Here is a 54,838-nt window from a genome sequence, read left to right as displayed (position 1 = left end):
ATTTCCTTGAGAACCAACTCAAGCAAGCGAGCGAGTTCGAAGATGTCTGATGCTACCAAGCCCCGCCGGCGGATCACCCTCCGGCGGGGCTTGGTAGCGGTACCGACGTTCACCCCCGCCAAAGAGGACCATTACACAATGCGCCCGTCCATCCTCGCCTTGGACTTAGAAGGAACGCTGATTTCCAACGCTGTAAGCCAGATCCCGCGCCCGGGCCTCTACGAATTTCTGGAGTCGGCAAAGTCGCTCTTTGAGGGTCTAGTCATCTTCACCACAGTTCCGGAGCCTAGATTTCGCGAGATTGCCGACCTATTGGCTTGCGAAGGAGCGGCCCCGGGTTGGTTTGCCCGCTTGCCATACATAGACTGGACTGGGCCGACGAAGGATCTTGCCAACGTTTCCCAGCCCATCGGCTCTGCATGGCTACTAGATGATTACGCCCCCTATGTACAACCGGGACAGGAACATTGCTGGGTCCCGGTTCAACTGTTTTGTTCTCCTTACCCCGAGGACGACGCGGGACTGGACGATGCCATCGAGGCAATCCGTAAGCGACTGAACGAGTACTAGAGGGCCATCTCTTGGCCAGCGTCCAATGGGCCACAGGCTCGCCGGTCAACCAAGGTCCAGCGCTTCGTTGGAGAACCGTCGATATAGACCTGGGGGGGCGTTTACCGCGATAGAGTCCTGAGCCCCCTCAAACCATCTCATGGACCCGTGGCAGCTGGTCGGTCTACTCAGACTAGAAGCTAAAGCTGCCAACTGCCGCTAGGTTCCAGCCAGTACGCCATGCCCAGCGGCAGGAAAGTCTCCATTGCAACGTCCAGGATCAACGGCTGACGCCAACCCTGACCAGGCAAGAAGCAAAAATCCTTCCGGGCGAGGGTTCCAGCTTGCTCGCGTCCAGCTAACCAGATGCATCTGCGTTTTATCTCGCGATCAAGTGCTCGCCTCGCGGCATGCTCATCCAAACCGCTTTGTATGAACTCCGAGGCAGAATTTCGCATGCTCGCCCACAGCACGTAGCGCTTACGCCCCAAGCTGAGCGCATTCCATTCAGGCGATCCAATCGACTGAAGCCCGTCGCCTAGCTTCGGGTCCAACCGATGCTTCCGCAGAAGGTTTGCCAAGTACGCTCGAGCTTCGGTGGATGCCAGTGAAATTCCGAGATTCCGCCTCGCACTGGGCGTGCACTCAGCCGCCCACTGGGTGAGCGACCGGGTCAATGCCGACTCAAGGTTCAAGTCACTGCGAGACCACGGAGATTTGTAGGACCAAGCCAGGGGCTCATACAGAGATCTTGCGGCAAGCCGAGAACATTCGACTGGTTCGCGATGGAGGACGCGCAGCGTCGCAAGCGTGTCAAGTGCCTGCGAGGCCAACCCCTCAGCAGCTACCGGCGAACTAGCCGTTCTTGAGCGCTCTAGCGCGCACCACGCGCACGCAAGAAAGGGACCTATTGAACGAACGAAATTGTCCAGTTCTGGCCAGGGCGCGATGAGGGTCGGTTGGCTAACGACATAGGCCACACAGCCCTCAAATCGCGATACCAGTTGTCAGGATATCAACCTGCCCACAGACTGTCTATCTGACTTTCCGATATTGACCCTTAGGTGTTCTCTCCAGTTCAACGATATCTGAACATCCGATATCCTAGCCGTGCAGCGAATGAGCGGGGAGCGCCCCGGCGCACGACGCAGAACGTTACCGCATGTTGGGAGAGCCGAAATGATGCGCACCAGCGCTAGCCACCCGTTACTGATTGCAGAGTTGCCTGTTGGAGCCCATGGAGGCGGCATAGGGGTGACATTTGCGCCAGGCAAGTACCAGGAAGTCGCCATGACTGGAGCATGGGCGAGAGACCTAGATGTGGACGTCTCGGCTATTCAGGACTGGGGTGCCACTCACCTCGTCACCTTGCTTGAGCCTTGGGAGCTCAAGGACCTTCGAATCGAGAGCTTACCGGCGATAGTGGCGGGGAAGGGCATCTCTTGGCATGGACTGCCAATCACTGATGGAGCCGCACCAGACGACAGACTCCTCAAAGATTGGCTACAGCTAAGTGCTGAGCTCGTCGCTGACATGCTGAGCGGTCAAAGGATCGTGGTCCACTGCAAGGGGGGGTTGGGACGCGCGGGAACGGTCGCTGCCATGCTTTTGCTGCAGTCTGGCGAGGCCAAGCGGGCATCGGATGCCATCCACATGGTGCGGCATGCCAGGCCAGGCGCAATCGAAACGATTGCTCAAGAGGAGTTCCTAGAGTACTGGGCGCAGAGCCTTCACCCGGGCGGAGCTTGACCACTCAGGTGCGCAGTCAGGAACTCAAGGACGAGTTGCCTGTGGATCCAGAACTCGAGGGCTTCTTAGGTCTGGATCCAGAAATCGACGGCGTCTCCATAGTGGATCTTCGCGAGGGTTCAGGGCACATCAAAAATTCGCTGCCTCGAAAGCTAAGAACCTTGCTGTCGCACGAATCAGGGTCTTGTGCTGGGGCCGGACCAGCGCTATCGCTGACTAAGGCAGGGCAACCTCCAGGGACTGTACTGCGACGGCGCGATCAATAGACATCTGTCAGATGTATCGCCACCACTATCGATCTAATGAATGCTGACTCAGCCGATGCGTGCTGCCTTAGGAGTTACGATCTGACTGCACTCGTGGCCGAGGCGAAACGCCACGACGTACAGGACCGTGGCATCCATCGGCATACCTGAGCCCATCCGAATGACGACCTTACGCTGACCGTGCGACAGTGATACTCCCAGTTCCCGCAGGACCTCAATGCGCTGCTGCAGCCCGTCGTAGATGTCTAGCTTGTCGACTTCTGAATACAGGTCTTGGCAGTCGCGATACTCACGGTAGTAGTCGACCAGTGCAGCAAACTCGCTCGCCGCCTCGCGCGACAGCTCGAAAGCCGGTTCGGACAGATCCATGTCGCACGAAACGATCAGGCTGGCCAGCTCGCGCCCAGCAGCAAGCGGGGACACCGCCAGGGTGATGTAGTCGCGCTCAAACTGCGCTTGCGCCGCCTGCAGTTCCTCGTCTGTCGGCAGCGAGAAAGGCTTGTTGAGTGCATCGATGTCATTGAAATCGAAGGCGCGCGCCAGTGCGCGACGGGTGTCGAAACTGGCCGAGTCACCCTGCTCAACCCGCTGAACTGTTCGCACGTTCAGGCCCGAGATCTCGGCCAATTGTTCTTGCGACCAATGACGCAACTGGCGGAACTGGCGAATGCAGGCGCCAACCTCAGCAGCGGTAAGCAGGCGAGGCGGGGTCTTGGTGGTCATAGAAGATAACTCCGGAGGGGTAGGGAGCCCAGATTAGGAGGGTGCCGAACTTGGAAACATGACAGTCGCCCGACAGGCCCCCGACACAGATCAACTGCCAGGACTTGCCCCAACGAGAAATCCGGGGCAACTGCTTATGCGCCCGTGATGTTCTCCCCGTGCCCCCAGAGGGGGGCGAGGCCCAACTGCCTAGTCACTCACCACAGACCCCACCCTAGACGCGCAGGCGATCCGGGACAGCTCTATGGCGAGGGCTGATGGGGGGTCAATGGCTCCAACTCTGGCAAAACACCCCCAAATTGATGATGCAGTGCATTCATCCATGCCAGAACTGGTTCGCCTGGCCACAGGTGCGCCAGATTCAGAAGGGTTAGCATGGCAAGCGCATTGCTGTTCATGGCCACCCCCGCCAGAAGCGCGCCCGGGTAGCCATTTAACTGCCTTGCCAAGGGGTGAATCCCGGCATGGAGATAGGAGTTCAAGCCGACATAAAGGCATTGTCTGGCTCTGCCCAACAACTGTGATGCTCCTCGGGGCCCAGAGGACTCAAGCTTTACGAGCATGTCCTGAACGCCAGGGAGCCTCTTTGCCGCTTGCTGACTCTCCAGAGTCAGGGGCGCAAGAAGCTTCTCGATGTCGGTGTCGGTAGCTGCATAACATGCCCAGGTTGCACGCACGAGGGCCTCATACTGGGACCGGACCAGCGAGATTGCTGACTGGGGCAGAGTAGCGATCAGGGACTGTACTGCCACGGCGTGATCAAGGGACATCTGGCAAAGTGCCGCCACCGCCGTCGATCTTCGGTCACGTCCATGCTCTATCTCCATCCAAGCGGCTCGAATTTCACCCAAGAGCTCTAAGGAGCCCTCCAGCACAGACGCCCGATCCTGGTCAGCCGATTGAGGCACAAGTCATCCTAGAATCGTGATCTGCAGGCAAGAGTAACGGCTCGTCCATCGGGCAAAGCCCTCAGTTGGCCGGCTGGGCTGCAGCATCTGTTAGCCGGTAATCTCTGCATTGCATCATCCGTGCATCAGCAATTTCTGCGTTGCGTCAGTCGCAAGTCAAATTTTTCTGCAATGGACCGTCTTGCACTGAAATTTTATTCCTCAAAAGCTGAAATCTCTGCAATGGCACCCTAAGAATGTCTGCGATGAACAGCGTTCTGGTCCGCGCGCGATTGCTTCCTATATTGCAACCATACGCTCAGCCAGCCAACCGCCGGGATCCATGATCGCGCGAGCGGACGATCCCGGTCGCAAATGGCTGGCTGCCGTCACTCTCGTGGCTTTGAGCGATCAAGGGGAGCAGTCTGGCCCACGTGTCGAACAGAAGCCTTGGATCTTGGTGGATCAGAAGCGAAACCCGCAGCGCATCTTCCATCGCCTTGAGGTAGCCGCGGCGTATCTCAAGTGCGTTCTCGCAAGCATTGGGGCGACCAAGAATTTGTGTGATCGCGGAGGCCATAGCAGTCTGGACAGGAGGGGAGGGGAAGGCGATAGTCTGCAAACGTCTAGACGATCCCGCAATGAGCATCCTCAACGTTCTCCTCACTCGTGACCACCTCGTCGTCGCAGCGGATACCCTGGCAGAGGATGCTCTCACAGGGGCGTATTCCGCGGGGGCAAAGCTGCTGCTGATCCCTCAGCACAACGTAGTGCTTGCTGCGCGCGGGTCTACGCAATTCTTCCTCCGCATCTACGAGCTTGCACTGCAGGCCAGCTTCCGCGCAGATTTCACAATAGAACAGCTATCTGCCGAGCTAGGGCTGGTGGTGGACCAACTCTGGCCGAACTTTGAGAAAGCGGTTAGCGAAGCGGGATTGCCGATCGAGCAACTCGGGACCGAGTTGGTGCTTGGTGGATGGTCGTTGAAGAACGGCCGGATGATGGCCACGGCGTATGCGAAGAGTGACAGCCGGCGCCCTTGCGTTGTCCAGCCGATCGGGGGGCAGATGGCGTCGCCGGGCGAACCGCTCCAGGCCGCGACCCCTAGCATGGCCCAGGTGGATCTGCTGGCCCATGCGCGTCTCCAGGTCAGCTACCTCAATGGGCAATTGGGCCGGAAAGTAGCAGGAGGTCGACTGCTAGTTGGGTTTCTGCAGAAGGGGCAAGCCCTGCTCAAGGATCTAGGAGAGATCTAGGTCGCGGGAGTCAAATACGCTAGGGGCTGAAATCGAAGTTCAGGTCTGGCCCTAAGGCAGAAGGCCAAAGCAGACCAAGGTCGTCCGTGGATTTGGGATGTTTATCGAGGGCAGGGTGGATGTCCGCTTCTGGCCGGAAGCGGACATTGGGCGGCGACCGGCCCGGTGATGGCATCCGCCTTCGACCCAAAGCGGGCATCGTTCTCGACACACCTGAGTTGATCCGTACTCCAAAGCCTGTTTCCGCTACCCCTTGTAGTGCTCGACGTAGAGCCCCAAAGCTGCCAACGACGCATACACGGCGGACCCAGCGTTGGTCGCGTACAAGGCAAAGGGAACCGGAGGATCGCAGGGAACTGTTGCGATGAACCACGGAGCTGAGCTCGTCAAGCTCGTCCTAGGTGATGTGAGGAATCCTAGCTCCCTACGCATACCTAGCGCCTCGCGGACGTACGCCTTGTTCCAGCCGCCAGTCTTGCACGAGACCCCAAGAAGTAACTCCGTAAATGCGGGATAGCGACGGGTCTTAATCGGACGATATACACCGACGTCAATCTCGTGACGGTCAGCCGCTTTGACCACCGTCGTGCCTTTCCAGCTATGGCTTAGTGTGGTGACCTGCACTGAAATCCTAATCTCGAGCTTCTCAGTAGACGTAGATCCACTGATGTAATCGTGATCCGGATGGTTTGCTTTGCATGGAGATCCTCCAAACGTCAGGACGCCTGCCATCTTGGGGGTACACGTGAGCTTGTAGCCCGCACTATCGATGATTCGCAGAAGCCTAAGCAGCACCCGAAGTTCGTAAGCCTTTCCTTGCGCGTAGGGAGACCCGCTCGCCTTAGCACGCGAAATGGCTGCTTTCACAGCGTTGAGGATTGCTAACTTACTGATCGTCACAGTCGCGGTCCTCGTGGCGCGTGTTCCTCGCGAGGGTCGTCCGGTGGCAGATATCGAGCGATATAGGCCTCAAGATCTGCCTGCTCGTGATCCGTCAAACGCTGGGGTGATACAGTTGGTAGATGTGACCGGATTGAGCGAACTCGGCGACCTTCTGGTGTCTCAACAGTGTAATGAACGTCCTCCAGTCCGGTGAGACCTTCGACCAGCTTCCCGATCTCACCCAAGGTTTGCGAGAGGGCGTCTTGGGTCGTCACAGGTCTAAAATCGAGAACCGCCGCAAGTGCGGCTGCAGCTTGTGCATTCGTGTCGTCCTCGTAATCAGACATCGCCTGAACAATCGCGGAGCGAAGCGATCTAACAATTTGTGGATCAAGCTCAGACGCGAGGGCTAGCGCCTTCCCTATCTCCCTAATTACCTCTTCACCACCTTGATCTTCTGCCATTCACAACTCCACAGCTGTAGACATTAACGGGCCGCGCGGGATGAACCGCCCGGATTCTCTAAATTCAATTGCCGAAGGTTGCCGTTGGCAATGTTCCTTAAGAGTAAGGCACAGTGCGGTTTGGTTCCATAAGCGGATCGCGCTGGCTGTATCCCGAAGTGTGCGATGACGCCGAAGCTGGATAGTGTCGCTGAATTGGACCATCAGGCACTTAGGTCTGAGCCCTGATACAGATTGATGATATGACTCCAAGTCGCGTACGGGCTGCGAAGAGCACCGGCTACTTTGGTCCGCTTCTGACCGAAAGCGGACATTCGTTTAACCAAGGGTGAAGGAAACTTTTAGGGCCAGGATGGACTTCAACTCTCTCGTTCGCTCGCTTCTATCCGATGCGAAGATGCGCCGTAACAAGCCTCTGCGAGACTAGTGCGCGAGCCAGGTCGCTGACATTGCTCCATGGCCTATGACGTGCCCCGCACCCGCTGGTCAAATGGAACCGCCCTCGGCACCATGGGCACGACCATCTAAGGAGTTCTTCATGCTCTACCAAGATAAGTACGTCGCCTTCATCGACATGCTCGGGTTCTCCGCACTTGTCCAAGAGTCGGCAGCCGACATGAGCAAGCTTGATGAAATAGCAGAGGCCATCGACAGACTAAAGAACACAGCGTGCTGCAACCCAGCAACAGGACTTTTGTTCACTTACTTCAGCGACTGCATCGTCATATCAAGCAGCCGCTCTCCTGCTGGCCTTGCCGACATCCTGAGCTGCATCAGAATGTTGGCCGAGAACCTGCTAGTGGTTGATATATTGATACGTGGAGGGCTCACAGTTGGAAGCATTCATCATGATTCTCAGATGATCTTCGGACCGGCGATGCTGGACGCCTATCGCATGGAATGTAAGGAAGCACGCAATCCCATGGTGCTCGTGAGCGAAGAGGTGCGATCGGATGCTCGCGCTGCGGGGTTAAGCAACCTGTTGACGTGGGATGACGAAGAGCCAGACCGCCACTATGTCCACTATCTGATCTCGTACAGCGCTTATGACTCTAATCCAAGGGCGGGCGTCGTGATTCTCGATAGCCAGGCCGCTCTCATCCGGCATTTCATCGCCAAGAGGCTGCTAGGCGCTCCGGGTAAGATCCTGGATAAAGCCGAGTGGATGGAACGATATTGGAACGAGAAGGTGGCGACAGGTGGAATTCTCGGACGTGTTGACAGGGTCGCAGACCTTGTTAGGCCCAATGCGCGACCATTTCGCAGCAGACTCGCCGTTCTAGCACCGCAACCGGGCGCCACTAGTGTGGACTAGCGAATCAGGCAAGCAGCTGCCGATTCCTTGCAAAGATTCAATTCAATTGGCCATACGGAAGCACGTGCAATCCCTGATGGCAGTCGGGACCACCATCTCCCCATTGCCAGCCGCGTCTGAACCAGCGCCCGGAACGCTTCAGCGGAAGGGGCTGGTCCCTTCCGCTGGTGCCTCCCCTGGTTGCACCGGCTATGCGCGGCCACCACGTTCCCGGACACGTCTCTGCCCCCGTCCTGTTGGGCCACCAGGTGCTCGGCGGTGCATTGAAAGGCTCGGGCCTTACTGGCCTTCAGCCCGAGCTCTGAGGGTGCAGTGAGCCACATCGGCAGGCCGCAATAGAAGCAACGGCCCGATTGGGCGTAGAAGGCAGAAGTGCGAAGGGATCTGCGGCGTTTGGCGGTCATGGATGGCTCCGGAATCGAAGGATTCCCGTGCCCCCATTGGGTGGACCTCGGGCACCCGGAGCCTATTGGCTATGCGGGCACAACACCGGCGCTTTATAGCGACTGGCTAAGGCGTTATAGCTCAGCGCTTGAGCCGCTACAAGGCCCAGATGCCGACCAGAACGGGAGGGAGTCACCGACGCCCAGTTAAGGTCAAAGCTTGGTCAGGGGGCGAGCGACGCGCTTGAGCAGGTGGAGCGGGGCGTGGCGCGTCACCCAGGGAAGTCGCGGTGTTGTAGTCCTGCTCAACCCGCTGAACTGTTCGCACGTTCAGGCCCGAGATCTCGTCTAATTGTTCTTGCGACCAATGTCGCGACTGGCGGAACTGGGAAGTGCAGGCGACAAGCTCTGACCGATCAGGTGCGCAGTTGGGAACTCAAGGGCGAGCTGGATGTGGAGCCAGAAATCGAGGGCGTCTTAGGTGCGGATCCAGGAATCAAGGGCATCTTTGGGGGAGATCTGGAAATCGCGGGCGTCCTTGTGGGGAAATACGGGCGGACAGCTGTGGGATCTGGGGCGTTTCCGTTGTGGCAGTCACCTTGGCCGGGGACTGAGGACGCAGGCAAGAGCCGAGCCAGAGGCCCAGCCATTGCCACGCCGAGGACACGAACGCAGCCACAGCCCGATACAGCATTGCGCATAATGTATATTATGTTCAGATCATCTTGGCGTGGCTGGCACGTCTCTTGCCGTCTCCACGGCTCCTACTCTGGCATGGAGCCTGATCGTGCGTGATCGGAAACTGACCGGCCCATGGGCCGGTTTTTCGTTTAAGGCTGGTCGACTGGTCACCCCTGAAGGCCGCGAGCTGGAACCGCAGGATCTGGCCTGGCTGTCGCTCACCGCTGCGCAGGCACAGGAATGGCGGCGGCTGATGGAGGACTCTGCGCCACGAAAAGACCTGGTGCAACGTCGCCGGAAACCCTTGGCCTACAAGGGTTCTGAAATCGTGGATCTCCGGGAAGTCGTCCGCCGGCGGACAGAAAAACGGTCATCCATGGCGATGGCTGGCCCTGACGCCGAGCCACCTGCAGGTGTCCTGCCGGTACCGGGGCCGAAACGCCGCCAGCGCGTGTGAGGCGCTTCCGTAGGGGCGCTGCCCCTACACCCCGGCTAGAATGCGCGCAGGATGCCTTGGGGGGACGTATGGAACGCGAACGACCGGAGTACCTATCCGAACTTCCGAAGCCACGCTGGGAATTCCCGTGGATGGGCCTGTGGGCGGTACTACTGCTCGGAATGGCCGGTGCCGGGATCTGGCTGCACCTGAAGACCGGGGATGCCTGGAATGCGCGCTTCAACGCGCCGTCAGCGCCACCCGCGACGACGGCCCCGATCCCCGCGCCGAAGACGGAGCCAGACCCCGAATTGCAAGCGAAAATTGCCGCGATCCGGGTGCGCCGCGAACAGGCGGAACGCAGAGAGCAGCAACAGCGCAACGAAGTTCGCTGCATCGGCGGCGTTCTGTTCCGCCGAATACCTGGTGGCTGGGAGAACGTCCCCGGCGAAAGCTGCCCGTGAGTGCTCAGTCCTTCCGGCGCGCCTGCTGACGCACGAACGCCCGATCCATCCATCGGGCAACCCAGTAGTGCACGTCGAGATAGCGGCGCAGGTTCATGGCCGCAGTATAGGGGCCAGCAGCCCGATGCACGCAAGGTGCGCCACGTAATAGCCATAGAAGGCCCACCGACCACGCGGCACCGGCCACGCCACACGCGACAGACCCAACGCCACCGGAATGGCCGCCAGCGCCCACAGGTTGCCGTTAAACCAGCAGATCGCGCCGAATGCCGGCACCAGCGGCCAGACCTGGCGCCACTTGAAGCCGAACCACGCCAACAAGACGAACCCTACCCCGGCCCACTGGTAGTCCACGAACAGCGGAAGCACCGCCGCGGCGAATGCAAGGACAACCCATCTGCGCTGACATGCCGCGTAGACCGCCCCAGCGCAAAGGGCGAACGTGAGCAGGATGTTCAACGGCAACCAGTACCCGAACGCCAAGGCATGCACGGGCTGTGCGATCAGCCCCCACATGCCGAGCCTGCGGACCGACTTGACCGTGTCGGCGCCGGGCTGAGCGAGGTTGTAGGCCATCACCAGCGCGAACAGGGGGAACGCTACCCTGCCCGCCTCGCTGAGACCTGGCACATAGCCGCCGTAGATGACCTTGGCGACGTGGTCGCACGTCATGAGAACCACGGCCAACCACTTCAGCACTTCGCGAGCGCTACCGGTCATAGCTTGTTCGGCCCCGGTGCCGTGGTCATGTAGCTGTCGGTTGGGAACGGCGGCGACTCGGGAAAGCTGCCCATGGTCCGCTCAACGTGCTGAACCACACTACCCGTCAGCGCCACGGATTCCGCTGGGCGTGGCTGGCTTGCCGCGTCAAACCGCTGGTCCCGCCGATCCTCCGACCGCTCCCGATATGGGTTGTAGACAGGCCCATTGCGCGCCAACGTGCGGCACTCAGGCTGACTCAGCTCGTAGGCTGTCCCTTGCTCAGTGAGGCAACGACAGCTCGCCTCTTGACGAACGCCCTGCGCGTCCAGCCCCTCCAAGGACGACATGCACACCAACTGCGGATCCGATCGCGCCTGTCGATCATCGAATACCGGCGCGGTCCAGGGCATGGTGCTGATGCGCGGCAGATGGTCCTTTGCATAGGCAGCGGCTGAGGGCCAGCGCGGCCCATCTTCCTTGCGCGACCCGGTACCAGCGTGCGCAGGGGCCGCATCGGCTAACGCCGATTGCGTCCCCTTTGTGTCCGCCACACCCGTAACAGCGGAAGGGCGCAGCAACGTGTACGCCCAATAGGCGAGGCCAAGACCAACGAGGGCCATCAGCGGCAACGCCAGCACCTTGAGCGGAATGCGCGCCTTGATCGTATGCACCTCAGCCGACTTGTACTGCCCGAAGACCTGCGAGGGCAACAGCCGCGTAGTGCGTTGGGCCATATCGCGCTTGGCGAGCGACTTGATTTCCTCGTTGAGTTCCCCCCAGCGATAGACATCAAGCATCTTCGTGCCGAAACGCCGCACCACGTGCGAGTGCGCGCCAATCAGGCCGCGCACGAAAGGATACAGCTGGTTCGGCTGCTGCGTAGTCCAAACGAAGTCCAGGCCACGGTGCCGGTGCTCGGCCAGTTCCAGCACGTGCCTGGGCGTCTGTTGCCGCGTGGCGTCATGCAGGTGCCCGAACCACTTCCACGCCTCGTCCACGAAGATCAGCGAACCATTCGGGACGATGTAGTTGCCCTCGGCGTCCTTATCGTTCCAGTGCCGCGCATCATCGAGCACGGTGGCAAGGCCGGGATCAAGTCCATCAATGCCAATAGCGAAAATCGGGCGATTCGCCGCCTTCGCCTCCGCAACAAGACGTTCCATCATGAGCGCGGTTTTGCCGTTTCCAGGCTGCCCGGTGAACAGTTCGATAGGCATGTCAGGTCCGCTTCGTCAGGAACGTCTTCGCGGCGCCAACCGCAAACTTTGCCGTAACAGCGGAGGCGATCATCGTGCACGCCACATCGAACTTCATGATCCCCGCATAGGACACCACCAGCGCGCCCCACTCGCCGCCCGGCGCACCAGCACGCATTGCGTCTTCCATCTGGCTGATCCATGGATCCACAAGGAACTCATTCGTTGCCCACGAGATGCCGAGCCACACCATAGCTTCAGCAACCCATGGACCCCACTTCGAGCGGAACAGCGCAGCGAGCGCGGTCAGCAGCGTACTGATCAGCATTGGCATGATTAGGCATCCCTACTGGCGATGATTCGGAGACAGAACAACGCGGCGAGGCCAACAACGAAATAGCTACCGAGGCCGAGCCACCGGCAAAGCGGCGTAATGTCGAAAGCGATGGTTTGCCCCATGACCTCAATTGCTGGCGGTTGCGGGCATCCCCTGCCCCAGCCATAGCCGGAAGCATTAGGGCGCGTTGGTTGGCCGCTACTCGGAGACCATACGTCTGATGATGGGCGATCCGGGGCGGTCTTAACGGTACCGCCCGTGCCGGTGAGCGCATCACGAATAGCCTTAACATCAGGGTTATCGCCACCACCGGTTCCGGTGCTGCTCGCCATCTTTTCCAGCGCGCAGGTGGACCGCCATTGCATCAGCAGACCGGCATACTCCATCGCATCACATTTCTCACCCGTACACACTGGCATAACCGAACACGCGCCACCGGCGATGTTGCGGTTTTTTCGAGTGTTGCAGTCAATGCGCCACTGGATGCGCGCCTGGCCGCACATGATTGGAGACCCGCTACAGGCAGGCGGCGAAGCGCAATTGTCGCCACCGCTGAAAGATTCGTCGGTACCTGGGTCGGGACTACCGTCGCCATCACTATCTCGTTTGCATGTGCCGTCCGCGCCACGGACCTCCCCGCTCGCGCACTGCCCATCGCCCGGTAGGCACTTCCCGTCCGGCGACTTTACAGTTCCGGCTGGACATTCGTTTTCCTTCGACTTGCACGTGCCATCGGGCTGCTGCACCTTGCCCTCCGGGCATGGCTCAGGGCCGCACTTGCCAAGTGAATTGGGCTTGGCGCCATCGGGGCATTTGGGCTCTGGTGAATCGCAAGTCCAGGTAATCTGATTCAACGTGCCGCCGACCTTCGAGCAGTCGGGCTTCTTATCGCACGTGCCACCTATGCCAAAGTTGTTCTCGAACGTCCCATCAACATTCCATGAGTGATAGACGTTGCATCCATCCATGCAGCCAACAGAACCGCCTGGCCCCCTGAGCTGCGACCATATCGAAGTCGCCGAATTTGGCTGCCTCTGCTCGCACCTCTGGCCGTAGTAGAACGAGTTCTCATTCGTTCCATCCGCATTCCAGCAACGAACCGATCCGCCGTTCGCAGTCTCCCGGACGGCACAGGCAATGCGCCCGGTATAGTCGATGCAGTTCTCCGCGATCACCGGCTGAACATTCGGCGGATTCACCCTGCGATACCGCTCCATTGTGCGGTCGATTGCTGCTCGGCACATGCTGAAGGCTTTGCCCTGATCGCAAGACGCAGCGTTAGGACAATCGGCTGCCTGCACTGTAGCTGGCACCGCCAGACCCACGAAAACGAACGCCAGTATGAGCGGGAGCAGCATGCAGATCCCAATGGTGCTGCGTGCGCGCATCAGCTGAAGTCCACAAAGATAATCGCACAGGCCACCAGCCATGCGCCGAGCCAGATCCACCCTTCCATCCCAAGCCCCCTGCCCTGTCCAGGGCGTTGAAAGACCGGGGGGAGGGAGTCGGCCCTGCCCCCCGGTTGCCGTTACATCGCGCGGCGCACCCACTTGTAGACCTTGATGCCGACCAGCACGGTCAGCACGGCACCGCCGATGGCGGCGATGGGAGCGGCAGCGCCCTGAATCGCGGTCACCACGTTGCCCACGTCGACGCCACCACTGCCGCCCGAGGCGAATGCCGGTGCCGAAGCCAGTGCGGCAGTACCAGCAGCCGCCAGCGCGACACCCTTGCCCTTCAGGGCGTTGAAGATCTTGTGCATGTGTCCTCCTAGGACTGTTCGATTTTCTTGCGGATGAGCCGGAACACGTACGCCAAGGCCCACAAGAGCGCGATCTTTGCTCCGATGGCCTGAGCATCCTCAATCGGCAGTTCCGGCAGCAGCGCCGGTTGAGGAATCCAGATCACAGCCGTGCAGGTCCCCGTGGCCGTGTCCAGGTCGGCTTCGCGGCACGCAGGGATCAGCACGGCCATGGCATTACGCCTTCGCCGCCGGAGCGGCCTTGAAGCCGATGGGCACCAAGTCCACGTAGCGCTTCAGGACAAGGTCGCCATAGGGCGACAGCGCGAACGACTTGGGATCAATGTCGTACTCCCCAGCCGGATACGGCGGACGCTGGCCGAGGCCGACACGGAACGGCAACTCGAAGCCGTTGCCGAGGTCGAGGCCGACCATCTGGGAGCGGATGATGGAGTTGGTCCTGGCGTTGTGCTGTTCGTCGACAGTAGCCGACTTCACGCGGCAGATGGGCATAGTTCTTCCCTCACATAACGATGGAGTGCGTCACCCTTGGCAATACCGCGAAAGCGTCCGGGGTGACCGTCACGGACGATGCGGGCCTCGCAGAAGTCGGACCATGAATCTCCGAACGCTCCGCGCAGAACACTGAGAGCCGGGCCCACCTGACGCTCCATCCAGAGCACCATTGCCTCGGCAGAAACTTCGACGTGCTTGCGGATCGTGCGCAGCCGTGTGCACACGCCCTTGATGAGATCGTGCAGCGCGCTGTACGAACCGCGCAGGTACGCGCCCGGGTTCAACAACACGTCCAGCGGGATTTCCATGTGCTTGCCGTACAGGCGCACTTCCGCGCGCACCCAGCGCGAGGACGGCAGGCCCTCGGCCTTGCCTTTCTCATACACACACAGTTCCTTGTGGCCTTTGCCACCGACATACAGGGTGCAGCCGGTGTTGTGGCCTTCATCGGAAATGAAGCGGTGACGCGGAGGGCATCCACCCTCGGTAAAGCCGCCCTGCGCGGCAACCTCGCGGAGCGCATGCACGTCCAGGCGTTCGCCTTCGTAGTCGTCGTGCGCGCAGTCAACGCGGGTAATCTTGGCGTCCAGCATCGAGCACTGCTTGTAGACGCGCGCCCAGTCACGAATCCACTTGCAGCCCATGCCTGTCAGGCTCAGGCATACGGTGCTTTTCTTGCCCCCGATGCCGACGCGTCCAACCACCTCGTTTTCCCGGTCGATCAGCACCGCCGACTGCTCGTAGAAGTTCCAGTTCTTCTCACGAATCGCACCGGCAACCACTTCGCCACGGAAGCCGAAGATGCGGAACAGCAAGAGGTCCAGCTTCTTGCAGTTCACCTCTTCAAGGGCGGAGAGCGGGACCACAATGGTCAGGTAGTCGATGATTGCGTCTTGCTGACCCTTTTGGCCCGTGTTACTCCCCGGGCCAATTGCCGCCGCTGCCAGCTGCCCCTTTTCACCGGGCGAAAGCGGGGAAAAGCCCCCTGCCCCGCCAACGACAGCCATACGGAAGCGAGCGCGATCAACGGCCACGATTCACCTCCGCACGCGGCCAAACAGCGCTGAAATCGGGGCATATTCCGCCTGAGGTCACCTCGATGCCGTGCTTAGAGCAGCCCTGGCGCATAGCGATGCCGAGGCCGTTTTCCTCACCCAACACAGTCAGCCGAACGCAGTTCCGGCATCCATCACGCTGAGAGGGGACCATGTAGCCGATCTCGCGGTGCTTGCTGACCAGCCTCATGCCGATTCCCCAACTTGGGGAGTCGACCGGCGACGGGATTGGAATGCAGTTTCGTCGGCGGCGCTCCAGCCTGATGCGGCCAGTTCGGCGCGTGCCTGGGCGACGATGGCCGCTTCCTTGGCACGCCGGACGGCGGCACGGTCACGCCGATCCAGAAGCCACGACACGATGCGAGCGGCACCGATGGCGACAGCCACAATGGCCGCCAGCAGCACGAAGGAAATCAGCGGGTCGATCATGCCGGCATCCTCGGGTGCTCATGGGCGAGGCACGCCAGCAGAAGGCGGTGAGACTCGACGGTGCGTGCGTAAAGGCCCTCGCCGATCCAATGAAGGCGGTCGCCGGAAAGTCGGGAGAACTGGAAGCCCCTGCAACGCGGGAAGGTCCGCTCCCCGACCGACACTGCGCTCAGCTTTTCGTGGAAGGTCTCGATGAAACGCGCCAGCTTGCGCGCCTCGCGGTACTCAGCGGCCCATGCCGCACGTGCGGTGTTCATGCCCCTACCCCCTCCCCTGCGTCCCTGTAGTCCCCGCCTCACCGGCACAGGGGAGGCCGGGGGCGGGTGTGATGTATCTACATCACGCGCCGCATGTAAACTGATCCCATCACGTCGTGTCAATAGGATTCATCACATGAACGCTCTTGCAGAACTTCTGGACGCAGTGCGGGAACGGTCGGGACTCCCGTCCGACATGGCTTTGGCGACGAAATTGGGAATTCAGCGACAGACGCTGCACCAAGCGCGAAAGGGCGTGGCGGGCCTGTCGGATGAGCGAATTGCGCAGCTTTGCGAGCTGGGCAAGCTCGATGGCGCTGTATGGCTTGCAAAGATTCACGCCGAGCGCGCGACATCTCCGGTCGAACGCAGGGTCTGGCGCTCAGTGTTGGACAGGCTAAGCGCGGCGGCGGCAGTGCTGGTGCTCGCAGTGATCGCAATGCCAGGCGCCGCTCGCGCTAAAGCCATTGATTCACAAGGCTTTTCCAGCTCCGAACAGCCGCATTCTGTATATTATGTTCAAAGCGCAGCAAGGGGCTGCCGCGCTTCCTGCCTCTGTCGGTGTCCCTAATTGATGGCATTTGTGTCTGGATCGCGCCCCTTCTTGATCCCCAAGGGTGTTGAGCGCAGCGAATTTGGGGCAGCTTGTGCGGCAACTTGTAGCAATTGATGCGCTGAGCTACGTGCACTCCCAATGACTCGCTGTGATCTTGGTGCATCGCCAATGGTGGGTCGCGAATTTGGTGCATCCCCAATGATGTTGCCAAGGCGCTGCAGCCACGCGCTGTCGAGAACCTCTACTTCGGGAGACGGCTACTATAGTCAGCTTCATTTCTGAGCCAGCTCAGCGGCCTAGACCCTTTAAATTTAACGAATCCAAGCGAACAAGCTGCGCTAGGCATTCGCCAGGCTTCAACCTTGATCTCTTGGCTTGTCCAAGGGCAAGGGGTGGTGCCTCGGAAGGCACCACCAGAAACGTTCCGCACACTTACAGCCGTTGATTGATCCAAGCCCAGGTCGCGTTGGACAGGTAGCCTTGGTGGCCTCCCGTGTAAACATGGCCGACAAAGATGCGGTCGTTCCCATCAAGACGCTGCCTAAGGTCAGCCGACAGCGCGTCTGCGGACAGGCCCGTTGAGATCCAGCGCACGGTTTCGAGCGCTGGATCGGCGACGTTCTCGTGTCGATTCAGGTGAGTAAGGAACGCTGTCCGCTTTGCATCGTAATTCGCTTCCCGATTCAGGTTCCAAGTGACCACATAGACAGCCATTTCGATCCTTCGAGTCTGACACCCACTGTGTCCACTCGATCTTAGCAAGTGTGACGCAAGTCGCGGAATTTGCGGCGGCTACTGCCGCCGGAACACTTGAAAGCCATCACCCTGCCCTATGACATTCGACTTCCGATAATATATATTTATCGGAACTCAGCCTTTTTTGTGCTCTATTTTCAATCACTTATGAGCGACCTTCTGCCAGTTTCGACCGCCGCCGTTCCGGCTGGCCCGACCGTGGCGCAGCTGTCGCAGTCCTCGGCGGACGCGGTGCGCGAAGTCTTCGCCGAAGCGGCCTCGGCCAACACCACGCGCAGTTACGCCACCGCCTTGCGCTATTGGGCGGCTTGGTACCAAGGCCGCTACGGCGTGGTCATCGCAATGCCGGTGGATGCGTCTTGTGTGATCCAGTTCATCGTCGATCATCTGGCCCGGCGCTCAGGCGATGCCCTGGCCTGGGAGCTGCCGCCGGCACTGGATGCGCTGCTGGTGGATGGCAAATTCAAGCAGCGACTGGGGGCGCTCAAACTGTCGACCATCGTCCACCGCGTCGCGGTGCTCTCCAGTGCCCATCAGCTGCTCAAGCTGGCCAACCCCTGCGAAAGCAGCGAGGTGCGGCAACTGTTGGCCAAGGGCCGTCGCGCCGCGCATAAGCGTGGCGAGCGGCCAAGCAAGAAAACGGCGATCACTGCGACCGAATTGATGGCGATGATTGCGACCTGTGAGGACGATCTCGTTGGGAAACGTGATCGTGCCCTGCTCTACTTCGCCTTTGCCAGTGGTGGGCGCCGTCGGAGCGAGACGGCCCATGCCGCCTTGAGCAAGCTGGCCCCGATCGACGGCGGCTACCTCTACCACCTGGACGTCGGCAAAACGCTTCAGGAGGGCGTCAAAGCAGGCGGCTCGCCGGACAAGCCCTTGTTAGGTGCACCGGCCGAGGCGCTTCGCGCCTGGATCGAAGCGGCCGGCCTGCAAGAGGGGGCCCTCTTCCGCCAACTAACGCGCGGAAAAGTGGGGGCCGGCTTGTCACCCAAGTCGGTGGCCAGCATCATCCAGGCTCGCGCGCGGGCCGCCGGATTGGTGGGTAGCTTTGGCGGTCACAGTCTACGATCGGGTTTCGTTACCGAAGGTGCCAGGCAAGGAATCGCGCTGCCGGCGATCATGGCAATGACCGATCACCGATCGGTGGTCAGTGTCATCGGCTACTACCAAGCAGGCGCAGCCGAAACGAATCCAGCGGCGCGAATGTTGGAAAGCGCAGCAAGGCCAACTACAGAGCACGACCGGGAGCTGGATGGAGATGCGACGGGTGCTGATTTCTAGACCATCTGAAAGCAACTCTCATGTGACCTGCAACTTGGCCACCCGGCGGAGCTCATCTGCGGCATCCTCGCCGGAATGGCGCTTCTGATCGTAGAGGAGATAGATCGCTCCCACCGCGCTGAAGAAGGCGCCACGTACCGCCAGCTCCCCTCCTCCATATCCATATCCTCTTATCAGGTCAGAGCATCTATTGGACCAGTGCTCGATAAGCATTGAGCCCAAACAGAGCCCGTCTTCGTCGCTTACGACCCCGGTTTGATTCAACTGACTAGCTACCTGGGTCAACTCTGCAGGAGCGATTTCTGACAATGCGTCATATGCATTGAACCTATCCATGCTGAGACTCGCCTTGCTGTTCAGCAATTCTATCCTCAGCAACGACTAGGGGTCTTAATCCGCCCCGCAATCCACGATCAACTTGGAGCAGCACCCGCTGGCCGGGCGAAAGTGATCTGAGTCCAAGATACTCGGGAAGACCCTTCCGGGTATGGCGCTGAAATCCCACAACTTGAACGCGACTGCCCATGTCCAGGCTCAACAGGGCCATTAGGCAGGGACTGCGCTTCGACCAGACAAGGGCATCGAGTTGGCCCGCGAACTGTCCCTCACCAAGTGACTCCAATAGATTATTTCTGTAGGAGATTGGATCAAGGCCAGCATCGATTGCGTCGGCATAGGACATCTCTTGCATCTTGTAGCGCTCCCGCTCGGAAGAAGGCCTCTGGCATCGAGCCTAGTCTGTGAAGCCATCCTTCGTCTGTAGGGAATCCCCCTACCCAGATCGCAGGGACGCTTCTAGACGTCTGGTATGGATCCAGCGGGACTCACCGGATGAAGAGCTGCCAAGGTACCGAAGAAATGGAGTGCTCCGACACTTTAGACACCATCCCGCCTCAGTCGCAGGGACTGAGACGGGATGGCGAACTGTTGATCTACGGCTCGATTGTGGGCCACTGGCTTTCAATGTGACGTGCCATATCGTCCAACATCCTCAACGTCTCCGGCCTCATGGGCTGGCCTCGGAAGTACCTTCCGGAGAACAGATCGATCAGTTCAAGCTGATCCGGCCTCACCTCAACGTTGTTCTGCCCTAGCACCCAATAGCCGAACTCAAGTGTGAGCCGGGCCTCCTCAGGGTCGCACTGAACACCCTTCTCGTGGAAGTAGATGTAGCGCACCTCGTCAGCATCCATCGCCACAACGTGCGGTGAGAAGCGCACTTCAAGACTGCGCGCATGTGCCTGGTAGCGATGCCCAGGAACCACTTTTAAGCGGCGGCTTGCATGCGGTGATGCAATGAAGGAGTCCAGCACGCGCATCGAATTGTTGCGCCGTGTCTCTTGGGAGATGCCCTGCAACTTTGCGCGCGCGTCTATGATTCCAGGAAGGCCGCGCTTCATCACGTCGCGGATTCCTGCAAGCGCCTTGGCGTAGTACGGCTGCATAAACACCTGCGGCGTACCACGTGGGTACTTTTGATCATGCAGGAATCGCATCTGCCGACTCGCCGACATGCGGACCATCCGAGCGAGGTTGCGATCAGAAAGACGTGGTCTTGGTACAGCAGGTGAGAGCTTAAGAACGGTGTTCATAGCGTTTTACTTCCTTTCTGCAGTCTGCGAAAGAAAGAGGGGCGGCGTAAGGGCCGCCCCTCTGGCTACTCATTTGGCGCGCGACTTGGTCGACGACGGCTTCGGAGCGCTGTTGCGCTCCTTGACCGTCGTCGCCTTGTGCTTCTCGGCAAATTGCTTCGTTACGAACTCGCCGGAGACAGCGCTGCGGTACTGAGTGATCTTCTTGTCAGCCATTGCTGTAGACCTCGTGATAGTTGGGTGAAGTCGCTGCGACTGCCCAAGGGAACACCCTCGCCCCCCAAAGAAGGCGTCTTAGGTGGTCCTGTATCCGGAGAGGTAGAAGACCTACGTAGATGCTTTACGAAGTAGCTCTCTGAAAGCTATAATTCGACGTCTGCCAAGACGCACAGCTTCGTAGGTCTCTATCAATCCGTACTGGACAGCTTGTTCAGGAGTCCGGGTTGTTTTTTCCTCCTTGGTTGTGAGTTGCTGTATCCGAACGCCTCGCCTGCAAGCGAGGCGTTCGCTTTTGTGGATGTCTCGTTTGCGATTTTACCACCGTTCACGCAGTTAGCAAGCACGAAGGGTGACTGCCAACCACTATATCTAGTCTCATATGATGAGACTGACCGCAACATGCAGTGGTTTTCGCAGGAAACTTCGGCCAACCTTAACGGAAATATGAACGAAACCCGGTCATGGGCGCCGGCCGATGGCAAAAGTGCACCAGCTATTTCTTGTGACGCAGATCAAGTTTTCAAGGCCATGGAAGCCGCGCCCGTATCGCCCTAACCAACCCGCTGCAGAAAGCCGTATCTCGGCAGCCTCGGCGAGCCGCATGACATCTATGGCATACGCATCGACTGGTTGCCTTTGACTACAGCAGCACCAGCCACCAACGCCTACGACAGACCAAGAAGCACTGTTAACTTTGGTGGCTACCATCAAAGGGCACGTGGAGCATCATCACCCTGGTACAAGGCAAGGATGACTCCTTGCTGATCGGACCTGAGATGCCCATCTACGACTGAAAGCTCGATAGGTTCCTATGCGATGTCTGCAGATCCCTTCGGTCACCTTAGGCGCGCCACCCTCGGGAATCGCCACGCCTGGGCGGGAGTTGACGCAATTGCTCAGTCAGCCTCACTGTCCAGCTTTCTGCCATCCGGGAATGCCATGAGGATCGCGCTGTTCCAGCTCCGTGCGCGCGAGGTAGAGGCCTGCGCGAGCACGGACGTGCCTATTGAACGTATCGCGCAACTACTGACAATGGCAGATGAGCAAAACACGGATCTTGCTGTGTTCCCGGAGGGATTCCCATTCATAACCAGCTGCGAGGTTGGTGCCGTGCCATCTCTCGACGCCGCCATCCTGGCCCTGCAGAAGATCCCCCCTCACTCACTGGCCTACATCGTCGGCGGGTACGTCATGGATGGTCCTTGTCAGCGAAATGCCAGCTTCCTTGTCCACGAAGGGCAAGTGCACGCACCCTACTTCAAGCGCGTTCCGTGGTTGGACGAGGTCTTCCAGCCTGGCACCGCCCTGGTGCGATGGAGCTGGAGCCGGCACCAGGTGATTCCGCTTATCTGTGCAGACGTCTGCGTGCCATGGAATGAGCCAGATGGCCGCGCAGCGCAGATGCTAGGGGAGGCTGCCGCACTGGGTGCTGGGCCTTCATGCCCGATCATCGTCAGTACGTTTGGTGCCGATTTGCGCACACCATATTGGACCAACCCGTTGCAAGCATGGGCACGCGCCTGTAACGCGCCGATACTCGTTTCGGCTATTGCGGGCCGGAGTGCTACGGCATTCAAGGAGGGCGGCAAGCAGCGCTATTTCGGAGGTGGCGGCAGTGGCATGTACTGGTTCGAAGATGGGCAGGACCACGTATGGCCGTCCACCAAAGACAGCAGGGTAGCGGGAATGTACCTAGTGGACACACTTGAGCCAGAGAGCCGGTGGCTGCCGCTGCGACGTTGAGAGAGTCGGCATGGATCTACGTCCTGCCTTTCGCTGCAGAGCCACAGTCCAAGCGCCGTCGAAATGGATGGGTGACGCTCGCAGTTTCTAGCAGCGCGAGTTTCAGACGATGCCTATTCGCCCGCGATTGAGCATTGCGGCCAGCTACGGACGCGGACGGAGCAGAGACCCTGATCGCTACTCACTGCCCTCACCAACTGCCGGATAAAGTTTCCTGCCGCGTGGAGTCAGCCCCGCATCTCAACGCCCCTGTCTAGTCCGTTCGATCTGCACTCCGAGCTCCCGGACGCGTGCCTCTCCCGCCTGAAACGCCTGCTGGCTGGTATGCACCGAGTAGTAGTCTGTCTCCAGTGGATGAGAATGCCGTGCTGCGGTACCGAATACGAACTCGGCGTGTTCGCGGGCGAAGAACGCAACGTCATGGCCGCCCTCCTCAAAATCCACCAGTTCACCTGCACCGATCGCTTCGGGCACATGCGGCGAGCCCACGCTCACAGTGGCCCAAGCCGAGTCATGCCCCGCGGCGGTTGTAACCGCCACGCCCTCCCCTGCCCCCAGCTTCGCCGAGAAATAGTTGCTCGGTGCCGGTGCGTCGATAGGACTGCGGGCCAGCGGATTCTTTGGCTTTCGGGAGATGCAGCCCGATGACGGAATCGACACGAGCTACTACACCGACGAAGTACACGCCTGTGCATTGAGCTCCCACCCCTTCCTGAGCGCGGACCTGCTGTAGCTTCGCATCCAAGCCGAAGAGCTTGATCTTCGAGATTGATTGGGGAGTCGGTCCGCATGCGGACCGACCAGTCGGCCCAGCTGTGAAGGTGTTTGCCGGCACTCCCTCTTCGTGTCGTCATGCGTTCCGCCGATTCACACTTGACACTCAGCTGATCGGCTGGCCTGAAACGAAGTGGTTCATCGAGCATCGAGTTATGGACACCTCGAATAATGTCGTCGCCGCAACAGCGATCATTCTAGCGGGCACGTATGATCGGCATGGGAGACCTTACGTTCCCGTGGCAGAGGCACTCGGTTTAACCTTTGATGCTGGCCTTGATTCACCTCCTCTGAGTGCCGCGGCAAAAGCGCTTTTGGCCACAGATGAGGGACTCAGGGTTCACTGAGATGACAGAGCCAGGTGGAAGCATCGCTGGCGGGCCTAGATCGCACGAGACTTTGCTTCCCCGGCTGAGTCGCTTCAATGCTTGGAAAAGATAGCTTTGCCTGTCTTCTTGTCAATGATTTCGATGCCGCCAGTTTCTGAGATTCTAAGCTGGTGGGCAAAGAGGTCCACAGAGTTCCAACCGTCTGATTGACTCCAGGCGTCCTGCAGCGTTAGCGGCGGGATGTACATGCGTTGCGCTAGGCCATAGTTGCTGGGACGATCGTAGGGAAGGCTCGTATATTGGTCTTCGATCAGCCGAAGCTCTCGATCTACGAGTGACCATCCTTCCTGGAGATCAGCGGCAGCCTCGGCCGCCTCAAGCGCGGAGAAAAGGAGATCCAGGCGCTCTCGTTTCGGCAGCGACTCTTTGGAATAGGGCATTGTGAACTTCTTCCCTGTGATTTGTCTTTGTTTTTGTTGCGATACGAAGATGACTCTCCCGCTTAGGCAGTGGAGGGTCTCAGGAGTCTCCGCTACATGCCCTGCCTATTGGGCATGTAGCATGATAGAGCCTACTCAAAGGTCATAGATTCGATATCGTCGAGACTGCGATCGTGTTTCACGTACTCCTTAATTTTCTCCAGGTCTTCAGCGCTGGCCGATGACACTGGATCTGCCGTGGCAAAAAGCTGAACGGAGTCGGAGGTCGTGAGGAGCTTCTTCAGTGTGGTCCCATCAAGATCCATGGCATCCTGAGCAGAATATGAGACAAGGATGGACTTGGAAGAACCATCCTTCAGGCCTCCCAGCATGCCGGAGTTCGCAGGCAAGGTGAATTTCACCTCGGAGGCCTGACCTGAAAGCCCGAATAGCTCTGATTTATCTGCAAGCTCATGCCTGACGGCGGCGATATCTTTGGATTTAATCGGCACTGATATGTTCCAACGCGGGCCGAAATGATAGACGGCGGCATACATGACTCTAGCCTTGTAAGGGTCGACCTTGCTCGAAAGCATCGCCTCATAGAAGACGCGGTGCACCTCCCTCCACGGCATGCTGCGACTGACGCAATAGACGTCATGGATGATGGACGCGTTTCGATAGTCCCCATCAAGCGGGCCACCAATGACGCTCCAGAACATGCGCGGAATCGACGCTCCATCGGCAATGGTGCCCTTTGGAGCTCGCCACTTTCGGCCTGCATCATCGGTGTAGATGACATCGTTAGCCAGTTCGATCATGCCGTTAGGCAAGAGATTGACCGTAACTGGCTTGGTGAACTCCCCCGCACTCACACTACCTGAAGCAACCATCAAAAGCGCTAGAGTGATCTTCTTCATGGTTCCATCCTCGATCTCAGGGAATGGGCTTCATTGCCTTGGCCTGGGCAGCCTTCAGCCCAAGCGCAGCCGAGTCTGAACGAATATCTACTGACATTCCATATTCCACTGCGGTTTGCCGACAGGTGGTAGCGTCAGTGACACGCTTGTCAGCCCCTGACAGTTTGGCCAGCATCGATGCGGGCGGCTCAACTCGCGGGATGGGAAGCGGCCGCTAAGTGGACGGTCGCAGAGTTGAGACTGGTGTCTGGCCGTGCCGATGGCCAGATACGCGGGGTCATTTTCGCTCTCATTGGCCAAGCTGACCGGATTACTTAGCAAGAGCTTGTTTGTTGGCTGCCGAGGGGGCCGCCAACAGCTGCATCATGTCACGCGCAACGGCTGCAGCTGACCGCGTAGTCACCCCCTCGGGTCGTACATCGGAGCCACTTCGACCAGGTCGGAGCTCACCAAATTGAGACCCATCAGACGCCTCAAGACTTCGCCGGCCTGGAAAATGGAGGGGCCACCAAGTACGGGGGTGCGTGTGCCCGGGGCAGACTAAGGATCCAGGGCATCGCTATCGAAGGTGATGTAGACAGAAATATCCCCACTGCGGCTTTGATCTGCTAGGCGACTGGTAGAGGGCATCTTGGGTGAGGATGATGTTGTACCCCAGCTCGTTTGGCATGTCAGTGCGAATGTAGACCTGAACGGGGCGGCGAGCATTGACGGTTTTTCTTCAGCAAGATCATGGGCGAACGACCCATGGAAGATCTCCTTGCCGCCGTGGCTGCTCATGGAGTCCTATGACCCTCTTCTCCTCCCGGGAAGCGGGACAATATGTCCGGGTAATCGAGCAGAATGTCCATGCTCAATCCGCATGACATAAGAGTTCTCACCTGCCGACGACAAGAGTAAAGTCAACGCCAGCGAGTCCTGAGGCACACGCATAGGGCCCGCCCCACAGGCGCCGTCGAACGGGGGAGAACGCAATCATGAGCGCAGTGGCTTTGCTTGTCGCCCGCTTGTTCTTGGGGTTGCCATTCGTGATATGGGGAATGATGAAGCTGCGTGGTGGCGAGGCGCAGCTGGTGCCAGTGCTCGCCAAGATGGGCTTGCCCGATGCCAGAGTCCTGGCGTTCCTGATTGGCGCTTGCGAACTGCTAGGGGGTGTAGCGGTGTGCATTGGCTACCCAGTCCTGATGGCAGGTAGCCTGCTAGGTGTGTGGTGCCTGCTAACGGGCTATATGTCTCATAGGGGTGATATAAATCAGCTACTGGCGCACGTGGGATTGGCCGGTGGCTTCTTCTTGCTCGCTGCCGTGGGACCGGGCTCGCTATCACTGTTCGGCGGGACCCCGACAGGCTTCTTTGCCTACTTGCGCTGAGATCACCCGACACCCATTCACTATGGAGTTAGACTATGTCCGTCAAGACGACTGCCCGTGATGAAATCTTGTCGGTGGGCGCCGAGGCACCAGATTTCACGCTTAATGCCACGCCCGATCAGACCTTGTCGCTCCACGAATTGCGCGGAAAGCCTGTAGTTCTGGTGTTCTACCCGGCCGACTGGAGCGAGGTTTGCTCAGATGAGCTCGCAATCTTCAATCAGGCGATTCCACTCATCTCAGAAAGTGGCGCAACGACGCTTGGCATATCTGTAGACAGTGTTTGGTGCCACAAGGCCTTTATCGCCGCCCGCAATCTTCGCTTCGACTTGCTTTCGGACTTCCACCCAAAGGGTGCGGTGTCCACCATGTATGGCGCATACGACGCCGAGCACGGTTACTGTAAACGGGCTTTGTTTGTTGTCGATGCACAGGGACGCATTGCCTGGAGCTACCTGTCGCCCGTCGCAATCAATCCTGGTGTCGACGGTGTGCTGGATGCTCTCGAGTCCCTTAAAAAATCTTGAAATCCATGCCCAGAGCGGGAGGTCTGTTATGTCGATGCTTCATGTTCCCGTAAGTTCACGTGATCATGTGCAGGGTTCGATCGATGCGCCAGTCGTTTTGGTTGAATACGGCGATTATCAATGCCCCTATTGCGGCGATGCCTACAGCGGCATCAAAGAGTTGCAAGCTCAGTTCGGCGAAAGTCTATGCTTCGTGTTTCGCAACTTTCCCCTTAGTGAGGTCCACCCTCAAGCAATGCCTGCCGCCATCTTTGCAGAGTATGCGGCGGCCAATGGTAAGTTCTGGCAAGCGCATGATGCGCTCTACGAGAATCAAGACCAACTTGGCCCAGCTTTGTATGCCGAGCTGGCACGTGACCTCGATCTGGATCTTGCTGAGCTGCGTGAGGCCCTCGAAACCGGGCAATTTGGTACGCGTATCCATGCCGATCTCAATGGAGGCTTGCGTAGCGGCGTGAACGGTACGCCGAGCTTTTTTATCAACGACCAGTTCTATTCTATGCAGGGTGGCATTGAGGGGTTGGCGAGCGTCATCCGAGACACGATCAACGGAGTGAATCGTTGACCATCTATCTACGTTATGGATGTCGCGCGTAGAACCGCAGACGACGTGTGCATCACTCGCCTGCCGACGCCATGGCCAGCCCATCATTGGGGGCGATGCCGGCAGGTTCCAGATCGCCGCGGTATTAGCCTCCATGCTGGGTTCCAAGGCCTCTGCGGCCTTGCCCTGCGGGCGGCTACGAATTGTCCCCTGCAGATCCGGCAGCAGAATGCGGATGAAGACACCATGGAGTAGCCCTGGCCGTAGACCGCTCAAAGCGTCTCGGCGAGGGGCAACAGCATGCCCTGTCACTGCGTGACTGGCGATAGGCATTGCTCTTAGACTCGGTACGTCAGAATCCTGAGGAACCTCCATGCCAGAGTCCCTGCGATGGCTTCAGCAACCACTCGGAGTCACAATCTTCTGGCTGTTGCTGGCCTTCCAGGTCGCGGTTCTGGCACGCGCAATCACCCGGCGTGACCGAACTCCAGCCTCAAGAATCGCTTGGGTGGCGGTCGTTCTTTCCCTTCCTGCACTTGGCACAATCGCCTACCTCCTCCTGGGCGAAACCAGCATTGGCCGCGGTCGGATATCACGCCTTCATCGGGCCGAACGGATGCTTGGAGCCATCCCGATACCCCAAGCTCCACTGCTGCCTCCTGCCGCTCAATTACTGTCCAATCTCTGCGCGACGGCCAATGGACTGGGGCCTGTCGGCGGCAACAGGATCGAGCTGCTGGGCTCGTCTTCCGCCTCACCGAACGAGCCGATGCTTGACTCCGATGCGGCCATCGAAAGGCTGATTTCCGATATTGCGGAGTCCCGTGATCACGTACATGTCAGCTTCTACATCTGGCTGGACGATGGCAATGGCGGCAGAGTTGCCGATGCCATTGCCGCAGCAGCTCTCCGAGGCGTGGCATGCCGGGTAATGGTCGATTCTCTGGGGTCACGGTCATTCATCCGCAGCCGACGCTGGCAACAGTTGCGGGACGCCGGAGTTCGCTTGCTTGCAACGCTGGACGACATCCCTCGTATAGGTCATCTGGCGCTGGGGCGACTTGACCTGCGCAATCACCGTAAGCTGGTCGTCATCGACAATGCAATTGCCTTCTGTGGCAGTCAGAACTGCGCGGACCCTGAGTTCAGGGTGCTTGCAAAGTTCGCTCCCTGGGTAGATATCTTCCTGCGATGCGAAGGCCCTGTGGTGAGACAGGCACAATGGCTGTTTCTGAGCACTTGGATGGCCGAAACCGGCGAGGAGTTGGAGTCCCTACCGTCTCAACACCCTTTGCCGGCCTCCTTTGCCCAAGGCGCGGTGGCCCAGATGTATGGCTGCGGTCCATCAACAATTGGCGACGCCATGTCGGATTCATTTGTCGGCGCGGTGTACGCCGCACGGCGAGAACTGCTGATCACTACCCCCTACTTCGTTCCAGACGAGGCCCTCCTACGGGCACTATGCGCTGCGCCGCGCAGGGGCGTAAGAACCACGATTGTGTTTCCGAAACGCAACAACTCACTGTTGGTGGCTTACGCATGCCGCAGTACCTACTGTGACTTGCTTCAGGCAGGAGTATCCATCTACGAGTATCCGCTTGGGCTACTTCACACCAAATCACTGACGGCAGATGGGCAATTCGCATTGGTTGGATCCGCCAATTTGGATCGTCGTAGCCTGCAACTCAACTTCGAGAACAACCTCCTCATCATGGATCCACTGGCAACGTCGGCTATCACGCATCGGCAGGAAGGCTACGTACGTGTGTCTGAGCAGATAGCTCTCGAGGCGGTGGAGGCGTGGCCTTTCCATATGCGGCTTCTTCAGAATGCCATCGGCATGATGTCGCCCGTTCTCTAGAGGCGCCGGGTGATCAAGCTACGCCAGCGTCACCACAACATTCACGACCGCGGCCAGTAGTACGGTGTTGAAGGCGAAGGCCACGAGCGAATGCAGCAGGCTCACGGCTCGAATCTTCGACGAAGAAATGGAGACATCAGCCGTCTGTGCAGCGACTCCGATGATGAACGCGAAGTACAGAAAATCGCGTGCCCCAGGCGGCTTGTTCCCGGGGAAAAGCAATCCCGCGTGATAGCCACCCTGCTCACCTTCGTTCTCGCAAGTCTTATCCGATTTTCTCCAGTACATGTGCGCGTAGTGCCAAGCCATCATTGCGTGGATGGTGGCCCAGGCGAGAGGCAGCGATGCCAGGGTCAGCCCCAGTTCCAGAGGCTTGTGTTGCTTCCCGCTTACGGAGATGACCAGCCCCACCGCCAGAGCTGCCGCTGCCAGTGTAATGATGAACACCATCCACAGGGGCTCATCCCGGTGGCCTGCGTTCAGTCGGAGCCGTTCAGCGTCGTAAGTGGGGACGGAAGCCAGTGTCCTTGCCAGATAGGCAACAAAGAAAACATCCACGCCTACCACCAGGGCCAGATACGGCGCAGAGTGAACTGCCCAACCCCAGGCGAGAACCCCTGCTCCGGCGGCCAGGTAGAAGCTTGCCCTGGCATGCGAAAGCTTGATCACATTCTGGCTCCATTTGATGTCCAGCCAGCGACCTGGCGGAGATTCGACGAGGCTTGCTGGTCATTTTCCAGCGTCATTGGACCGCGATTGCGGGGATGGACGATCAACTGGCGCCTCATTCAGTCACTTTGTTTCGTAGAGTCTGGATGCGCAACTCGAACAATGGCGCTGGCCATGGCGACACCATTTGGAATTACGACCTCGTTCCCTTGCGCATCCCGAAGGGTTGTGAAACCAAGAGAGATGCCCTCCACCCGGGCTTCGATGACCCCATTGGGAGCATACACGCGGACGGTATCCCCCACGCGCATCGCCTTTGACATGAGAAGCGAAAATCCTGCAATCAGGTTACCGAGGGTGTCCTGCGCCGCCAGACCAACTACAACTGAAAGGATGCCCGCCCCCGCAAGCATCGTCGACCCGAGGGTCCTGAGCTCAGGGATAAGGTGCGCATAGAGGCCGACGGCCAGCAGGTAGATCAACCACTGTCCCAGTACGCTTGCAAACTGGAGCGTGGTCCCATCCGTAAGCCGTGCGCCGATACGACGAGCTGACCTCCTGAGAAGTGCGGCACTGATCGTGGCGAGAAGCGCGATGAGCGCCCCAATCGCCACTGCGCCTACGACAGATGACGGATCCACTAAAGCGTTGACAGTAGTCTGCATATCAACCTGCCATTGCCGCGAGTGCGCTTCTGGACGGAACAAAGAAGACGTTGCCAGTCACAGCTCTTGAGAAATCAAGAATTCGGTCGTGAAGCGGCGGCGGGTTGCCAATGAACATTCGCTCAAGCATCTGCTCGACCACCCAGAGATGTCTTGAATAGCCAATGAAGTAGGTCCCGTACTCGGCATGTGACGGCCTTGCAAAAGGCATATTGTCCCGCAGAATGTCGTGTTCGATCCCATCCTTTGTAATGGTACACAGCGTCTTGTGCGACTTCTGATCTGCCTCTGGTGCGTCTGGAAGCTCGGTGTTCGTAAATTTTCTGCGACCGATGATCTGCTCCTGGACTTCAGTACTAAGGACCTTCCAGGCCTTGAGATCGTGAAGGTACTTCTGTGTGACAACGTAGCTTCCACCCGCGTGCGCGGGATCTTCGCTTCCGACGATGGTCGCCTCGGGGAGCGCCAAACCAATTGGATTGGCAGTACCATCGACAAACTCCAGCAGATCGCGACCGTCGAAGTATCTGAATCCACTGACTTCGTCCTGCCCTGCAACTGCCCCTTCCAAGCCCTCGAAGAGCATCTGCTGGAACGCGACAATCAGATCCATTGACTTGGCGCGGATATGGAACAGGAGATCGCCTGGCGTGGAGACTGCCGCATGCGCTGCGCCTCGGATCTCCTTGAACGGACGTAGCTCAGCAGGTGGCGCGGTGCCAAGGAGCGGGCCCCATACGTTCGCGCCAATCCCGACGTTGCAGGTAAAGGTGCCGGTCACATCTCTGACGAGCACGTTCTTGATCAGATCGTCCAGGCCGCCCAGGACCGTTCGCACGGTAGATAGGGACGAGGCGTCCCGCTCAATGGTAAGAACAAGGAAGGATGCAGCAATCGACAATGGTGCGTCGATCGGTTGCGGTTCGGGGGATTGCGGCGTCGCGTAACTCATTGAACGCTCCTGGAATGGGTCACCGATCACGCATGGCCAGCAGCAACCGCCGCAATCCATGCACCTGCTCGATCAGTTGAAGCGCAACGTCCACCCCTGCCTCATTGACCTCCATTTCAAACATAAGGTCGCGAACCAAAAGTGCTCTACTGAGATCTACACGCGTGTAGATCAGTCCATCCTCACCCTGCTGTGGAGAGATCCACTCCAGCTGGACCCAATGGCTCAGCACAGCCTCCTCGACGCCGGCCTGGTCGAGGATATCCTGAACACTGACAACCTCATTCAATGCGCTCATGCTGCACCTCCTTCCCGCGGATTGAAGGACGCACCCGACTCCCAGGTCTTCACGAACTGGGCCAGCTCCACGTCCATAGGCTTCTGTAGAACAATCTTCAATCGGACGAACTCATCGCCTCGGCCACCGGAGCGCAATGGCATGCCCTGCCCTTTCAGCCGAAGCCGGGTGTTGCCATCTGAGCCAGCAGGCACGCCCACTTCGGCATGACCAGTTGGTGTCGGCACGGTAATGCGTGCGCCCAACACGGCTTCCTTCAAGGAAATGGGCACATCAATCGTGAGCGAGTCGCCCTCGGCAAGGAAGCGTGGGTCTGGTGCAATCTCCAGCTCTATGAAGGCATCGCCGTCTCCCCCCGTACCAGCACCCTTTGCGCCCTTGCCTCGAAGGCGGAGTGTTTGCCCCTGGGTGACGCCCGGTGGAATGTTCACATCCAGGGTGCCGCCATCGCCCAGGACCACGCGCTCAGCGCCTCCCTCGATGGCGCGCGCCAGGCTGATTTCGAGGTGATAGCGGAGGTCCTGGCCACGGCGGTTTGCGCGGGCATTCGACGTGCGGCGGAAGAACTCGGCGAACGGATCACCGGCTTCGGCAAAGTCCGCGTAGCCACCAAAGCCGCCGTCGCCATAGCCCGCATCGGCCTGGGCATAGTCGCGGTAGTACTCGCGGCGCGGGCGCTCCGCTCCGGTTTCGTCGATCGCCCCTTGGTCAAACAGCGCCCGCTTCTCCGGATCGATGAGCAGCCTGTAAGCATTGGCGACATCCTTGAACTTTTCTTCCGCGGCCTTGTCGCCTGGGTTCAGGTCGGGATGCAGCTTCCTGGCCAGCCTCCGGTACGCCTTCTTGATCTGATCCGTCGTGGCGTCACTGGCAACACCAAGCGTTTCGTATGGACTGCTCACTCCAACCTCCATTCGTTCATGTCATTTGAGGAATTCAGCGTGCTGGGACGGTCCTCGGCCGCCTCTGGCATCCACAGTTCAACGACGGTTCCCGCTGGCCCCGTACTCGCCACAGAGAGGTTTCCTCTATGCCGAGACGCCAACATTTGGCTGATCGATAGGCCAAGCCCGGTGCCCTGACGGTGCTTGGTCGTGAAGAAGGGCTCGAAGATCCGCTCTAGGATGTCCTGCGGGATGCCGCTACCGGTGTCGGATATCCGCAGCGCCACTCCCGGCGCACCGTGGATGTCATCCGTGTCTTCGGTGGCTAGCCCCAAGACACCGCCGCCCGGCATGGCATGGAGTGCATTGATCATAATGTTCACCAAGATCTGCTGGATTTCCCCTCTGTTGGCCCTGATGAGTCGGGTGGAATGGAATCCCTTCTCGATCATGACGGGCTGGCGCTTGGTCAGGTGCTGTACCAGCGGTAGTGTTTCCAGCAGCAGGGATGAAGGCTCCAGCAGTTCGTACTCCGCTGCGTGCTCGCTGGGTTTCGAGAACTGAAGCAGCTTCGACACGATCGTACTGATACGCTGGATCTGATCCTCGATGAGGTCGAACTCTTCCTTGCCGCCTGGTCCGGTCTCGTGGAGCACGGCTTCACGCAGCAGCTCCAGGTTTCCTTGCATCACTGCGAGCGGATTGTTGATCTCATGTGCGACACCTGCGGCGATCTCGCCAATAGTTGCCAACTTCTCTGTCACAATGAGGTGCTGCGTTGTTTCCTCCAGCTGTCGGTTGGCAAGCAGCAGTCCCGCCGTCCGCTCCTCCACCCGCGTGTTGAGCTCCTCGTTCCAGGCCATCAGCTGCCGCTCGTTGTCCTGCAGCTGGTTGAGCATCTGATCCAGCTGCGATGCCAGTCGTCCGATCTCGTCGTTGGAACCACGCGCGCCTGCGCGGGCGTTGCGATCGCCGGCCTTGACCCGCGCAATGGCCGCGTCCATTTTTTCCAGCGGCCGAAACACGCCACGGGCGATATACAGAAACAGGGGTACGGTAATTGCCGCAACCAGCAGGCAACCGAGGACTATCATTCCAATGGCGTTCCGTCGCGCGGTGGCGAATGGTTCGCCCGAAAAGCCAACGAAGAGCATGCCGACCGGCACGCCCTGACTGTCCCGAATCGGCATATAGCCTGAGACATACCAGTCATTGACCACGAAGGCCTTTGCCAACCACGTCTTGCCTTGACCAAGAACCGCTGCGGCCACTTCCGCTGACGCTCTTGTGCCGGATGCTGGGCGCCCGCCGGGTAGCTTGGCGTTCGTGCTGATGCGGGTATCGCCAAGGAAAAGGGACGCGATACCGGTACTTCCGGAGCGCATGCCATTGTCCCGATAGATCAAGTCCGTGATTTGGTCGATGAAGTGCGTGTTGTGGTTCAGCAGCGTTCCCGCGACCAGCACCCCTGGCTGCTGGCCGGGCAAGTTCACTGGAGTGGCAGCCTGGATCATCAGTGCGCGCCGTTCATATGTGCTCGGCGGCGACTGCTCTCCCGGCTCTGGCAGGCGGACGATCTCCGCACGCGCCGCCAACTGGGGCGAGAGCGCTCGCAGGTCATCCCCTTGCACCACGCCCACCTGCACGTCGGAGACACCGTTGACTGCCTTCTCAATCACTGGCCACTTGAGCAACACGGCCTTCTCCGATGACGGTTCGCTGCTGGCCAGGAGATGACCATCTCGATCAAGCAGCGCGATGAAGTCCAATGCACCCGTACGGGCTTTCGATGCAAGCAATGTGCTGAGAGCGCCCCTGTCACCACCAACTGCGCTATGAAAGCTCTCCGAGTCAGCGATGGCAGCAAGTGATGCACGGTCGTTGCTCAGCAACTGGTTCATGTACTGCCCAGCAATCTTCAGATCACTGCCGACCTTGGCGGACAGCAGTTCATCGAAACGCTTGTCCCACTTGTATATGAGCACGCCAACGATCATTGGCAGGATCACAACCATCGGAAGGATCGAGATCAACAGCAGGCGGTGGCGGACGGAGCGCACTCGTTTCATTGCGGTTCCCTACGCTGATACGTTCCAGCTGGAACATTTGCGGTCGATGGTCTTCCGCGAAATCCCAAGAATGCCGGCTGCCTGTTCGCGATCACCACCCGTTTCCCGGAGTACGGCCAGGATGTGCCGACGTTCGACCTCGGACAGAAGTCGACTGCGCGGATCAGACAGAGATTCGAGTCGTTCAAGATGCGACGGGAAGTGGCCCAGGATCAGGCTGCGCTCCACATAGTTGTGCAGTTCGCGGACATTGCCCGGCCAAGAGTAGTGCTGGAGATAGGCACGGGTTCGTTCATCGAACGGAATGGGATGTAGACCAAGCTGCAGCCCCAGTTCGCGCATGAATCCAGCCGCTAGTTCCAGTACGTCCGTCCCCCGATCGTGCAGGCGCGGTATCTGCACCTCCAGGACATTGATCCGATAGAAGAGATCGGACCGAAAGGTGCCGTCCTTCACTGCCGCGACCAGATTCTTATTGGTCGCGAAGACGAAACGGACGTCGATAGGAGTCTCGCGCTCTGCGCCGACCGGGCGTATCCGCCTATCCTCGAGCATGCGCAGAAGCTTGCCTTGGAACGCCAGTGGCAGGTCGGCGACCTCATCGAAGAACAGCGTCCCACCTTGAGCATATGACACCAAGCCTTGGCGTGATGCTTGCGCCCAGTTGAACGCCCCCTTCAGATGGCCGAACAGTTCACTGTCAATCAGCTCGGCCGGGATCGCTGCGCAGTTGATAGGAATAAAGGGGTTGGAGGCGCGCGTGGAGAGCGAATGCAACGATCGTGCCGCCACCTCCTTACCCACGCCGGACTCTCCAGTGAACAAAACACTGCTGGGCAAGGGCGCCACTTTTGCGATCAGGTCGCGAGTGGCTTGGATCACTCGCGAGCTGCCGGTGAGCTTGTCGCGCAGTGGTGAAGGCGCGCCCGATCCATGCAGTTCGTGGCGTAGAACAGCATTTTCGCGCTGCAGTCGACCGCGCTCCAGACAGCGAGACAGGGCCGCCAGCAGCTGGCTGGTTCGGAATGGCTTGAGTAGGAAATCAGCGGCGCCTGCACGGATCGCCCCGATGGCCGAGTCCAGGTCCGCGTAGGCGGTGATCAGAATGAAGTCAGCCGACGTACCCTCTCGGCGCTGCTCCTCCAGCCAGACGATGCCACTCTTCCCAGGCATCACGTTGTCGACAACGACTATATCGAAGTGGCGATCGGCCAGATGCTTCTCGGCTTCTTCAGTGTCTGCAGCCGCTTCCACAGCCTTGCATCTTGGCCGCAGGGCGCGCACCAAAAAACTGCGCATACCCGGCTCGTCGTCGACGATCAGGATTGACGAATCTGAAAGATCCGGCCAAGCGACATCGCCACCGGCGTGCTCTTCGGCTGCATGAATGGCGCTCTTGGGCGTCATATTTCCCTCGGTTCTGTATGTTCTGTATGTGCTGCGTTAAACGCTGTGTGATTTCAATCGGAGACGTGCGACGGCGCCTGCCACTTTCGTCGCCTCATCTCAGTGATCGTTCCGCACGCTCGCTGGCAAGTTCCTGTCCACCGCCACCGCTTCCGCTGCCGGCTTCGGTGTTGGCGAGCTCCAGGATCGACATCATCTCGCGCTCAACTATCTGCCGCAGCGAGTACAGTGGGAGCGCGTTGGGTGCAAGGCTGAAGGGTTCTTCCAGCTGGTGCCCGAGTGCGTCAAGACCAAAAAACGTGTAGGCCACTATCAATACTGGCAATAGCGTCCACCAACCGAGTGACCCAGCCAGTGCGAACGGCAGCATGGTGCAGAACACGATGGCGGTGCGGTGCAGGAGCAATGAGTATGAGAACGGCACCGGTGTATTGAGGATGCGCTCGCAGCCCCCTTGGATACGAGCTAGCGTGCTGAGTTGGCCGTCAAGGACAGAGTACTGGATCGAGTCGATCTTGCCGCTCCTGACGAGTTGCAGGCATCGATTTCCGATACTTTCAAGGACCGCATTTGTTGGATTGGGACCCTTTGCGGCGGCTCCGATATTGCACCAGAGGCCGATTGCGTCGGCCTCGCTGTTTCTCCGCAGCCTGGCCGTCAGGCCTGCCGTGAATCCACAGAGGCCATGAATGATCTGCGTTCGATCCTCAGGGGCTAGGGCCGCCGTCTGCCGTGCCAGCGATCTACAGGCGATGATCAGTTCTCCCCATAGATGCCTTGCTTCCCACCATCGGGAATAGCAGGCATTGTTGCGAAAGCTCATGAACACCGACAGCGCGATGCCAATCAGCGTGAACGGAACGGAGCCGAACCGGGCGAAGATACCCGGGTGCTCAAGCGACGCAAGAATGGCGATGATGCTGATCAACGCGATCAGCATCAAATGCCTCGCGATCTTCGGAAGAATCGTGCCTTTGACCGCAAAGGCAATGTCCCACATCGTCGGTTGGCGCCGCATCCTCATTTCGACGTCCTGGCGTACGTTCCTCATGTCGACCTCTTGCTCGTCAATGGGACTGCCGTAACGCCCCGCGCCGCCGAAGGGGCTTGTGGTCAGCGACATGGCCGCACTCCCCCTACGATGGCCAGGCTGGTGTGCAGGCCGGTAGCCTGGGGAGAGCTTTCGCTTGTTGACGGAATGATCATGTCAATTGAGCCACTTGGGAAGCACCAGTTGCAGGAGTAAGGTGCACTTGAGGGAACTGGATTCACTGTTCGTCCCGACACCTTTCCCCAAACCCTGCATGCGCATTGACGGACAGGGGAAGGCACGTGGAAGCGTTGGGTGTAAAGGCCTCTACCGAGAGGTTGCAAGACGGCAAGAGTGGATAAGCCTGGGCTGCCGGCTGGATCATTCGGACATTACTGTCCGGACCTGCACTGACTTCCTTTCCGTGTACCACCTGGCCCGACTCCATATGCACTACCTGCTGCCCGAAGAAGCGGATGTCCTGAGGGTCGTGACTGATCAACAACAACGGGATCCCGGTCTTGTCCAGCACCGCCTCCAATTCCTGGCGCAGATGCTGCCGAAGGTCATGATCCAGCGCGGAGAACGGTTCATCCAGCAGCAGCGCCTGCGGTTGCGTCACCAGCGCCCGCGCCAGTGCGGTGCGCTGGCGCTGCCCGCCGGAAATCTGCGAGGGCAGCAGATCGCCCACGGTGTCGATGCGGAAGGCGTGCAACCACTGCTCCACCGCATCGAAGCGCTGGCCGACCCGCGGATTCAACCAGCCCTTCTGCAGCCCGAACGCCACGTTTTGGCGCACGCTCAGGTGCGGGAACAACGCGTAATCCTGGAAAACATAACCCAACCGGCGGCGCTGCGGCGGCAGATCCACGCCGGTGGCCGCATCGAACAGGGTCTGCCCCTGCAGCCGTACATGGCCCTGCCCCGGCCGCAGCAGCCCGGCCACCGCCTTGAGGGTCAGGCTCTTGCCCGCGCCCGAGGGCCCGAACAGCACCACCTGCCGCTGCGTGCACTGCAGCGATACTTCCAACACGAAATCCTGGCCGGCCGCCTGCAGTCGTCGCTGGACTTGGAGGTCAAGCCACATCACGCAGCTCCCGGCGACATCCGCCCACCAACCGTGCGGCCAGCAGCAGGATCACGATGCAGACCACCGAGGTCAGGATCACCAGTGCATTGGCCTTGCCGTCCTGGCCGGCCTGCACGGCCTCGTAGATGGCGATCGACAGCGTCTGCGTGCGGCCGGGAATGCTGCCGGCCACCATCAGCGTCGCGCCGAATTCGCCCATCGCGCGTGCGAAGGCCAGCAGCAGGCCGGCAAGAATGCCGCGCCAGGCCAGCGGCAGCGTGATGCGGAAGAACAGCGCGGCTTCGGACACGCCGAGCGTGCGCGCGGCCTGCTCAAGCTGCCCGTCCACATTCTCGAACGCCGCGCGTGCCGGCTTGAACACCAGCGGCAGCGAAGCCACCGCCGCAGCCATTACCGCGGCCTGCCAGGTAAACACCAGGTTGATGCCGAACCACGACTGCAGCCACGCGCCGATCATGCCGTTGCGACCGATCAGCACCAGCAGGTAGTAACCCAGCACCGTCGGTGGCAGCACCATCGGCAGAGTCAACAGCGAGTCCAGCAACTCACGGCCGAGAAAGCGCCGACGCGCCAGCAGCGCACCCAACGCCACGCCCAGCACCAGATTGATCGCGGTGGCCCAGCCAGCCACCTTTAGCGACAACCCCAGCGCAGTCCAGTCCATATCCATGCCTCAGGGCATGCCGAACCCGTGCCTGGCCAGGATCGCCTGGCCCTGCGGCGAACGCACGAAGGCAGTGAAGCGCTTGGCCTCCGCCGGCTGCGTACTTGCCCTGGTCACTGCCAGCGGATAGGCGATGCGCCCCGCCACCGGCACCACGAACGCACGGCGCACCCGTTCGGGCATCGCCTTCGCATCGGTGGCATAGACGAAGCCCGCATCCACTTCACCGCGTGCCACGTAATCCAGCGACTGGCGCACGTTCTGGGTGGTGATGGCCTTGCCCTGCACTGCCGGCCACAGCCCGGCCGCGTCCAGCGCGCCCTTTGCGTAGCGGCCGACCGGCACGCTGTCCGGGTTGCCCAGCGCGATGCGCTGCACGCCATTGCCGGCCAGTTCCTGCAGCGTGCGCGGCGCAGCCTTGGCCTGCGGCGGCACCACCACCCACAACGCATTCACCGCGAACACCTCGCGGGTGCCCGAAGCCAGCAGATTCTGCTGCTGGGCCTGGTCCATCGTGGTCTCGTCCGCAGACGCAATCACATCCACCGGTGCACCGCGGCTGATCTGCTGCAGCAGCACGCCAGAGGCGGCGAAGTTGAAATCGACTTTGGTCCCCGGGTGCGCCTTCTCATAGGCCGCACCCAGTTCGCGGAAGCTCTCGGTCAGGCTCGAGGCCGCCGACACCGTCAGATCGGCCGCCCAGGCCGGCACGGTCGCCAGCAACCCCAGCAACAGCAGTCCCACTCGCTTCATTATCGGATCCTTGGTCAGTGGGGCGATCAGTTTCACCGCCAATCGTTGCCATCGCAGGCTATGCGCAGCCTGCCTCTTCCTAGCTCAGTCTTTGACAGAGGGTGCGCGACGATGCGGACCTCGTTGGCGCAGGCTGTCTCGTACATCCACGTCGAACTGAATTTGCAACAAAATGTCATCGAGGGCGATGCTGAAACCCAGGCCATCTCGACAAGGCAATCGTGCCGCCAAGGTCCGAATCGCCTCGCGGGGCAGCACCAGACGGCAGTACTCACCTGCACTGAGGACCACAGCCTGTTCCCCAGCGTGCAGCGATAGCACGACGCCCCAACCGTAGTCGCCGCCGAGCCGCGTCATGTTCTCCACCGACTCACCAACCAGCAATCGCGCTAGCTCCTCCTCATCAACGCGCAGGCGAATTGCTTGCCGTTGCAGCTGGACTTTCATGATGCGATGGACTCCAGATCGGCTGGGCTATTGCAGTTAAGAAGCAGCTTGCGTTCGTTGTCTGCCAGCGGCAGTTCGATCGCACCCAGGCGTTCCTGAACGGCGCGCAGCGAACGATGGGCTTGTGGCTTCTCGATCAGTTCCTGCAACACACGCCGGCACCTGTCATCAATCTGCAACCGCATCGGCAACGGTTCGTCCGCAAACAACGTGCAGGCTGCTGTGGGCTCAGCAAACAAGCGCTGTAGTAGCCCTGGGGTCACATTGGGCGTATCCACCGGCAACACCAAAGCAACGCTTTCGGGCATGCACATGGCCACGCTGTAGAGGCCACCCAGCGGGCCGCAGCGTGCCACGCGATCTGCAATCCCCCCGAAGGCTGGGTAGTTGCCACTCACCCATACCCGTCGGCAACCGGCCTGCCGCAGCAGGCCGCGCACGTGCTCAAGCAGGGTGCGTCCGTGCCACGGCAGCAGCGCCTTGTCGCGTCCCATGCGGGTGGACAGGCCGCCGGCCAGCACGATGCCATCAATGGGAATGTTCGTGGTCGTGCGCATGGTCATGGCCGGGTTCGCTGTCGGCATGGCACAGGCTGCAGCCCTCGCTCCACGCACTGTCGCCGTCCTCGTAGTGCTCCTGCTTCCAGATCGGGCACTGGTGCTTCACCACTTCGATCAACTGCCGGCAGGCCCTGAACGCTTCGTCACGGTGCGGGCTGCCGGCGGCCACCACCACCGCCACGTCGCCGATGCCAAGCCGGCCCTTGGCATGCGCTACATACAGTTTCAGCTTCGGACCGAACGTGGCTTCGACCTCGGCGGCCAAGCGCTTGAATTCGTTCAGCACCAGTGGCTCGAACAGGTCGTAGGTGATCCCGGTCACCCGCCGGCCCACATTCACGTCGCGCACTTTGCCGATGAACACATCGATGCCGCCGAAGCCCGGATCGGAGACCGCAGCGATGCCTTCGGCCGGATCGATCGCCGCCTGCGCGCGGTCCACTACCTTAGCGATGATCTTCTCGCTCATCGGTCAGCCTCCGCTCACCGGCGGCAGGATCGCCACCCGGCCATCGTCGGGCAGCGCATCGTGGTCACGCAGCACCTGTTGCTGGTCGGCGAATGCCGAGTAATCCAGCAGGCCGGCACGGAAATCCGGCCAATGCAGCGGCAGCAGCTCACGCAGCGCCTGGCGCAGATCGGCCACGGTGCCGCCAGCCACCTCCACCGCGATTTCGCGGCTGGCATCCAGATCGGAAAACGCACCGAACAACTGCAGATTTACCTGTCTCATCACGGCTCCTGGCTCGCCAGCTGCACCGGGTCATGATGACCCCAACCCTGCACACGCACCGGCGTGCCGGCAGGGGCCAGACCGCCCTCGCCTTCCAGCACCACCCAGGCGTTGGCCTGCAGCATGGACATCAAACGGAACGACTCCTGCCCGGCGAGCACGCGCGCACTCAGCCGGCCCTGCGCATCCACTTCCACCCGCGCCCGCGCGTGGAAGCGCAGGCCAGGGGGCGTGCGGACGTCGGCCTGCAGGGGCAACGTCAACACCGACTCCGGTGCCAGGCCCAGCAGGCGGCGCAGTACCGGCTCGACGAAGAAGCGCTGGCCCACCGCAGCCGACACCGGGTTGCCCGGCAGGCCGAAGTACAGCGCACCATTGGGCAGCACCGCGAACAGCAGCGGCTTGCCTGGGCGGATTGCCACCTTGTGGAAGATGATGATGGCTCCGCGGGCTAGCAGTGCATCGGGAACGAAATCGTAACGGCCGGCCGATACCGCGCCCGTGCTGATCAACAGCTGCGCACCCGCGTCCAGCGCTTCATCCAGCACCGCATTGAATGCGGCCACGTCGTCTCCCACCGTCCCCTGCCAAACCACCTCGGCACCGGCGGCCTGCAGGCGGCCGACCAGATACGGCCGGTTGCTGTCACGGATCTGCCCGGATTCCAGCGCCTGCGCTGCCTCGGTCACAAGTTCCTTACCGGTGGCGATCACCGCGGCCCTCGGCCGTGCCACCACCGGCACTTCACCCATGCCGATGGCATGCAGCAGGGTGCACGCGTTGATATCCAGCACCTGGCCGGCCTGCAGCACGCGCTCGCCGTCGCTCACATCCTCACCACGCAGGCGCACGTTCTGGCCGGGTTTCACCGCGCTTTTCAACGAGATGCGGGTCGGGCGGCCGCCCTCGCTGGTGAGGATCTCCACGCTCTCGACCGGCACCACGGTATCCAGCCCGACTGGCATGCGCGCGCCGGTCATGATCTCCCAGGCCCCCTCACCGCCTTCGGCACCGGCATCGCCGGCCGCCTGCCAGCCCTGAACCCCGAACTCCCGACCGGCCTCGAACGTCTCACCTCCGGCATGCAGCGCAAACCCATCCATCGCCGAATTGTCGAACGGCGGCAATGACTGATCACTATAGATGTCACTAACTAGGGTTCGGCTACCGGCACTCTCGAGCGGCAAGCGCTCAGCCGGCAGCGGTGTGGCCGCAGCCAGCATTAGCTGCAGCGCTTCGCTATAGCTGATCATGCACCCTCCCACTCGCGTTGATCGACAGATTGGAGACTAGGGAAATGTCGCCCTCCCTCTACCATCGCCAGCGCATGACCCAGCACCGGTGCCAGGATGTCCAGGCACTGCGCCGCCGCCTTCGGGCTGCCGGGCAGCGCGAACACCAGCATGTTGCCCAGCTGCACCACCTCGGCGCGGCTCAACCAGGCCATCGGTGTGTGCTGCGCGCTCAGCGCCCGCACCATCTGCGCCAGGCCATGCACGGGTCGGGCGTTCAACGAACGCAACGCCTCTGGAGTCAGGTCACGCGGACCCAGCCCGGTACCACCGGTACAGAAACATAGGCGTATTCCGTCCGCAGAGAGTGCGCGTAAGCGCCCGGTTAGCGGTAAAACACCATCGGGTAGCACTTCCGTTGCAACAACCTTGCCGCCCAACTTCTGCAATCCAACGGCCAAGGTCGGACCGGATTGATCTTCATAGACGCCTGCGCTGGCGCGATCGCTCAGCGTGATCACCGCGCAGGGCGCGCCCTCCAAGCCCTTCGGCACACGCGGGCTGAAACGCGCGCGCTCGGCCTCGTCCATGCCATCCGGGTGCAGCCAGACACCGCGCTTGCCGCCTTCCTTGAACAGCAGGCGGATGCCTTCGATGCGCAGTGCCGGTTCCACCGGCTTGCTCAGGTCGTACAGGGTCAGCAGCGCCGCGTTGACGCCGGCCAGTGCCTCCATCTCCACGCCGGTGCGCGCCTCGCTTGCGCACTCGCACCACACGCGGATCGCCTGCCGCTCCGGCACCGGTGCGCAGAACACCTGCACCAGTTCCAGCGGCAGCGGGTGGCACAGCGGCATCATCATCGAGGCCATCTTGGCGCCCTGCAGGCCGGCAATTTCGGCCATCACCAGCGCATCGCCCTTGGGAAGGCGGCGCTCGACGATCAGCGGATAGGCCACCGGACCGGCATGCAGCTCGCCCACCGCCACCGCACGGCGGCGGGTGATGCGCTTGTCGCGGACATCGGCCATGTGGAAGGCCGCGTTCAATTCCCCACTCATCGTGTTGCTCATCCTCCGATGGAGGCCAGGTGCGGGGTCAGCCCGGTCTGGCCCTGGTGCAGTCCATGCCCGGCCGCTTTCAAGCCAAGCTGGGTGGTGATGCGTGCCAGCAGCGCGTCGTGGTCCTCGTCGCGCTGCAGCAGCGGACGCAGCGGCACGCCGAACTCGCCGAACAGGCACAGCCGCAGGTCGCCCCGGGCGGTCACCCGCAGGCGGTTGCAGCCCTTGCAGAAGTCACGCGAGTACGGCGCGATGATGCCGATGCTGCCGCGATGCTCCGGGTGCACGAACTCGCGCGCCGGACCGGCGTCGGCGGCGCGCGGTCGCTCATGCCAGCCAGCGGCCAGCAGCTGCTCGATCACCACGTCGGCGCGCAGGTGGTGGCGCTGGAAATACGCTTCGTTGTCGCCGGTGCGCATCAGTTCGATGAAGCGCACGCTGTAGGGGTGGTCGCGCAGGTAGTCCATCCACTGCGGCAGCTCGTCGTCGTTCAGGCCACGCAGCAGCACCGCGTTGAGCTTGATCGCCGGCAGGCCCAGCGCCTGCGCCAGGGCCAGGCCCTGTTCGATCTCCGGCAGGCGGTCATGGCCGGTGATGGTGTGGAAACGCTCGCGTTGCAGGCTGTCCATGCTCACGTTCAGCGCAGTCAGGCCGGCCCGGTGCCAGCCCGGCAGGCGCCGCGGCAGCAGCGTGCCATTGGTGGTGATGGCCACCTTGCGGATGCCCGGCACCGCCGCCACGGTGGCGATGATCTCGTCCAGGTCCTTACGCAGGCTGGGCTCGCCACCGGTCAGGCGGATCTTGCTCATGCCCAGCGCGGCAAAGGCCCGCACCAGGCGCGCGATCTCATCCACCTGCAGGAAACGCGGGCGGCCATCGGTCTGGTAACCGTCGGGCAGGCAGTAGCTGCACCGGAAGTTACAGGCTTCGGTGAGCGACAAGCGCAGGTACGGAAAACTGCGACCAAAGCCGTCGGTGAGTTCCCGCGCAGCCTGCCCCGACCCGGCCGGGGCCGGCGCCTCTGGTACCCGGATGAGCTGGCCTGACATGTTTCCTCCTCCCGACGGCGCGTCGGAATTGTTACTGCGAAATGACCACGCGCACTGGGATCGACTTCGCTGCGGGGGTTCCGCTGATACGGTCGAAGTAGTCCAGCGGCAGCAGCGGATTGAGTTCAGGGTAGTAGCCCGCCACTGCGCCTCGTGGCATGGGATAGTCAAGCACAGTGAGACCATCGACCCGGCGGTGCACCCCATCGCTGGAGATCGTTTCCAGGCTGACCTGCCCTTCCTTGCTGATTCCGCGCGCCACACGATCCTCCAGGTTCATGAAGAGGATCATGCGGTCGTTGTACACCCCACGATAGCGATCGTTATAGCTGTAGATCGTCGTGTTGTACTGGTCATGGGAGCGCACCGTCGCCAGCCGCAGCATGGTCGGATCCTCGACCACATCATTTACCTCTAGTCCCGGGAACACCAGGATGTTGGCCTTGCCATTGGGTGTCGGCCATTCTCGACGGCGTGGCGGAATGTCCAGATGGAAGCCATGCTTCGCTTGGATCCGCTCATTGAAGCCTGTATAGATTTCGGGATAGACCGCCGCGATCAGATCGCGGACGTGGTCATAGTCATACATGCAGGCGGCCCAATCGACCCTGCTATCGGGCAGTGCGGCCATCGCCATGCGGCATACGATCTCCACCTCCGGCAGAACATGTTCGCTCACCGGCTGCAGCACGCCCCGCGAGGCGGTCACATTCGACATCGCGTCCTCGATGGTGATGAATTGCTCGCCCAATGGGGTATGGATCCATTCCGACCGCGCTACCACGGGAAGGATCAGCGCCTCCTTCCCGTGCACCAGGTGGCCACGGTTGAGCTTGGTGGCAATGCCAACAGTGAGTTCCAGATTGCGCATGGCCCGATAGGACACCTCGGTATCGGGCACGGCGTGGATGAAGTTGCCGCCCATGCCAATGAAGACCTTGGCAGTTCCCGCCAGCATCGCCTCGATTGACTCCACGACATGGTGCCCATGCTCGCGTGGTGGCTCAAAGCCGAATACTTCGCGGACCCGGTCGAGATAGCGCTGCGTCGGCTTCTCGTCGATGCCGACAGTGCGGTCGCCCTGCACGTTGGAATGCCCGCGAATGGGTGCGATACCTGCGCCAGGCTTCCCGAAGTTCCCGCGCAGCATCAACAGGTTGGCCACCTGCTGCAGTAAGCGCGAGCCCTGCTGGTGCTGGGTCAGGCCCATGCCATAGCAGATGATGGTCGCGCGGGAGCGGACGTATATCTCGGCGCAGCGCAAGATCTGCTCCTTCTTGATCCCGGACACCCGCACGATCTCGTCCCAGTCCTGCGCCATCACCTCGTCGCGCAACGCATCCAGCCCGACCGTGTGCTCGGCTAGGAATTGGTGGTCGAGCACCGTTTCCCCGGCTGCTTCCCGCTCGAACATGGCCTTCATCATGCCCTTGATCAGGGCCAGATCACCGCCAATCCGAATGTGAACGAACTCACTGGAAATCTCGGTGGAACCGAACGTCGCCATCTGCACGACGTCCTGGGGCTCGGCAAAGCGGATGAGCGCGCGCTCTGGCATTGGGTTGACCGCAACGATCGGAACCTTGCGCTTTCGTGCCTCCACCAGATTGGTCATCATTCGGGGCGAGTTCGTACCCGTGTTCTGCCCGATGACGAAGATGGCCTCCGCATGCTCGAAGTCGTCCAGCACGATGGTGCCCTTGCCGATACCGATTGCCGGCGGCAGACCGCGGCTGGTTGGCTCGTGGCACATGTTGGAGCAGTCCGGGAAGTTGTTGGTCCCGAACTCGCGAACGAAGATGGAGTACAGGAACGCAGCTTCGTTGGGTGTGCGCCCAGATGTGTAGAACTCCGCCTCATGCGGGCTCGACAAAGACCGCAGGTGACGCCCGATCGTCGCAAAAGCTTCATCCCAGCTGCATGGAACATAGTGATCGGTCGCCGCGTCATAGCGCATGGGCTCGGTTAGCCGGCCTTGCATCTCCAGCCAGTAATCGGATTGCGCCATCAGCTCCTGCACTGTGTGCTGGGCGAAGAACTCACGAGTCGCGCGATGCTTGGTCGCTTCCCATGCCAATGCCTTGGCCCCGTTCTCGCAGAACTCGAGCTTCTTGGTGTGATCAGCATCCGGGAACGCACAGCTGGGGCATTTGAATCCTCCCGGCTGGTTCATCGACAGCAAGGCCTTGGAGCCCTTGGTAATGACACTCTGCTCCATCAGAACCTTGGCTGTCGCACCTGCGGCTCCCCAGCCACCGGCGGGATGATCGTAGGCCTTGTAACGGGGGATCTTCTGCTCTGGCATGACAGGCACTCGCGGCACATGTTTTGGGAGTGAGCAAAGTTAAGCACGCATCAGATACGGCAGCTACGGACAGTGTGTCCGGCCCTACCGGACAGTCCGTCCTCGCTGCGGTCGGGCGCGCCGTAGTGGCGCGGAAAATCACATTGGCTGCCGCAAACCTCCGGAGCGTCGGTGACGGCTGAGCGCATCCATCACAAAACTTTCACATTGTGCGTCGCTAAAAATGCCTTTGAAATCAAACACCTTTGACCACTCTCACCGTCGCCCCGGCACTCCATCGGCCTGCCGTGGCCCAAGCTGTCCCATCATTTGCGCCAAATTGTCCATGCACGTGTATTCGCTGTTTTTGGCCGTAGTAGCGCGCGCGTCCTAGGGATAGTCTCTCCAGCATTGGAGCCCCACACGGATATCGTGGCGCCCTGCCCTGCCAACGGGCCGGCTGTCGCATACGCCCCGGCTCCCCAACTCGCCAGGCCACTTCATATGTTTGAGCCCAGCCCAGTCCTCGCGGGAGACATCGACGGCATCGCGCGCCGGCGGACCATTCAGTGGCGTGGTGATGTGCGTCGCTCGATCATGGACAGCGTCGCTGAAGAAGTCCCGGTGGCCATGCTCTACAACGATGTTGCGTTCTCGGTGATGATGTCCAGCCCCGCGAATCTAGAAGATTTCGCCCTCGGCTTCTCGCTGACGGAAGGACTGATTGCTGATCCGGCCCAGCTCCTAAGCGTAGAAGTCCGCCCGCGCCTGGAAGGTATGGAGCTGGCCATGACTGTGACCAGTGACGCGCCGGTCCTTGCCACTACAAACAGAGGGCGCAACCTGCCTGGCCGTAGTGGATGCGGCATCTGCGGGGCCAGCCAGCTAGAGGAGGTCATTCGCACGCCAACGCCACTTGACCATTCCGCAACCTGCTCTGCGGCTTCGGTGCGATTGGCTTTGGCCTCACTGAAGCAGGGCCAGCCGATGAATGCTGCTGCAGGCTCAACCCATGCGGCAGCTTGGGCAGACCCAGATGGCCGCATTCTGCAGGTTCGCGAAGACGTTGGCCGGCACAATGCACTCGACAAGCTGATCGGCTCCCTCGCGCGACGCTCGATATCGACAAGGGCGGGCATTCTGGTGCTATCCAGCCGCGCCAGCTATGAAATGGTCAGCAAGGCTGCCTCTGCCGGAATGGCAATCGTGGCTGCAGTATCGGCTCCGACCGCGTTGGCGATCGACCTGGCCAAAGCAGCAGGGATCTGCCTCGTTGGCTTTGCGCGCAGTGAAGGCTTCAACGTGTACTCCCACCCCAACCGTCTGTTGGAACTGGACTCCATTTCGCGTGCTCATGCATGAGCACCTAACCAGCAGGATTCCCGATCACGTCGCCCAGATTGAGGATGCCACGATGCCTCCCGAGTGCTTTGATCTATACACGAACCCAGCCCGCCCCACATTGGCGCTCTACGTGCGAAAAGGCGCCGGTCTCCCGGACCTTGCCGATCCGTCGGGCTGGTCAATCGAGGGTGAAATCTGGTCTAACGAAATTCCTCCCGGGGTTCTGAAGACCCTGGAAGCCAATGGGCACGTCTTCCAGGAGCTGGGTGCCTGAGCTGATGAGCCCGGCCTTGCAGATGCAGGGCCAAGCGATGACCGCTATGCCCGGGCACGGTAGGCCCCTGCAGTTGGCTGACGGACTTCAGCCTGTACCAACTGTGCATTTCATCGGTCGCGATGAAGTGCATGCTTCCAGCGACGTTCTGCCTCCTTTCTCCGCTCCATCGAACCCTCGAGACCTCTATGGACGCACTCATCCTGTCGCGGATCCAATTCGGCTTCCTCATCAGCTTCCACGTGCTGTTTCCGGCGTTCACCATTGGCCTGGCGAGCTGGCTGGGTTTCGTGGAGTGGCGATGGCTACGAACCCGGAACCCTGTCTGGCGCGAGCTTTTCTTCTTCTGGCAAAAGATCTTCGCAGTCTCGTTCGGAATGGGGGTGGTCAGCGGTATCGTCATGGCCTTCCAGTTCGGCACGAACTGGCCACGTCTGAGCCAGGTCGCGGGAACGGTGATCGGCCCGCTGCTGACCTACGAGGTCCTGACCGCGTTCTTCCTGGAAGCCAGCTTCCTCGGGGTGATGATGTTTGGCTGGGGCCGGGTCTCCCCGCGTCTGCACTTCCTGTCCACCTGCATGGTCGCGCTCGGAACGCTCTTCTCGACCTTCTGGATCCTGGCATCCAACAGCTGGCTGCATACGCCTGCCGGCTACGAAATGGTCAATGGCGTCGTGCATCCAGTGAACTGGGCGGAGGTGGTCTTCAATCCGTCGTTCCCGTTCCGCTTGGCGCACATGGCGTTGGGTTCCTTCATCACCACCTGCTTCGTCATTGGCGGCGTGGGTGCTTGGTACCTGCGACGCAAGGAGCACGCGGAGGCCGGCAAGAAAATGCTAAATGCAGCAGTTATCTTCGCCGCACTCATCGTCCCAATCCAAATCTTCGTCGGCGATATGCATGGTCTCAACACCCTTAAGCACCAACCAATGAAGATTGCTGCCGTTGAGGCCCATTGGCACCAGGGCCCGCCCGGCGAAGGCGTTCCGCTGGTGGTCTTCGCCGTACCCAACGAACAGCAGGAGCGAAACGACCTGGAGATTGCCATCCCGCGGGTCGGCAGCCTCATCCTGACGCACTCTCTGGACGGCACATTTGCGCCGCTGACGTCGGTGCCTCCCAGTGAACGGCCGCCGGTGCTTCCTGTCTTCTATGCATTCCGGGTCATGGTCGGACTGGGCAGCCTGATGTTACTGGTGGCCTGGCTCTCAGCACTCGCCCTGGTGCGCAGGAAGCTATTCGGGTCACCGCTGCTGTTGCGCGTATGGAACTGGATGCTCCCAAGCGGTTTCATCGCGCTGGTTGCAGGCTGGTTCGTCACTGAGATGGGACGCCAGCCTTGGATTGTCTATGGCGTTCTGCGTACCGCCGATGCGGTGGGGCCACAAACGGCTTGGATGACCGCGCTTTCGCTGGCGGTCTACATCGCAGGTTATGCATTCGTCTTCGGCTGGGGGATCTGGTATCTGGTCAAGATCCTGCGCCACGGCCCGCGTGCTCATGATGCCGGTCCGTCCCTCGAGGGTGGCGACCGCACTCCGGCGCGCCCGATCTCCGCTGCCGATCAATCCCTCTGAGGAGCGCTGACATGGACTCGATCACGTGGTTGCCCGTTGCCTGGTTCGGCGTCATCAGCTTTGGTGTTCTGATGTATGTCGTTCTGGATGGCTTTGTGCTGGGGATCGGCATTCTGGCGCCGTTTGCCGAGGACGAAGAACAGCTGGATGTCATGATGAATACCGCCTCCCCAATCTGGGACGGCAACGAAACCTGGCTGGTGCTGGAGGGCGCTGGATTGCTGGCGGCGTTCCCCAAGGCATACTCCGTGCTGCTTTCGGCGCTTTACCTGCCTGTGCTTTTGCTTCTCGTAGCGCTGGTTTTCCGCGGGGTGGCCTTTGAGTTCCGGTTCAAGGCTCATCGTTCGAAACGGCTCTGGAGCGTCGCCTTTGGCCTCGGCTCACTGCTGGCAGCGTTCTCACAGGGCGTGATCCTTGGCACGGTGGTGCAAGGCGTGCCGGTGGTGAATGACGCATACGTCGGTGGTCCCTTCCTGTGGTTCAGTCCCTTTGCCATGCTCACCGGTGCCGCACTGGTGGCTGGCTATGGCCTGCTGGGCGGTACGTGGCTGATCCTGAAGACGGAAGGACGGACCCACGCCTTGGCCAGGCGCTTGACCCGCCCGCTGGTGGTCGCGGTGATCGTGGCGATGGGGCTGGTCAGCAGCTGGCTCCCGTTCCTCGACCTGCGGTTGATGGCCCGGTGGTTCAGTGACGGAAACTTCTGGTGGCTGTCCCCTGTCCCGCTGCTCACTCTGGCCGTCGCCGTGGCCCTGTGGCGGGCCGAGAAGCGTCCGTCACATCACCTGGCACCCTTCGTGCTCAGCCTGTCGCTGTTTATTCTTGGCTATCTGGGCCTTGTGCTTGGTATGTGGCCCTATCTCCTGCCGCCGACTCTGACGCTCTGGGAGGCAGCGGCACCCGCATCCTCGCTTGGCTTCAGCTTGGTCGGTCTGTCGGTCATGCTTCCCGTTATCTTGGGCTACACCGCGTGGTCCTACCGTGTCTTCCGCGGCAAAGTCAGTGCCGAGACCAGCTATCACTGAACACGTAGCGCAGCCTGGATCGTAGGCGCTGGACAGAAAACAGCAAGGGCGCAACGGGATTCCGTTGCGCCCTTATGCTGTCTGCCGTTGGCGCGTTGAATGGTGCGCCAAATTGGTTCTACTTGTCCTTGACCTCGGTGAAGTCCGCATCCACGACGTCATCCCCGCCGCCGGCACCGTGGTCAGGACCACTGCCGCCCGCCTGTGGCTGCTCTTGCGACGTAGCCGCTGACAGAAGCGGAGCAGCCACACGCTCCAGCGCCTGCGTCTTCGACTCAATCTGGGATCTATCTTCGCCCTTCATCGCCAACTCGACGCTGGACAGTGCCGCTTCGACTTCGCCGATGACTTCGCCGCCGACCTTGCTTCCATGTTCGCGGACCGCATTGCGCACCGTATAGACCAAGGCATCGGCTTGGTTTCGGGCAGCAACCAGTTCCTGAAACTTCAGGTCATCGTCACGATGCTTCTCTGCATCGCCGACCATGCGTGCGATCTCTTCCTCGGACAGGCCCGAACCGGCCTTGATCTCGACCTTCTGTTCCTTGTTGGTCTTCTTGTCCTTGGCCGACACGTGCAGGATACCGTTGGCGTCGATGTCGAAGGACACTTCCACCTGCGGTAGGCCGCGCGGGGCCGGCTCGATGCCGGTCAGGTCAAACTTGGCCAGCGACTTGTTGAAGCGGGCCTGTTCGCGCTCGCCCTGCAGGACGTGGACAGTTACGGACGGCTGATTGTCCTCTGCGGTCGAGAAGGTTTGTGAAGCCTTGGCCGGAATGGTGGTGTTCTTCTCGATGATCTTGGTGAACACGCCGCCCATGGTCTCGATGCCCAGCGACAGCGGGGTCACGTCCAGCAACAGCACGTCCTTGACGTCACCGGCGAGCACGCCGCCCTGAATGGCCGCACCCAGCGCCACGGCTTCGTCCGGGTTGACGTCCTTGCGCGGCTCCTTGCCGAAGAACTCGGTCACCGCCTGCTGCACCTTCGGCATGCGGGTCTGGCCACCGACCAGGATCACGTCGTCGATATCGCTCGAACGCAGGCCAGCATCGTTCAGGGCGACGCGGCACGGCTCGATCGACTTCTTGATCAGGTCGTCCACCAGGGCTTCCAGCTTGGCACGGGTCAACTTGATGTTCAGGTGCTTCGGACCCGACGCATCAGCGGTAACGTACGGCAGGTTCACTTCGGTCTGCTGGGCGCTGGACAGCTCGATCTTGGCGCGTTCTGCGGCGTCCTTCAGGCGCTGCAGGGCCAGCGGATCCTTGCGCAGGTCGATGCCCTGCTCCTTATTGAACTCATCCACAAGGTAGTCAATAACCCGCTTGTCAAAGTCCTCACCGCCCAGGAAAGTGTCGCCGTTGGTGGCCAGCACTTCGAACTGCTTTTCACCGTCGACCGTGGCAATCTCGATGATCGACACGTCGAAGGTACCGCCGCCCAGGTCGTACACCACGATCTTGCGATCCTTGTTGTCGCCCTTGTCCAGGCCATAGGCCAGTGCAGCCGCGGTCGGCTCATTGATGATGCGCTTGACGTCCAGGCCGGCGATGCGGCCGGCGTCCTTGGTGGCTTGGCGCTGGCTGTCGTTGAAGTAGGCCGGCACGGTGATGACCGCCTCGGTGACCTTCTCACCGAGGAAGTCCTCGGCGGTCTTCTTCATCTTTTCCAGCACCTTGGCCGAGACTTCCTGCGGGGCCATCTTCTTGCCGTCGCTGGTAGCCACCCACGCGTCGCCATTGTCGTGGGAAATGATGCTGAATGGGACCAGACTGAGGTCCTTCTGGACCTCAGGATCCTCAAACTTACGTCCAATCAGGCGCTTTACGGCGTAGAAGGTGTTCTTCGCGTTAGTGACCGCCTGGCGCTTGGCAGCTGCGCCCACCAGGATTTCCCCTTCCTTGGTGTATGCAACGATCGACGGCGTGGTGCGATCGCCTTCTGAGTTCTCAATCACGCGGGCCTTTGTGCCCTCGATGATCGCCACGCATGAGTTGGTCGTGCCCAAATCGATACCAATGATCTTGCCCATCATCTTCACCTTGGGTTGTCTGGAACTGCAATGCCACGAGCGGTGCCGGCCCTTGTCGATATGGTCACCCCGCTCGGCTCTATCAGGTACTCCTGAAGACCAAATGCCCACCCTCATTGCCGACTTCGATGGTGTCACCGTTGACGAACGCGCCGGACAGGATCTGCTGCGCCAGCGGATTCTCCAGCTGCGACTGGATCGCGCGCTTCAGCGGCCGCGCGCCATACACCGGATCGAAGCCGACGTTGCCGAGCAGATCGAACGCCGCATCGGAGACCGCCAACTTCAGCCCGCGCTCGGCCAGGCGCTTCTCCAGCCCGCGCATCTGGATGCGTGCGATCTGCTTGATCTGCTGCTTGTCCAGCGGGTGGAACACGACGATGTCATCCAGGCGGTTGATGAACTCCGGACGGAAGTGCGCCTGCACCACGCCCATCACAGCCGCCTTCATCTGCGTGTAGGCCTCCGGGCTGTCGTCGGTGCTCATGTCCTGGATCTGATGCGAGCCCAGGTTCGAGGTCATCACGATGACGGTGTTGCGGAAGTCCACCGTGCGGCCCTGGCCGTCGGTCAGGCGGCCATCGTCCAGCACCTGCAGCAGGATGTTGAACACATCCGGATGCGCCTTCTCCACCTCATCGAGCAGGATCAGCGAATACGGGCGACGACGCACGGCCTCGGTCAGGTAACCGCCTTCCTCGTAGCCGACATAGCCCGGGGGCGCACCGATCAGGCGGGCGACGCTGTGCTTCTCCATGAACTCACTCATGTCGATGCGGATCATCGCGTCGGCACTGTCGAACAGGAACTCGGCCAGCGACTTGCACAGCTCGGTCTTGCCGACGCCGGTCGGGCCGAGGAACAGGAACGAGCCGGCCGGACGATTCGGATCGGACAGGCCGGCACGCGAGCGGCGTACCGCATCGGAGACGACCTTGATCGCCTCTTCCTGGCCGACCACACGGTTGTGCAGCACTTCTTCCATGCGCAGCAGCTTGTCGCGCTCGCCTTCGAGCATCTTGTTGACCGGGATGCCGGTCCAGCGCGAAACGACCTCGGCGATCTCCTCATCGGTCACGCGGTCCTGTACCAGCTTGAAGTCCTTGTGCTCGGCTTCCTGCGCGGCGGCCAGCTGCTTCTCCAGTTGCGGCAACAGGCCGTACTGGATTTCGCTCATCTTGGCGAAATCCTGGCGGCGCTGCGCAGCTTCCAGCTCCAGCTTGGCCTGCTCGACCTGTTCCTTGATCTTGGTGGCGCCCTGCAGCGCCGCCTTCTCCGACTTCCAGATTTCATTGAGGTCGGAGAACTCGCGCTCCAGCCCGTCGATGTCGTTCTCCAGGTCGGCCAGGCGCTGCCGCGAGGCTTCGTCCTTTTCCTTCTTCAGCATCTCGCGCTGGATCTTCAGCTGGATCACCCGGCGCTCCAGGCGGTCCAGCTCCTCCGGCTTGGAGTCGATCTCCATGCGCAGGCGTGAGGCGGCTTCGTCCATCAGGTCGATGGCCTTGTCCGGCAGCTGGCGGTCGGTGATGTAGCGGTTGGACAGCGTGGCGGCAGCCA

58 protein-coding genes and 2 pseudogenes (1 of these 60 cut by a window edge) are annotated in these 54,838 nt (G+C 60.6%); 17 read left to right on the top strand and 43 right to left on the bottom strand.

What is annotated here, in order from left to right; genetic code table 11:
* The 3 genes from AB839_RS11670 to AB839_RS11655 form a co-directional block, all read left to right on the top strand.
* Positions 1–50 carry the final stretch of a hypothetical protein gene (locus tag AB839_RS11670; RefSeq protein WP_021201832.1) on the top strand. Its footprint begins 583 nt before the window's first position, so 50 of the gene's 633 nt are visible here — the last part of the coding sequence; the start codon falls outside the window, past its left edge; its stop codon occupies positions 48–50.
* A gap of 88 nt (positions 51–138) precedes the next feature.
* The gene (locus tag AB839_RS11665; protein ID WP_031269101.1) at positions 139–570 is read left to right on the top strand and encodes an NIF family HAD-type phosphatase; all 432 of its coding nucleotides are present in this window, start codon (positions 139–141) and stop codon (positions 568–570) included.
* A gap of 1,098 nt (positions 571–1,668) precedes the next feature.
* Positions 1,669–2,298, top strand: a complete 630-nt coding sequence (locus AB839_RS11655) for a cyclin-dependent kinase inhibitor 3 family protein (RefSeq protein WP_306341171.1) — start codon at positions 1,669–1,671, stop codon at positions 2,296–2,298.
* A gap of 314 nt (positions 2,299–2,612) precedes the next feature.
* Here AB839_RS11655 and AB839_RS11650 read toward each other — a convergent pair whose 3' ends face one another.
* Both AB839_RS11650 and AB839_RS21195 read right to left on the bottom strand, forming a co-directional pair.
* Positions 2,613–3,287, bottom strand: a complete 675-nt coding sequence (locus AB839_RS11650; RefSeq protein WP_005413401.1) for a helix-turn-helix transcriptional regulator — start codon at positions 3,285–3,287, stop codon at positions 2,613–2,615.
* 1,206 nt (positions 3,288–4,493) lie between these two features.
* Positions 4,494–4,754 (bottom strand): hypothetical protein, encoded by a 261-nt coding sequence (locus AB839_RS21195; RefSeq protein ID WP_049401600.1) that lies wholly within the window; start codon positions 4,752–4,754, stop codon positions 4,494–4,496.
* A 61-nt stretch (positions 4,755–4,815) separates the two neighbouring features.
* On the opposite strand from AB839_RS21195, the gene AB839_RS11640 reads away from it, so the two are divergent.
* Entirely contained in the window at positions 4,816–5,430 is a 615-nt protein-coding gene (locus AB839_RS11640; RefSeq protein ID WP_033835133.1) for a hypothetical protein, read from the top strand.
* Between the two features lie 896 nt (positions 5,431–6,326).
* Here AB839_RS11640 and AB839_RS21550 read toward each other — a convergent pair.
* Positions 6,327–6,776 carry a hypothetical protein gene (locus tag AB839_RS21550; RefSeq protein ID WP_141653545.1) on the bottom strand — a complete coding sequence of 150 codons (450 nt, stop codon included), beginning with the start codon at positions 6,774–6,776 and terminating at the stop codon, positions 6,327–6,329.
* A gap of 538 nt (positions 6,777–7,314) precedes the next feature.
* Here AB839_RS21550 and AB839_RS11635 point away from each other — a divergent pair.
* Positions 7,315–8,091: a hypothetical protein gene (locus AB839_RS11635; protein ID WP_032966761.1), complete on the top strand. Its 777-nt coding sequence runs from the start codon at positions 7,315–7,317 to the stop codon at positions 8,089–8,091.
* Here AB839_RS11635 and AB839_RS22090 read toward each other — a convergent pair.
* A complete protein-coding gene (locus AB839_RS22090) occupies positions 8,088–8,414 on the bottom strand; it encodes an HNH endonuclease (RefSeq protein ID WP_323162603.1) in 327 nt (108 codons plus the stop codon). The genes AB839_RS11635 and AB839_RS22090 overlap by 4 nt on opposite strands.
* A 253-nt stretch (positions 8,415–8,667) precedes the next feature.
* Positions 8,668–8,850 (bottom strand): annotated as a pseudogene (locus tag AB839_RS22085) (hypothetical protein); the annotation flags it as partial.
* Positions 8,851–9,261: 411 nt separating this feature from the next.
* On the opposite strand from AB839_RS22085, the gene AB839_RS21185 reads away from it, so the two are divergent.
* Together AB839_RS21185 and AB839_RS11630 are read left to right on the top strand one after the other, a co-directional pair.
* Positions 9,262–9,612 carry a DUF3653 domain-containing protein gene (locus AB839_RS21185; RefSeq protein WP_082783337.1) on the top strand — a complete coding sequence of 117 codons (351 nt, stop codon included), beginning with the start codon at positions 9,262–9,264 and terminating at the stop codon, positions 9,610–9,612.
* 68 nt (positions 9,613–9,680) lie between these two features.
* Positions 9,681–10,055 (top strand): hypothetical protein, encoded by a 375-nt coding sequence (locus AB839_RS11630; RefSeq protein ID WP_061479493.1) that lies wholly within the window; start codon positions 9,681–9,683, stop codon positions 10,053–10,055.
* 93 nt (positions 10,056–10,148) lie between these two features.
* Here the strand turns inward: AB839_RS11630 and AB839_RS11625 are convergent, their stop codons facing one another.
* The 10 genes from AB839_RS11625 to AB839_RS11585 form a co-directional block, all read right to left on the bottom strand.
* Positions 10,149–10,775 (bottom strand): TraX family protein, encoded by a 627-nt coding sequence (locus AB839_RS11625; protein ID WP_061479492.1) that lies wholly within the window; start codon positions 10,773–10,775, stop codon positions 10,149–10,151.
* Complete coding sequence (locus AB839_RS11620) at positions 10,772–11,974, bottom strand: zonular occludens toxin domain-containing protein (protein WP_061479491.1); 1,203 nt, start codon at positions 11,972–11,974, stop codon at positions 10,772–10,774. The genes AB839_RS11625 and AB839_RS11620 overlap by 4 nt, the downstream gene beginning before the upstream one ends.
* A gap of 1 nt (position 11,975) precedes the next feature.
* Positions 11,976–12,287 carry a DUF2523 family protein gene (locus AB839_RS11615; RefSeq protein WP_049405310.1) on the bottom strand — a complete coding sequence of 104 codons (312 nt, stop codon included), beginning with the start codon at positions 12,285–12,287 and terminating at the stop codon, positions 11,976–11,978.
* A 2-nt stretch (positions 12,288–12,289) separates the two neighbouring features.
* A complete protein-coding gene (locus tag AB839_RS21545) occupies positions 12,290–13,678 on the bottom strand; it encodes a virulence factor TspB C-terminal domain-related protein (RefSeq protein ID WP_206743597.1) in 1,389 nt (462 codons plus the stop codon).
* A 140-nt stretch (positions 13,679–13,818) separates the two neighbouring features.
* Positions 13,819–14,052, bottom strand: coding sequence for a major capsid protein (locus AB839_RS11610; RefSeq protein ID WP_061479490.1), 234 nt, complete (start codon positions 14,050–14,052; stop codon positions 13,819–13,821).
* A gap of 8 nt (positions 14,053–14,060) precedes the next feature.
* Positions 14,061–14,264 (bottom strand): hypothetical protein, encoded by a 204-nt coding sequence (locus AB839_RS11605; RefSeq protein ID WP_049405305.1) that lies wholly within the window; start codon positions 14,262–14,264, stop codon positions 14,061–14,063.
* 4 nt (positions 14,265–14,268) lie between these two features.
* A complete protein-coding gene (locus AB839_RS11600) occupies positions 14,269–14,544 on the bottom strand; it encodes a single-stranded DNA-binding protein (RefSeq protein WP_061479489.1) in 276 nt (91 codons plus the stop codon).
* On the bottom strand, positions 14,526–15,581 hold the full coding sequence (locus AB839_RS11595) for a replication initiation factor domain-containing protein (RefSeq protein ID WP_061479488.1): 1,056 nt from the start codon (positions 15,579–15,581) through the stop codon (positions 14,526–14,528). Before AB839_RS11595 ends, AB839_RS11600 begins: the two co-directional genes overlap by 19 nt.
* 207 nt (positions 15,582–15,788) lie before the next feature.
* Positions 15,789–16,031, bottom strand: coding sequence for a hypothetical protein (locus tag AB839_RS11590; RefSeq protein WP_061479487.1), 243 nt, complete (start codon positions 16,029–16,031; stop codon positions 15,789–15,791).
* Positions 16,028–16,288: a hypothetical protein gene (locus AB839_RS11585; protein WP_061479486.1), complete on the bottom strand. Its 261-nt coding sequence runs from the start codon at positions 16,286–16,288 to the stop codon at positions 16,028–16,030. The genes AB839_RS11590 and AB839_RS11585 overlap by 4 nt, the downstream gene beginning before the upstream one ends.
* Positions 16,289–16,424: 136 nt before the next feature.
* Here AB839_RS11585 and AB839_RS21180 point away from each other — a divergent pair, with 136 nt between their 5' ends.
* Positions 16,425–16,859, top strand: coding sequence for a DUF3693 domain-containing protein (locus AB839_RS21180; protein ID WP_082783336.1), 435 nt, complete (start codon positions 16,425–16,427; stop codon positions 16,857–16,859).
* 417 nt (positions 16,860–17,276) lie between these two features.
* Here the strand turns inward: AB839_RS21180 and AB839_RS11580 are convergent, their stop codons facing one another.
* Complete coding sequence (locus AB839_RS11580; RefSeq protein WP_061479485.1) at positions 17,277–17,558, bottom strand: hypothetical protein; 282 nt, start codon at positions 17,556–17,558, stop codon at positions 17,277–17,279.
* 189 nt (positions 17,559–17,747) lie between these two features.
* On the opposite strand from AB839_RS11580, the gene AB839_RS11575 reads away from it, so the two are divergent.
* A complete protein-coding gene (locus tag AB839_RS11575; RefSeq protein WP_061479501.1) occupies positions 17,748–18,884 on the top strand; it encodes a site-specific integrase in 1,137 nt (378 codons plus the stop codon).
* A gap of 18 nt (positions 18,885–18,902) precedes the next feature.
* On the opposite strand, the gene AB839_RS11570 is transcribed toward AB839_RS11575, so the two are convergent.
* The 3 genes from AB839_RS11570 to AB839_RS21540 form a co-directional block, all read right to left on the bottom strand.
* Positions 18,903–19,220 (bottom strand): hypothetical protein, encoded by a 318-nt coding sequence (locus tag AB839_RS11570; protein ID WP_061479484.1) that lies wholly within the window; start codon positions 19,218–19,220, stop codon positions 18,903–18,905.
* Positions 19,221–19,816: 596 nt separating this feature from the next.
* Positions 19,817–20,476, bottom strand: coding sequence for a hypothetical protein (locus tag AB839_RS11565; protein WP_156476651.1), 660 nt, complete (start codon positions 20,474–20,476; stop codon positions 19,817–19,819).
* A gap of 69 nt (positions 20,477–20,545) precedes the next feature.
* Positions 20,546–20,692, bottom strand: a complete 147-nt coding sequence (locus AB839_RS21540; protein WP_156476650.1) for a multidrug transporter — start codon at positions 20,690–20,692, stop codon at positions 20,546–20,548.
* A gap of 942 nt (positions 20,693–21,634) precedes the next feature.
* On the opposite strand from AB839_RS21540, the gene AB839_RS11560 reads away from it, so the two are divergent.
* The gene (locus AB839_RS11560) at positions 21,635–22,438 is read left to right on the top strand and encodes a carbon-nitrogen hydrolase family protein (protein ID WP_061479482.1); all 804 of its coding nucleotides are present in this window, start codon (positions 21,635–21,637) and stop codon (positions 22,436–22,438) included.
* Between the two features lie 240 nt (positions 22,439–22,678).
* Here AB839_RS11560 and AB839_RS11555 read toward each other — a convergent pair whose 3' ends face one another.
* The 3 genes from AB839_RS11555 to AB839_RS11545 all read right to left on the bottom strand — a co-directional run bounded on the left by AB839_RS11555 (position 22,679) and on the right by AB839_RS11545 (position 24,880).
* The gene (locus AB839_RS11555) at positions 22,679–23,098 is read right to left on the bottom strand and encodes a hypothetical protein (protein WP_241776774.1); all 420 of its coding nucleotides are present in this window, start codon (positions 23,096–23,098) and stop codon (positions 22,679–22,681) included.
* A 535-nt stretch (positions 23,099–23,633) separates the two neighbouring features.
* A complete protein-coding gene (locus tag AB839_RS11550; RefSeq protein ID WP_061479481.1) occupies positions 23,634–23,981 on the bottom strand; it encodes a hypothetical protein in 348 nt (115 codons plus the stop codon).
* A gap of 131 nt (positions 23,982–24,112) precedes the next feature.
* Positions 24,113–24,880: a DUF1353 domain-containing protein gene (locus tag AB839_RS11545; protein WP_061479480.1), complete on the bottom strand. Its 768-nt coding sequence runs from the start codon at positions 24,878–24,880 to the stop codon at positions 24,113–24,115.
* 977 nt (positions 24,881–25,857) lie between these two features.
* Between AB839_RS11545 and AB839_RS11540 the strand changes: the two genes are divergently transcribed.
* The 4 genes from AB839_RS11540 to cls all read left to right on the top strand — a co-directional run bounded on the left by AB839_RS11540 (position 25,858) and on the right by cls (position 29,182).
* A complete protein-coding gene (locus AB839_RS11540) occupies positions 25,858–26,250 on the top strand; it encodes a DoxX family protein (protein WP_061479479.1) in 393 nt (130 codons plus the stop codon).
* 35 nt (positions 26,251–26,285) lie between these two features.
* Positions 26,286–26,777 carry a redoxin domain-containing protein gene (locus AB839_RS11535; protein WP_061479478.1) on the top strand — a complete coding sequence of 164 codons (492 nt, stop codon included), beginning with the start codon at positions 26,286–26,288 and terminating at the stop codon, positions 26,775–26,777.
* A gap of 28 nt (positions 26,778–26,805) precedes the next feature.
* Positions 26,806–27,342, top strand: coding sequence for a thioredoxin domain-containing protein (locus AB839_RS21170; RefSeq protein ID WP_082783335.1), 537 nt, complete (start codon positions 26,806–26,808; stop codon positions 27,340–27,342).
* A 352-nt stretch (positions 27,343–27,694) separates the two neighbouring features.
* Positions 27,695–29,182, top strand: a complete 1,488-nt coding sequence (gene cls, locus AB839_RS11525) for a cardiolipin synthase (protein ID WP_082783334.1) — start codon at positions 27,695–27,697, stop codon at positions 29,180–29,182.
* Positions 29,183–29,200: 18 nt separating this feature from the next.
* Here the strand turns inward: cls and AB839_RS11520 are convergent, their stop codons facing one another.
* The 19 genes and pseudogenes from AB839_RS11520 to AB839_RS11430 all read right to left on the bottom strand — a co-directional run bounded on the left by AB839_RS11520 (position 29,201) and on the right by AB839_RS11430 (position 47,047).
* Entirely contained in the window at positions 29,201–29,851 is a 651-nt protein-coding gene (locus tag AB839_RS11520) for a DUF1345 domain-containing protein (RefSeq protein WP_061479476.1), read from the bottom strand.
* Positions 29,852–29,970: 119 nt separating this feature from the next.
* A complete protein-coding gene (locus tag AB839_RS11515) occupies positions 29,971–30,516 on the bottom strand; it encodes a mechanosensitive ion channel domain-containing protein (protein WP_061479475.1) in 546 nt (181 codons plus the stop codon).
* Between the two features lies 1 nt (position 30,517).
* A complete protein-coding gene (locus tag AB839_RS11510; protein WP_061479474.1) occupies positions 30,518–31,468 on the bottom strand; it encodes a Dyp-type peroxidase in 951 nt (316 codons plus the stop codon).
* A 19-nt stretch (positions 31,469–31,487) separates the two neighbouring features.
* On the bottom strand, positions 31,488–31,766 hold the full coding sequence (locus AB839_RS11505; RefSeq protein WP_061479473.1) for a chaperone modulator CbpM: 279 nt from the start codon (positions 31,764–31,766) through the stop codon (positions 31,488–31,490).
* Entirely contained in the window at positions 31,763–32,668 is a 906-nt protein-coding gene (locus AB839_RS11500; RefSeq protein ID WP_061479499.1) for a DnaJ C-terminal domain-containing protein, read from the bottom strand. The genes AB839_RS11505 and AB839_RS11500 overlap by 4 nt, the downstream gene beginning before the upstream one ends.
* On the bottom strand, positions 32,665–34,719 hold the full coding sequence (locus AB839_RS11495; protein ID WP_061479472.1) for a HAMP domain-containing sensor histidine kinase: 2,055 nt from the start codon (positions 34,717–34,719) through the stop codon (positions 32,665–32,667). Before AB839_RS11495 ends, AB839_RS11500 begins: the two co-directional genes overlap by 4 nt.
* A gap of 9 nt (positions 34,720–34,728) precedes the next feature.
* Entirely contained in the window at positions 34,729–36,126 is a 1,398-nt protein-coding gene (locus AB839_RS11490; protein WP_061479471.1) for a sigma-54 dependent transcriptional regulator, read from the bottom strand.
* A 94-nt stretch (positions 36,127–36,220) separates the two neighbouring features.
* Positions 36,221–37,249, bottom strand: a complete 1,029-nt coding sequence (locus tag AB839_RS11485; RefSeq protein WP_241776773.1) for a bestrophin family protein — start codon at positions 37,247–37,249, stop codon at positions 36,221–36,223.
* Positions 37,250–37,583: 334 nt separating this feature from the next.
* A pseudogene (locus AB839_RS11480) lies at positions 37,584–38,243 on the bottom strand (ATP-binding cassette domain-containing protein); the annotation flags it as partial.
* On the bottom strand, positions 38,233–38,916 hold the full coding sequence (modB, locus tag AB839_RS11475) for a molybdate ABC transporter permease subunit (protein WP_061479470.1): 684 nt from the start codon (positions 38,914–38,916) through the stop codon (positions 38,233–38,235). The pseudogene AB839_RS11480 and the gene modB, both read right to left, overlap by 11 nt.
* Positions 38,917–38,919: 3 nt before the next feature.
* Positions 38,920–39,663 carry a molybdate ABC transporter substrate-binding protein gene (gene modA, locus AB839_RS11470; protein ID WP_061479469.1) on the bottom strand — a complete coding sequence of 248 codons (744 nt, stop codon included), beginning with the start codon at positions 39,661–39,663 and terminating at the stop codon, positions 38,920–38,922.
* A gap of 84 nt (positions 39,664–39,747) precedes the next feature.
* Entirely contained in the window at positions 39,748–40,110 is a 363-nt protein-coding gene (locus tag AB839_RS11465; protein WP_061479468.1) for a hypothetical protein, read from the bottom strand.
* A complete protein-coding gene (locus AB839_RS11460) occupies positions 40,107–40,673 on the bottom strand; it encodes a molybdenum cofactor guanylyltransferase (RefSeq protein ID WP_061479467.1) in 567 nt (188 codons plus the stop codon). The genes AB839_RS11465 and AB839_RS11460 overlap by 4 nt, the downstream gene beginning before the upstream one ends.
* Positions 40,639–41,139: a molybdenum cofactor biosynthesis protein MoaE gene (locus AB839_RS11455; protein WP_061479466.1), complete on the bottom strand. Its 501-nt coding sequence runs from the start codon at positions 41,137–41,139 to the stop codon at positions 40,639–40,641. The genes AB839_RS11460 and AB839_RS11455 overlap by 35 nt, the downstream gene beginning before the upstream one ends.
* Before the next feature lie 3 nt (positions 41,140–41,142).
* Positions 41,143–41,403, bottom strand: a complete 261-nt coding sequence (locus AB839_RS11450; RefSeq protein ID WP_061479465.1) for a MoaD/ThiS family protein — start codon at positions 41,401–41,403, stop codon at positions 41,143–41,145.
* Entirely contained in the window at positions 41,403–42,656 is a 1,254-nt protein-coding gene (locus AB839_RS11445) for a molybdopterin molybdotransferase MoeA (protein ID WP_061479464.1), read from the bottom strand. Before AB839_RS11445 ends, AB839_RS11450 begins: the two co-directional genes overlap by 1 nt.
* On the bottom strand, positions 42,653–43,693 hold the full coding sequence (moaCB, locus tag AB839_RS11440; RefSeq protein WP_061479463.1) for a bifunctional molybdenum cofactor biosynthesis protein MoaC/MoaB: 1,041 nt from the start codon (positions 43,691–43,693) through the stop codon (positions 42,653–42,655). The genes AB839_RS11445 and moaCB overlap by 4 nt, the downstream gene beginning before the upstream one ends.
* A gap of 8 nt (positions 43,694–43,701) precedes the next feature.
* A complete protein-coding gene (gene moaA / locus AB839_RS11435) occupies positions 43,702–44,742 on the bottom strand; it encodes a GTP 3',8-cyclase MoaA (RefSeq protein ID WP_156476648.1) in 1,041 nt (346 codons plus the stop codon).
* Between the two features lie 31 nt (positions 44,743–44,773).
* Positions 44,774–47,047 (bottom strand): FdhF/YdeP family oxidoreductase, encoded by a 2,274-nt coding sequence (locus AB839_RS11430; protein WP_061479462.1) that lies wholly within the window; start codon positions 47,045–47,047, stop codon positions 44,774–44,776.
* Positions 47,048–47,530: 483 nt separating this feature from the next.
* Between AB839_RS11430 and fdhD the strand changes: the two genes are divergently transcribed.
* From fdhD to cydB, 3 genes are all read left to right on the top strand, one after another.
* Entirely contained in the window at positions 47,531–48,388 is an 858-nt protein-coding gene (gene fdhD, locus AB839_RS11425; protein ID WP_061479461.1) for a formate dehydrogenase accessory sulfurtransferase FdhD, read from the top strand.
* Between the two features lie 444 nt (positions 48,389–48,832).
* Positions 48,833–50,221 (top strand): cytochrome ubiquinol oxidase subunit I, encoded by a 1,389-nt coding sequence (locus tag AB839_RS11415; RefSeq protein ID WP_061479496.1) that lies wholly within the window; start codon positions 48,833–48,835, stop codon positions 50,219–50,221.
* Between the two features lie 11 nt (positions 50,222–50,232).
* Complete coding sequence (gene cydB / locus AB839_RS11410; RefSeq protein ID WP_061479460.1) at positions 50,233–51,246, top strand: cytochrome d ubiquinol oxidase subunit II; 1,014 nt, start codon at positions 50,233–50,235, stop codon at positions 51,244–51,246.
* A 118-nt stretch (positions 51,247–51,364) separates the two neighbouring features.
* On the opposite strand, the gene dnaK is transcribed toward cydB, so the two are convergent.
* Together dnaK and AB839_RS11400 are read right to left on the bottom strand one after the other, a co-directional pair.
* Positions 51,365–53,281, bottom strand: coding sequence for a molecular chaperone DnaK (dnaK, locus tag AB839_RS11405; protein WP_061479459.1), 1,917 nt, complete (start codon positions 53,279–53,281; stop codon positions 51,365–51,367).
* 82 nt (positions 53,282–53,363) lie between these two features.
* Positions 53,364–54,838, bottom strand: a 1,475-nt coding sequence (locus AB839_RS11400) for an AAA family ATPase (RefSeq protein WP_156476647.1), incomplete at its 5' end; no start/stop codon positions are given.

The organism is Stenotrophomonas sp. DDT-1, assembly GCF_001580555.1.
GTDB lineage: Bacteria > Pseudomonadota > Gammaproteobacteria > Xanthomonadales > Xanthomonadaceae > Stenotrophomonas > Stenotrophomonas sepilia.
The sequence above is the reverse complement of the archived record's forward strand: the minus strand, read 5'-3'. Positions and strand labels throughout refer to the sequence as shown.

What these genes read in the sequence shown, in the direction of transcription:
- AB839_RS11665 (WP_031269101.1), top strand. Translation starts at nt 139, where the DNA reads ATGCGCCCGTCCATCCTCGCCTTGGACTTAGAAGGAACGCTGATTTCC.
- AB839_RS11655 (WP_306341171.1), top strand. Translation starts at nt 1,669, where the DNA reads ATGAGCGGGGAGCGCCCCGGCGCACGACGCAGAACGTTACCGCATGTT.
- AB839_RS11650 (WP_005413401.1), bottom strand. Translation starts at nt 3,287, where the DNA reads ATGACCACCAAGACCCCGCCTCGCCTGCTTACCGCTGCTGAGGTTGGC.
- AB839_RS21195 (WP_049401600.1), bottom strand. Translation starts at nt 4,754, where the DNA reads ATGGCCTCCGCGATCACACAAATTCTTGGTCGCCCCAATGCTTGCGAG.
- AB839_RS11640 (WP_033835133.1), top strand. Translation starts at nt 4,816, where the DNA reads ATGAGCATCCTCAACGTTCTCCTCACTCGTGACCACCTCGTCGTCGCA.
- AB839_RS21550 (WP_141653545.1), bottom strand. Translation starts at nt 6,776, where the DNA reads ATGGCAGAAGATCAAGGTGGTGAAGAGGTAATTAGGGAGATAGGGAAG.
- AB839_RS11635 (WP_032966761.1), top strand. Translation starts at nt 7,315, where the DNA reads ATGCTCTACCAAGATAAGTACGTCGCCTTCATCGACATGCTCGGGTTC.
- AB839_RS22090 (WP_323162603.1), bottom strand. Translation starts at nt 8,414, where the DNA reads ATGTGGCTCACTGCACCCTCAGAGCTCGGGCTGAAGGCCAGTAAGGCC.
- AB839_RS11630 (WP_061479493.1), top strand. Translation starts at nt 9,681, where the DNA reads ATGGAACGCGAACGACCGGAGTACCTATCCGAACTTCCGAAGCCACGC.
- AB839_RS11625 (WP_061479492.1), bottom strand. Translation starts at nt 10,775, where the DNA reads ATGACCGGTAGCGCTCGCGAAGTGCTGAAGTGGTTGGCCGTGGTTCTC.
- AB839_RS11620 (WP_061479491.1), bottom strand. Translation starts at nt 11,974, where the DNA reads ATGCCTATCGAACTGTTCACCGGGCAGCCTGGAAACGGCAAAACCGCG.
- AB839_RS11615 (WP_049405310.1), bottom strand. Translation starts at nt 12,287, where the DNA reads ATGCCAATGCTGATCAGTACGCTGCTGACCGCGCTCGCTGCGCTGTTC.
- AB839_RS21545 (WP_206743597.1), bottom strand. Translation starts at nt 13,678, where the DNA reads ATGCGCGCACGCAGCACCATTGGGATCTGCATGCTGCTCCCGCTCATA.
- AB839_RS11610 (WP_061479490.1), bottom strand. Translation starts at nt 14,052, where the DNA reads ATGCACAAGATCTTCAACGCCCTGAAGGGCAAGGGTGTCGCGCTGGCG.
- AB839_RS11605 (WP_049405305.1), bottom strand. Translation starts at nt 14,264, where the DNA reads ATGGCCGTGCTGATCCCTGCGTGCCGCGAAGCCGACCTGGACACGGCC.
- AB839_RS11600 (WP_061479489.1), bottom strand. Translation starts at nt 14,544, where the DNA reads ATGCCCATCTGCCGCGTGAAGTCGGCTACTGTCGACGAACAGCACAAC.
- AB839_RS11590 (WP_061479487.1), bottom strand. Translation starts at nt 16,031, where the DNA reads ATGATCGACCCGCTGATTTCCTTCGTGCTGCTGGCGGCCATTGTGGCT.
- AB839_RS11585 (WP_061479486.1), bottom strand. Translation starts at nt 16,288, where the DNA reads ATGAACACCGCACGTGCGGCATGGGCCGCTGAGTACCGCGAGGCGCGC.
- AB839_RS21180 (WP_082783336.1), top strand. Translation starts at nt 16,425, where the DNA reads ATGAACGCTCTTGCAGAACTTCTGGACGCAGTGCGGGAACGGTCGGGA.
- AB839_RS11580 (WP_061479485.1), bottom strand. Translation starts at nt 17,558, where the DNA reads ATGGCTGTCTATGTGGTCACTTGGAACCTGAATCGGGAAGCGAATTAC.
- AB839_RS11575 (WP_061479501.1), top strand. Translation starts at nt 17,748, where the DNA reads ATGAGCGACCTTCTGCCAGTTTCGACCGCCGCCGTTCCGGCTGGCCCG.
- AB839_RS11570 (WP_061479484.1), bottom strand. Translation starts at nt 19,220, where the DNA reads ATGGATAGGTTCAATGCATATGACGCATTGTCAGAAATCGCTCCTGCA.
- AB839_RS11565 (WP_156476651.1), bottom strand. Translation starts at nt 20,476, where the DNA reads ATGAACACCGTTCTTAAGCTCTCACCTGCTGTACCAAGACCACGTCTT.
- AB839_RS21540 (WP_156476650.1), bottom strand. Translation starts at nt 20,692, where the DNA reads ATGGCTGACAAGAAGATCACTCAGTACCGCAGCGCTGTCTCCGGCGAG.
- AB839_RS11560 (WP_061479482.1), top strand. Translation starts at nt 21,635, where the DNA reads ATGAGGATCGCGCTGTTCCAGCTCCGTGCGCGCGAGGTAGAGGCCTGC.
- AB839_RS11550 (WP_061479481.1), bottom strand. Translation starts at nt 23,981, where the DNA reads ATGCCCTATTCCAAAGAGTCGCTGCCGAAACGAGAGCGCCTGGATCTC.
- AB839_RS11545 (WP_061479480.1), bottom strand. Translation starts at nt 24,880, where the DNA reads ATGAAGAAGATCACTCTAGCGCTTTTGATGGTTGCTTCAGGTAGTGTG.
- AB839_RS11540 (WP_061479479.1), top strand. Translation starts at nt 25,858, where the DNA reads ATGAGCGCAGTGGCTTTGCTTGTCGCCCGCTTGTTCTTGGGGTTGCCA.
- AB839_RS11535 (WP_061479478.1), top strand. Translation starts at nt 26,286, where the DNA reads ATGTCCGTCAAGACGACTGCCCGTGATGAAATCTTGTCGGTGGGCGCC.
- AB839_RS21170 (WP_082783335.1), top strand. Translation starts at nt 26,806, where the DNA reads ATGTCGATGCTTCATGTTCCCGTAAGTTCACGTGATCATGTGCAGGGT.
- cls (WP_082783334.1), top strand. Translation starts at nt 27,695, where the DNA reads ATGCCAGAGTCCCTGCGATGGCTTCAGCAACCACTCGGAGTCACAATC.
- AB839_RS11515 (WP_061479475.1), bottom strand. Translation starts at nt 30,516, where the DNA reads ATGCAGACTACTGTCAACGCTTTAGTGGATCCGTCATCTGTCGTAGGC.
- AB839_RS11510 (WP_061479474.1), bottom strand. Translation starts at nt 31,468, where the DNA reads ATGAGTTACGCGACGCCGCAATCCCCCGAACCGCAACCGATCGACGCA.
- AB839_RS11505 (WP_061479473.1), bottom strand. Translation starts at nt 31,766, where the DNA reads ATGAGCGCATTGAATGAGGTTGTCAGTGTTCAGGATATCCTCGACCAG.
- AB839_RS11495 (WP_061479472.1), bottom strand. Translation starts at nt 34,719, where the DNA reads ATGAAACGAGTGCGCTCCGTCCGCCACCGCCTGCTGTTGATCTCGATC.
- AB839_RS11490 (WP_061479471.1), bottom strand. Translation starts at nt 36,126, where the DNA reads ATGACGCCCAAGAGCGCCATTCATGCAGCCGAAGAGCACGCCGGTGGC.
- AB839_RS11485 (WP_241776773.1), bottom strand. Translation starts at nt 37,249, where the DNA reads ATGTCGCTGACCACAAGCCCCTTCGGCGGCGCGGGGCGTTACGGCAGT.
- modB (WP_061479470.1), bottom strand. Translation starts at nt 38,916, where the DNA reads ATGGATATGGACTGGACTGCGCTGGGGTTGTCGCTAAAGGTGGCTGGC.
- modA (WP_061479469.1), bottom strand. Translation starts at nt 39,663, where the DNA reads ATGAAGCGAGTGGGACTGCTGTTGCTGGGGTTGCTGGCGACCGTGCCG.
- AB839_RS11465 (WP_061479468.1), bottom strand. Translation starts at nt 40,110, where the DNA reads ATGAAAGTCCAGCTGCAACGGCAAGCAATTCGCCTGCGCGTTGATGAG.
- AB839_RS11460 (WP_061479467.1), bottom strand. Translation starts at nt 40,673, where the DNA reads ATGACCATGCGCACGACCACGAACATTCCCATTGATGGCATCGTGCTG.
- AB839_RS11455 (WP_061479466.1), bottom strand. Translation starts at nt 41,139, where the DNA reads ATGAGCGAGAAGATCATCGCTAAGGTAGTGGACCGCGCGCAGGCGGCG.
- AB839_RS11450 (WP_061479465.1), bottom strand. Translation starts at nt 41,403, where the DNA reads ATGAGACAGGTAAATCTGCAGTTGTTCGGTGCGTTTTCCGATCTGGAT.
- AB839_RS11445 (WP_061479464.1), bottom strand. Translation starts at nt 42,656, where the DNA reads ATGATCAGCTATAGCGAAGCGCTGCAGCTAATGCTGGCTGCGGCCACA.
- moaCB (WP_061479463.1), bottom strand. Translation starts at nt 43,693, where the DNA reads ATGAGTGGGGAATTGAACGCGGCCTTCCACATGGCCGATGTCCGCGAC.
- moaA (WP_156476648.1), bottom strand. Translation starts at nt 44,742, where the DNA reads ATGTCAGGCCAGCTCATCCGGGTACCAGAGGCGCCGGCCCCGGCCGGG.
- AB839_RS11430 (WP_061479462.1), bottom strand. Translation starts at nt 47,047, where the DNA reads ATGCCAGAGCAGAAGATCCCCCGTTACAAGGCCTACGATCATCCCGCC.
- fdhD (WP_061479461.1), top strand. Translation starts at nt 47,531, where the DNA reads ATGTTTGAGCCCAGCCCAGTCCTCGCGGGAGACATCGACGGCATCGCG.
- AB839_RS11415 (WP_061479496.1), top strand. Translation starts at nt 48,833, where the DNA reads ATGGACGCACTCATCCTGTCGCGGATCCAATTCGGCTTCCTCATCAGC.
- cydB (WP_061479460.1), top strand. Translation starts at nt 50,233, where the DNA reads ATGGACTCGATCACGTGGTTGCCCGTTGCCTGGTTCGGCGTCATCAGC.
- dnaK (WP_061479459.1), bottom strand. Translation starts at nt 53,281, where the DNA reads ATGGGCAAGATCATTGGTATCGATTTGGGCACGACCAACTCATGCGTG.